Origin of the sequence: Microcoleus sp. Pol1C5 (genome assembly GCF_036701115.1) — a bacterium.
Taxonomy (GTDB): Bacteria; Cyanobacteriota; Cyanobacteriia; order Cyanobacteriales; family Microcoleaceae; genus Microcoleus.
Genome location: NZ_JAUBQE010000001.1, coordinates 57672 through 115342, shown reverse-complemented (window position 1 = coordinate 115342; position 57671 = coordinate 57672). Strand labels below are relative to the sequence as shown.

General features: G+C 45.5%; 53 protein-coding genes (1 of these 53 only partly in view). 24 read left to right on the top strand and 29 right to left on the bottom strand.

Annotated features, from left to right (window positions below):
• Positions 1-199: 199 nt before the first annotated feature.
• The gene (locus QUA23_RS00450) at positions 200-982 is read right to left on the bottom strand and encodes a hypothetical protein (RefSeq protein WP_333072700.1); all 783 of its coding nucleotides are present in this window, start codon (positions 980-982) and stop codon (positions 200-202) included.
• Positions 983-1301: 319 nt separating this feature from the next.
• Between QUA23_RS00450 and QUA23_RS00445 the strand changes: the two genes are divergently transcribed.
• Positions 1302-1850, top strand: coding sequence for a hypothetical protein (locus QUA23_RS00445; RefSeq protein WP_333110276.1), 549 nt, complete (start codon positions 1302-1304; stop codon positions 1848-1850).
• Positions 1851-1876: 26 nt separating this feature from the next.
• On the opposite strand, the gene QUA23_RS00440 is transcribed toward QUA23_RS00445, so the two are convergent.
• From QUA23_RS00440 to QUA23_RS00425, 4 genes are all read right to left on the bottom strand, one after another.
• Positions 1877-2791, bottom strand: a complete 915-nt coding sequence (locus tag QUA23_RS00440) for an LD-carboxypeptidase (protein WP_333072698.1) — start codon at positions 2789-2791, stop codon at positions 1877-1879.
• 305 nt (positions 2792-3096) lie between these two features.
• Positions 3097-3858 carry a type I methionyl aminopeptidase gene (gene map / locus QUA23_RS00435; RefSeq protein ID WP_006635181.1) on the bottom strand — a complete coding sequence of 254 codons (762 nt, stop codon included), beginning with the start codon at positions 3856-3858 and terminating at the stop codon, positions 3097-3099.
• Between the two features lie 135 nt (positions 3859-3993).
• Positions 3994-5079, bottom strand: coding sequence for a glycosyltransferase family 4 protein (locus QUA23_RS00430; RefSeq protein WP_333072696.1), 1086 nt, complete (start codon positions 5077-5079; stop codon positions 3994-3996).
• A 107-nt stretch (positions 5080-5186) separates the two neighbouring features.
• Positions 5187-6380, bottom strand: a complete 1194-nt coding sequence (locus QUA23_RS00425; RefSeq protein ID WP_333072695.1) for a HEAT repeat domain-containing protein — start codon at positions 6378-6380, stop codon at positions 5187-5189.
• 262 nt (positions 6381-6642) lie between these two features.
• Between QUA23_RS00425 and QUA23_RS00420 the strand changes: the two genes are divergently transcribed.
• A complete protein-coding gene (locus QUA23_RS00420; protein ID WP_333072694.1) occupies positions 6643-6867 on the top strand; it encodes a hypothetical protein in 225 nt (74 codons plus the stop codon).
• A gap of 430 nt (positions 6868-7297) precedes the next feature.
• Positions 7298-9046, top strand: coding sequence for a CapA family protein (locus QUA23_RS00415; protein WP_333072693.1), 1749 nt, complete (start codon positions 7298-7300; stop codon positions 9044-9046).
• Between the two features lie 42 nt (positions 9047-9088).
• On the opposite strand, the gene QUA23_RS00410 is transcribed toward QUA23_RS00415, so the two are convergent.
• The 3 genes from QUA23_RS00410 to QUA23_RS00400 form a co-directional block, all read right to left on the bottom strand.
• Positions 9089-10843: a Rieske (2Fe-2S) protein gene (locus tag QUA23_RS00410; protein ID WP_333072692.1), complete on the bottom strand. Its 1755-nt coding sequence runs from the start codon at positions 10841-10843 to the stop codon at positions 9089-9091.
• Between the two features lie 76 nt (positions 10844-10919).
• On the bottom strand, positions 10920-12014 hold the full coding sequence (locus tag QUA23_RS00405; protein ID WP_333072691.1) for a PfkB family carbohydrate kinase: 1095 nt from the start codon (positions 12012-12014) through the stop codon (positions 10920-10922).
• Positions 12015-12300: 286 nt separating this feature from the next.
• Positions 12301-12855: a response regulator gene (locus QUA23_RS00400; protein ID WP_333072690.1), complete on the bottom strand. Its 555-nt coding sequence runs from the start codon at positions 12853-12855 to the stop codon at positions 12301-12303.
• Positions 12856-13053: 198 nt separating this feature from the next.
• Between QUA23_RS00400 and lipA the strand changes: the two genes are divergently transcribed.
• Both lipA and QUA23_RS00390 read left to right on the top strand, forming a co-directional pair.
• Complete coding sequence (lipA, locus tag QUA23_RS00395; protein ID WP_333072689.1) at positions 13054-14010, top strand: lipoyl synthase; 957 nt, start codon at positions 13054-13056, stop codon at positions 14008-14010.
• A gap of 126 nt (positions 14011-14136) precedes the next feature.
• Entirely contained in the window at positions 14137-14283 is a 147-nt protein-coding gene (locus QUA23_RS00390; protein ID WP_333062195.1) for a photosystem I protein PsaX, read from the top strand.
• A gap of 258 nt (positions 14284-14541) precedes the next feature.
• Here QUA23_RS00390 and QUA23_RS00385 read toward each other — a convergent pair whose 3' ends face one another.
• Positions 14542-14901: a hypothetical protein gene (locus tag QUA23_RS00385; protein ID WP_333072687.1), complete on the bottom strand. Its 360-nt coding sequence runs from the start codon at positions 14899-14901 to the stop codon at positions 14542-14544.
• Positions 14902-14978: 77 nt separating this feature from the next.
• On the opposite strand from QUA23_RS00385, the gene QUA23_RS00380 reads away from it, so the two are divergent.
• Positions 14979-15593: a DJ-1/PfpI family protein gene (locus QUA23_RS00380; RefSeq protein ID WP_333072685.1), complete on the top strand. Its 615-nt coding sequence runs from the start codon at positions 14979-14981 to the stop codon at positions 15591-15593.
• A gap of 111 nt (positions 15594-15704) precedes the next feature.
• Here the strand turns inward: QUA23_RS00380 and QUA23_RS00375 are convergent, their stop codons facing one another.
• The gene (locus QUA23_RS00375; RefSeq protein ID WP_333072684.1) at positions 15705-16595 is read right to left on the bottom strand and encodes a sugar ABC transporter permease; all 891 of its coding nucleotides are present in this window, start codon (positions 16593-16595) and stop codon (positions 15705-15707) included.
• A gap of 59 nt (positions 16596-16654) precedes the next feature.
• On the opposite strand from QUA23_RS00375, the gene QUA23_RS00370 reads away from it, so the two are divergent.
• The 3 genes from QUA23_RS00370 (at position 16655) to QUA23_RS00360 (ending at position 19133) form a co-directional block, all read left to right on the top strand.
• Positions 16655-17230, top strand: a complete 576-nt coding sequence (locus QUA23_RS00370; RefSeq protein WP_333072683.1) for a GNAT family protein — start codon at positions 16655-16657, stop codon at positions 17228-17230.
• A gap of 129 nt (positions 17231-17359) precedes the next feature.
• A complete protein-coding gene (gene purN, locus QUA23_RS00365) occupies positions 17360-18031 on the top strand; it encodes a phosphoribosylglycinamide formyltransferase (RefSeq protein ID WP_333072681.1) in 672 nt (223 codons plus the stop codon).
• Positions 18024-19133 carry a class I SAM-dependent methyltransferase gene (locus QUA23_RS00360; protein WP_333072680.1) on the top strand — a complete coding sequence of 370 codons (1110 nt, stop codon included), beginning with the start codon at positions 18024-18026 and terminating at the stop codon, positions 19131-19133. The genes purN and QUA23_RS00360 overlap by 8 nt, the downstream gene beginning before the upstream one ends.
• A gap of 329 nt (positions 19134-19462) precedes the next feature.
• On the opposite strand, the gene rlmN is transcribed toward QUA23_RS00360, so the two are convergent.
• Positions 19463-20572, bottom strand: coding sequence for a 23S rRNA (adenine(2503)-C(2))-methyltransferase RlmN (rlmN, locus tag QUA23_RS00355; protein ID WP_333072679.1), 1110 nt, complete (start codon positions 20570-20572; stop codon positions 19463-19465).
• A gap of 111 nt (positions 20573-20683) precedes the next feature.
• Entirely contained in the window at positions 20684-21754 is a 1071-nt protein-coding gene (locus QUA23_RS00350) for an acyltransferase (RefSeq protein WP_333072678.1), read from the bottom strand.
• Positions 21755-22159: 405 nt separating this feature from the next.
• Between QUA23_RS00350 and lgt the strand changes: the two genes are divergently transcribed.
• The 3 genes from lgt (at position 22160) to QUA23_RS00335 (ending at position 24900) form a co-directional block, all read left to right on the top strand.
• Positions 22160-23053 carry a prolipoprotein diacylglyceryl transferase gene (gene lgt / locus QUA23_RS00345; protein WP_333072676.1) on the top strand — a complete coding sequence of 298 codons (894 nt, stop codon included), beginning with the start codon at positions 22160-22162 and terminating at the stop codon, positions 23051-23053.
• Between the two features lie 120 nt (positions 23054-23173).
• On the top strand, positions 23174-23989 hold the full coding sequence (gene cobM, locus QUA23_RS00340) for a precorrin-4 C(11)-methyltransferase (protein ID WP_333072675.1): 816 nt from the start codon (positions 23174-23176) through the stop codon (positions 23987-23989).
• Positions 23990-24060: 71 nt separating this feature from the next.
• Positions 24061-24900, top strand: a complete 840-nt coding sequence (locus tag QUA23_RS00335) for a dienelactone hydrolase family protein (protein WP_333072674.1) — start codon at positions 24061-24063, stop codon at positions 24898-24900.
• 174 nt (positions 24901-25074) lie between these two features.
• Here the strand turns inward: QUA23_RS00335 and QUA23_RS00330 are convergent, their stop codons facing one another.
• A complete protein-coding gene (locus QUA23_RS00330; protein ID WP_333072673.1) occupies positions 25075-26274 on the bottom strand; it encodes a glycosyltransferase family 87 protein in 1200 nt (399 codons plus the stop codon).
• 285 nt (positions 26275-26559) lie between these two features.
• Here QUA23_RS00330 and QUA23_RS00325 point away from each other — a divergent pair, with 285 nt between their 5' ends.
• The gene (locus QUA23_RS00325) at positions 26560-27042 is read left to right on the top strand and encodes a flavin reductase family protein (RefSeq protein WP_333072672.1); all 483 of its coding nucleotides are present in this window, start codon (positions 26560-26562) and stop codon (positions 27040-27042) included.
• 49 nt (positions 27043-27091) lie between these two features.
• On the opposite strand, the gene QUA23_RS00320 is transcribed toward QUA23_RS00325, so the two are convergent.
• Positions 27092-27598 carry a pyroglutamyl-peptidase I family protein gene (locus QUA23_RS00320; RefSeq protein ID WP_333072671.1) on the bottom strand — a complete coding sequence of 169 codons (507 nt, stop codon included), beginning with the start codon at positions 27596-27598 and terminating at the stop codon, positions 27092-27094.
• Between the two features lie 46 nt (positions 27599-27644).
• Between QUA23_RS00320 and hisH the strand changes: the two genes are divergently transcribed.
• The 9 genes from hisH to hpsP all read left to right on the top strand — a co-directional run bounded on the left by hisH (position 27645) and on the right by hpsP (position 36469).
• Positions 27645-28280 (top strand): imidazole glycerol phosphate synthase subunit HisH, encoded by a 636-nt coding sequence (gene hisH / locus QUA23_RS00315; protein ID WP_333072670.1) that lies wholly within the window; start codon positions 27645-27647, stop codon positions 28278-28280.
• Positions 28281-28379: 99 nt separating this feature from the next.
• Positions 28380-28922, top strand: a complete 543-nt coding sequence (rsmD, locus tag QUA23_RS00310) for a 16S rRNA (guanine(966)-N(2))-methyltransferase RsmD (protein ID WP_333072669.1) — start codon at positions 28380-28382, stop codon at positions 28920-28922.
• Between the two features lie 256 nt (positions 28923-29178).
• The gene (glmM, locus tag QUA23_RS00305) at positions 29179-30639 is read left to right on the top strand and encodes a phosphoglucosamine mutase (protein ID WP_333072668.1); all 1461 of its coding nucleotides are present in this window, start codon (positions 29179-29181) and stop codon (positions 30637-30639) included.
• A 184-nt stretch (positions 30640-30823) separates the two neighbouring features.
• Positions 30824-32449, top strand: coding sequence for a glycosyltransferase family 39 protein (locus QUA23_RS00300; protein ID WP_333072667.1), 1626 nt, complete (start codon positions 30824-30826; stop codon positions 32447-32449).
• An 18-nt stretch (positions 32450-32467) separates the two neighbouring features.
• Positions 32468-33442 carry a hormogonium polysaccharide biosynthesis glycosyltransferase HpsN gene (hpsN, locus tag QUA23_RS00295; RefSeq protein WP_333072666.1) on the top strand — a complete coding sequence of 325 codons (975 nt, stop codon included), beginning with the start codon at positions 32468-32470 and terminating at the stop codon, positions 33440-33442.
• A gap of 27 nt (positions 33443-33469) precedes the next feature.
• Entirely contained in the window at positions 33470-34639 is a 1170-nt protein-coding gene (gene hpsO / locus QUA23_RS00290; RefSeq protein ID WP_333072664.1) for a hormogonium polysaccharide biosynthesis glycosyltransferase HpsO, read from the top strand.
• A gap of 44 nt (positions 34640-34683) precedes the next feature.
• Entirely contained in the window at positions 34684-35031 is a 348-nt protein-coding gene (locus QUA23_RS00285; protein ID WP_333072663.1) for a hypothetical protein, read from the top strand.
• Complete coding sequence (locus QUA23_RS00280) at positions 35028-35207, top strand: hypothetical protein (protein WP_333072662.1); 180 nt, start codon at positions 35028-35030, stop codon at positions 35205-35207. Before QUA23_RS00285 ends, QUA23_RS00280 begins: the two co-directional genes overlap by 4 nt.
• A gap of 47 nt (positions 35208-35254) precedes the next feature.
• Complete coding sequence (hpsP, locus tag QUA23_RS00275) at positions 35255-36469, top strand: hormogonium polysaccharide biosynthesis glycosyltransferase HpsP (RefSeq protein ID WP_333072661.1); 1215 nt, start codon at positions 35255-35257, stop codon at positions 36467-36469.
• Positions 36470-36565: 96 nt separating this feature from the next.
• On the opposite strand, the gene QUA23_RS00270 is transcribed toward hpsP, so the two are convergent.
• The 3 genes from QUA23_RS00270 to QUA23_RS00260 form a co-directional block, all read right to left on the bottom strand.
• On the bottom strand, positions 36566-37132 hold the full coding sequence (locus QUA23_RS00270; RefSeq protein WP_333072660.1) for a TerD family protein: 567 nt from the start codon (positions 37130-37132) through the stop codon (positions 36566-36568).
• 227 nt (positions 37133-37359) lie between these two features.
• A complete protein-coding gene (locus QUA23_RS00265) occupies positions 37360-37785 on the bottom strand; it encodes a DUF4359 domain-containing protein (RefSeq protein ID WP_333072658.1) in 426 nt (141 codons plus the stop codon).
• 224 nt (positions 37786-38009) lie between these two features.
• The gene (locus QUA23_RS00260) at positions 38010-38975 is read right to left on the bottom strand and encodes a M48 family metallopeptidase (protein WP_333072657.1); all 966 of its coding nucleotides are present in this window, start codon (positions 38973-38975) and stop codon (positions 38010-38012) included.
• Positions 38976-39202: 227 nt separating this feature from the next.
• Between QUA23_RS00260 and QUA23_RS00255 the strand changes: the two genes are divergently transcribed.
• A complete protein-coding gene (locus QUA23_RS00255; protein ID WP_333072656.1) occupies positions 39203-39754 on the top strand; it encodes an acireductone dioxygenase in 552 nt (183 codons plus the stop codon).
• 92 nt (positions 39755-39846) lie between these two features.
• Here QUA23_RS00255 and QUA23_RS00250 read toward each other — a convergent pair whose 3' ends face one another.
• On the bottom strand, positions 39847-41466 hold the full coding sequence (locus QUA23_RS00250; RefSeq protein ID WP_333072654.1) for an NAD(P)/FAD-dependent oxidoreductase: 1620 nt from the start codon (positions 41464-41466) through the stop codon (positions 39847-39849).
• Between the two features lie 211 nt (positions 41467-41677).
• Between QUA23_RS00250 and QUA23_RS00245 the strand changes: the two genes are divergently transcribed.
• Positions 41678-42283 carry a chorismate lyase gene (locus tag QUA23_RS00245; protein WP_333072653.1) on the top strand — a complete coding sequence of 202 codons (606 nt, stop codon included), beginning with the start codon at positions 41678-41680 and terminating at the stop codon, positions 42281-42283.
• Positions 42284-42441: 158 nt separating this feature from the next.
• Here QUA23_RS00245 and QUA23_RS00240 read toward each other — a convergent pair whose 3' ends face one another.
• From QUA23_RS00240 to QUA23_RS00190, 11 genes are all read right to left on the bottom strand, one after another.
• Entirely contained in the window at positions 42442-43743 is a 1302-nt protein-coding gene (locus tag QUA23_RS00240; protein WP_333072652.1) for a cytochrome P450, read from the bottom strand.
• Positions 43744-43943: 200 nt separating this feature from the next.
• On the bottom strand, positions 43944-47378 hold the full coding sequence (locus QUA23_RS00235; protein WP_333072651.1) for a PAS domain S-box protein: 3435 nt from the start codon (positions 47376-47378) through the stop codon (positions 43944-43946).
• A 1008-nt stretch (positions 47379-48386) separates the two neighbouring features.
• Complete coding sequence (locus tag QUA23_RS00230) at positions 48387-50420, bottom strand: ABC transporter ATP-binding protein (protein WP_333072650.1); 2034 nt, start codon at positions 50418-50420, stop codon at positions 48387-48389.
• Between the two features lie 222 nt (positions 50421-50642).
• On the bottom strand, positions 50643-51155 hold the full coding sequence (locus QUA23_RS00225) for a hypothetical protein (protein WP_333072649.1): 513 nt from the start codon (positions 51153-51155) through the stop codon (positions 50643-50645).
• Between the two features lie 325 nt (positions 51156-51480).
• The gene (locus QUA23_RS00220) at positions 51481-51684 is read right to left on the bottom strand and encodes a hypothetical protein (RefSeq protein ID WP_333072648.1); all 204 of its coding nucleotides are present in this window, start codon (positions 51682-51684) and stop codon (positions 51481-51483) included.
• A 161-nt stretch (positions 51685-51845) separates the two neighbouring features.
• Positions 51846-52283, bottom strand: coding sequence for a DUF3574 domain-containing protein (locus tag QUA23_RS00215; RefSeq protein ID WP_333072647.1), 438 nt, complete (start codon positions 52281-52283; stop codon positions 51846-51848).
• A 577-nt stretch (positions 52284-52860) separates the two neighbouring features.
• A complete protein-coding gene (locus QUA23_RS00210; protein WP_333072646.1) occupies positions 52861-53217 on the bottom strand; it encodes a hypothetical protein in 357 nt (118 codons plus the stop codon).
• A 324-nt stretch (positions 53218-53541) separates the two neighbouring features.
• Positions 53542-54624, bottom strand: a complete 1083-nt coding sequence (locus tag QUA23_RS00205) for an ABC transporter ATP-binding protein (protein WP_333072645.1) — start codon at positions 54622-54624, stop codon at positions 53542-53544.
• Positions 54625-54793: 169 nt separating this feature from the next.
• Positions 54794-55657 (bottom strand): carbohydrate ABC transporter permease, encoded by an 864-nt coding sequence (locus QUA23_RS00200; protein ID WP_333072644.1) that lies wholly within the window; start codon positions 55655-55657, stop codon positions 54794-54796.
• A gap of 71 nt (positions 55658-55728) precedes the next feature.
• On the bottom strand, positions 55729-56637 hold the full coding sequence (locus tag QUA23_RS00195; RefSeq protein WP_333072643.1) for a sugar ABC transporter permease: 909 nt from the start codon (positions 56635-56637) through the stop codon (positions 55729-55731).
• A gap of 149 nt (positions 56638-56786) precedes the next feature.
• Positions 56787-57671, bottom strand: partial view of an ABC transporter substrate-binding protein gene (locus QUA23_RS00190; protein WP_333072642.1) — the 3' portion only. The gene runs 432 nt beyond the window's last position; 885 of the gene's 1317 nt are visible here — the last part of the coding sequence; its start codon lies off the right edge, out of view — the gene reads right to left on this strand; its stop codon occupies positions 56787-56789.

Below are 57671 nucleotides of genomic sequence, written 5' to 3'. Positions count from 1 at the left end.
GCTTACCACTGTGCGATCGTCCTTTTTGACAAAATCGTTGTGTGTACAAATGTGTATTTTGTCCTTGCCAAAGAAAGTGAGGCGATAGCCGCTGATCGACTCGTATATAAAGGACTGGTATAAATCCTGTGTATAGGGTCAGAAACCCGGTTTCTTCGTAGAAACCGGGTTTCTGATTCCGCGCTGCAGTTTGACCTACTTACCTCGTCACGCAGACTCCGCCCACCACTACCCGACATTGATCTCGGCCCGCATCGAATCTACTATCATTCCGCCTCGCAGAGTCTAACTCTCTAGTCCGCGAATTGTAATAATAATCTCCCGCCGGATACCTTCTATTCGGGACAGCGCAGTAAGTTGAATCTTGATTACCCTCGTCAAACCTTACTCTCACCATAGAACGTCTCTCGCGACAATCAACAGACCGCAAGTCAAAATCATCTTGCAAAAGCCGTTCTCTGTCATATTGACCGTCATATCGATCGTCATCTCGCCTCGTGTACCAATCGTCCCGCGAATTGCGAGATTGTCTGCCGCCCCCATCAATTCCCGAAACTTCCAGCGTGTAGTTACCACCCCTGGCAGCATCTTTTGCTAACACTAACAGTTTATAATCGCCACTACGGGGAATTTGATAATTAAAAGAACGGTCTTGCGTAAAAGCGACTTGTTTGTTATTCCCGTAAAACAGCACCATGACGGGAGTAAAACCGCGACTTCTATCTGTATCTAAAAACACTTCAATGTTGTCCCCTTCCCTCGCGCTGAATGTGTATTCTTGGCCGCGCAATTCTTCGGTCGGAGATCCCGGAACCCACATATTTCGGAAACGGTAAATCGGGGAAGTGCGGCGAATTACTCCATCTATGCGATCGTTATTCCCTATCTGTTCGCCAACTGCACTAGACGAAATGCCAGTGAGTGCCAATCCTGCAACTAGCACAGTGGCCGCAATACTGTTTAACAAGTTGTGTCTTCTCATATCAACCTCTTTGCGAAAGTTTTAAAATCTTTTTGCTGTGTTGGCAGCAACATTTGCACGTATAATCCATTTTAAATGTAATTTTGGCTATCTAGTGTTAGCCTCACCCGACTGGAATATTTTGTTGCTGTAAACTATTATCGGGCAGGATTTACGCCACCCCTCTACATATAGCGTGAACCTAGCCGCAAACCTCCCGCAATTCGCGATCGCACAATGTCGATTCCCCAAAACCTCCGTAGATTTACTTATAGTGGTTGGAGCTTGAAAACTTTGATAGAATGAAACATCCCTGCTTAGAATTAGGTAGTGGCAATTGATGCAATTCACGATCGTGTTTTTTGCTATGCCATTAAATTTAAATCCGTTCTTCAAACTATTGTACTCGCTCTTGCCCTACCGGGAAGCAACCATTCATATACCATTTTCCAAAAATGTAGTCCGCCAACGGCTTGCTGCCAAAGTTCGTACAGGTTTAACGGTTCACAAAGCTATAATCGGGGGGAGCCGAATTCTTTACTGCTACCAAATCGAGCTTGATGGTGATTTCCTCCGCGCGACAATTACTGGCGGAGATTGGAGAGGCTTTTTGGTGGCGACAGGACAAATTCAAGACATTGAAGGCGGTTCGGTGTTGCCATTAAAAATGACTATTCCCACTTTATCTATTGTCTTTTTACTGTCTTTGGGATTGGGTTGGCTGGGATTTTTATTTGTCACCGAAAAACCACCCTTAGAAATCATCCCATTTTTCCTGATAATTTTACTATTATCCTATGCTTTATTTATGCTTCAGTTTCGCTACCATGCACAACGCACCTTAAATATTCTGAAATCGACAATTCTTTTACAGAACTTTGATGAATGATTTTCAGGCTATCTAAAAAGTAGTTTTTACCCGCAACTGAGCAATCCCGAATCAGCGTCGAGAGTCGCCATAATTCCCATAGGTAAAGCAGCGTTAACCCCCTCGTGTCCGAAGGCCAAATCCGAGACAATCGGAATATTCAAATCCCCCAGCCGATCGCGCAAAACCTCTTCAATGCTAAAACTGGGAATACTCGGCTCAATCTCGCAGCGACTGAAGCGCCCCAAAGCAATGCCCCGCACCCCAGCGAAAGCCCCCGCCATCCGCCACAAAGTCAACATTCGATCGACCCTGTAAGGAGCCTCGGAAACATCCTCAAATGCGAGAATAACCCCGGTCAAATCCGGTTGATACGGGGTTCCGAGCAAATGAGAAGCGACCGTCAGATTCGCCGGAAACAGCCGCCCGGTCGCTTTTCCGCTGCCCCATCCTTTACCTTGCAAAGATTGTAAGGGACGACCTTCTATGCAGTCAAAAAGTCGATCGACAGACCAATCCGGTTCAGCAGCCAAAGTTGTCAGCATCGGCCCGTGAACACCCCAAACACCCAATTTAGCCTGATTCCACAGCAAAGCAGTAATGTCGGAAAAGCCGATTAACCATTTCGGCGAATGGGAATCGGGAGTTGGAAATTGGGAATTTTCCGCCTTTCCCACATTTCCTTTTTCCAAAAGCCGAGTGCTGCCGAAACCGCCTCGAACACAGAGAATACCGCGACAATCCGGGTCATTGAGGGCATCTGCCAACTGTCGGACGCGGTTTTCGTCGGAACCGGCCAAATAGCCCCAGCGATCGTCAAAACCCGGTGTTAATTCAAGTCGATAGCCGCGAGATTTCCAAATTTCTACACCCTTTTCAAAGTTGGTTGATTCTCGCAAAGTGCCACTAGGGGCAATTACTTTGAGCAAATCTCCTGGTTGCAGAAATTTTATGTCAGTCATTTGTTATTAGTTATTAGTTATATCGTGTTTGGTGAATCGAGCGTAATTCTGTAGGTGCGGGTTTTACAGACAATTTATGACTGAAACAGACAATCTCGAAAACCCGCCCCCACCCACCCACAAATACAAACCTACATTTGCGGATTCGATGCAAATTTCAGGTTGATTTAGGTTATCGGCTGTGGCGGGGCGGGTTTATCTAGATTGTTTATAATCGTTAGATATTGTCGGTGAAACCCGCCCCTACGGGATATGATGGATTATTGATTTAGGAGCGAATTTTTCAGATTTTTTGTTAATGATTGCTACGGCAAAGTCAGAATTTCCACCCCAGAATCAGTCACCGCCAGAGTGTGTTCAAATTGAGCCGAAAGCTTTCCATCCTTGGTGATAGATGTCCAACCATCGGCGAGAATTTCCACTTCCCAAGTGCCCTCATTAATCATCGGCTCGATCGTAAAAACCATGCCTTGTCTGAGCTTTTTTCCCGTGCCCCGCTTGCCGTAGTGCAGAATTTCGGGTTCAGTGTGAAAGACTCGGTGAATCCCGTGTCCCGCAAAATTTCGCACTACCGAAAAACCCTGTGCTTCAGCATATTCTTGAATCGCGGCACCGATGTCGCCGGTACGAGCACCAGGTTTGACTTCCGCAATTCCTCTTCTTAAACATTCCTCGGTTACTTCAACTAACTTTTTCGCTACAGGGGAAGGTTGACCCACAAAAAAAGTTTTGGAAGTATCGCCATGATAACCATCAACTAAAGGTGTTACATCAATATTAATAATGTCACCTTCTTTCAGAATTTGTTTCGCATTGGGGATGCCGTGACAGACTACTTCATTGACGCTAGCACACAGAGATTTGGGAAATCCTTTATAGCCTAGCGGAGCGCTTTTTGCTCCGTGTGCCAAAGTCCAGCGTTCGGCTTCGTCGTTAATTTCTAGAGTGCTGACACCAGGTTTTACCATTGGTTCGAGATGTAGAAGAAGTTCGGCCGCTAAACGGCCTGCTTGGCGCATTTTTTCTATTTCTCTACTGGATAAAAGCACTAAACGTTCGGTTGCCATAGTTTTTTCACTTTTCTTTTTGTGTGGTCGATTAAGAGTTTATTTAACTCAACTTTAGAATAGAGTTGAACTGCTGCTCAATAAACTTATAATGTGCGTCAGTCAGCGAATCTTTCTAAAAATTAGCCAGTATTATTACTGACGAACCCTACTAGCAGTGATAGATTTGAACCAGTGTTCACAACGATCGCCCAAAGCTGCTGAAGAATATTCTACCTCTGCTTGTCGCCTGCAAGCGCTGCGGTCAATTTGGTCTAAGCGGGCGATCGCACCTACCAAGCCATTTACGCTATCAGGCTGCACTAAAAAGCCCGTCAGTCCGTCTCTAACAATTTCCGCCGGCCCCCCGCGCTCGTAAGCAATCACGGGCACACCGCACGCTAAAGCCTCGATCGCGACATTTCCGAAAGCTTCCACCCAACGTGGTGTCATCAACAATGCTCGGCACTGACGGACTTGCTCTTGCATTTGGGTTGTTGTCAGAAACCCTAAATATTCTACCGGAGCATCCGGGTAATCTGCACAAATTTTTTGCCAATAATCCTCATCTTGCATTTTGCCCATAATTTTCAGGGGAATGCCTGTAATTTTCGCTGCTGCTACTGCATCTTCTAAGCCTTTCTCCGGGGCGATGCGGCCTAGCCAAGCTAATTTAGACTGCGGTTTGTTGCAAAATTCGTACAGGGATAAATCTATGCCATTTCCCAACAACTGACATTCATCGGCAAAGGCGAATGTTTTGGCTTGAGAAGCGGTGTGAACTCCGATCGTACCAGGAAACTGGAGGGCGGTTTGTCCGGCGATGCGATCGAGGGCTGCAGAAAGGGAGCCCATGCTGATCAAATGTGCGATCGGAGTCCTAAAAAATGGTGTCAAATAAAACGGCAGCCAATCGTAGGCAAAATTAACAATGACATCCCATTCATCCTGAACTTTGCGAGCATATTCCCACATATTCGCCAGCACAGAATCTGCAGGCATCACAATAGGATCGTTGTAATCTTGTGTTTGGGCGGTCACTTGCAAATCACCCGTTATTTCGATTACTGGAATTGATTCTAAGACTGAGCCTATCGGCGCTACAACTACTATTTTATAACCACGAATCTGCAATTCTTTAGCAATGTTCAGGACTGTAAGTTCGACACCGCCACCCAACCCCGAACCTAGTTGACCGACCGAAGTTGACAGGAACAAGAGTTTTAAAGTGTTATTAGTCATTAGTCATTAGTCATTAGTCAGCATTCACTAATTTTAACATAATCTAAATTATAAATTCTCCCATCTCAAATCTTAAATTTCAAATTATTTAAAAATTGCTACATTTATTAATCCCTCCCAGAACGCGGACGGATGCGATTCAACTGATTGATTGCCCAGCGAGCAACTTCCTGAACTTCGGGATCTGGATCGTCCGTAGCACGGTGCAACAAGTAACTGATTTGATTCACCAATTCGTAAATCCGCGTCAAGTCGCGAATTGCATTTTTACGCACTTCTGGATTTTCATTTTGCAGCGAAATAGACCAAGCATTATTCATTGGTTTGAGCGTGCGAATGCCAATTTCCGAGAGACTTGCCAAAATTAAACTGTACTGCTTCGAGTCCGAATTTGGTAACAAATCGAGCAACGGCTCAACTGCTCTGGAATCTCCCCGCTGACCTAGTTCCCAAATTGCTTTGCCCCTCTTTGCCGGATTTAGCTGCTGCAAATCTTCAATCAGTGCTTCAATAATATCAACTTTAGGTCTACCATCCGTTTCGGGAAGGGCAATATCTTTCTTGCGACTCGCTAGGGAATCGCCTTGATTAGTTGTTTCGGGAATGTTGAAACCTGTGTTGCTGTACCCATTGCTGTGAGTTTCCAATGGCGAGGTGTCGGAATTAATTCGATCGCCATCGACTGCTGCATCCTGGGATTCTGGTTCCCCGGATTCCCTGATAAAAGGTCGATCGCTGTTCTCGATACTGTAGTCTTTTGGCAAATCCAAAGGGTAGGGCAAGGCTGAGAGCGGTTTGGATAGCCCAAAAGAAGCCTCTTGCTGTGTAATTGCGTGCGAGTTTGTAGGAGAATCGGGATTAGTGAATTGAGAGTTTTTTTGGTTGTGGCGCTCAAATCTTCCCCGTCTTCGCTTAGAATAATTTGACTCGTCACTGCTAACTAATTTGAGCAGGATAAATACTGCCGCTGCCGTGACGACAACTGCTGCCAAACCCAACATTAAGAACCCCCGCTGACGAGACAAAATGACGATCAAATTGGATACCGATTTCGGGAGCTTAGAATTAGATTTGGACGTTTTGGACGGCTGAGATTTGTTTTTATCAGGCGCTGGAGAAGGTTTTGGAGGCTGGGAATCCTGGCGATCGTCCGGGGGAGAGTTTGCCTGAGCAATTTCTTGGGAAACAGCACGCGCAGAGGCATTGAGTACCTGTTGCCCTCCGTCGGCACTTGGACTGAACGCAGCACCCAGACAGGCAATGCAGGTGAACAAACATACAAAGGAGCGGTAATGCGCCATAAGACTCAATCCGGGTTTTGAGAGGCAACGCCGCATGACGAGCTTTAGTTTAACCTTGAGTTAGCTCGATCCTAGCTGCTATAGGCTTAACTAGCTCACAAATAGCACCATACTAGCGAAAAACCCTGGTTTGAAAGGGCATCGAGCCAGCTCTCACAAGCACAATTGTGTCATTGACGTGCAACTCCTTTAAATAATTAGTTTAATTAGTTTAAAACGAACAACTACATCGGTGGCCGCGACTTTAGCGGCATCCTGAAAGTTGATTGCAGCTAATTTCACCTACGTGCAGTGTGCAGTGCAGGCCCAGCAGCGCAGCACTGCGGGGGCGGTAGCAGACGATTGTGGCTCCCTCGCCGTCGATTTCTCACTAATAGCGTGGCATGACCAAGAGTTTAACAAGCTTCCGAGCCTGTGGGTCGATCGTTATTGTCTGAATTTGGGCGGCAGTGGGACAGGGGGATTGGCAGTGGCAACGAGAAACTAGGTTTTTTCGTTAATTCTTCGCTGCTAAACCGCATATTTTCCGTACATTCAAGGACGCACTCTCGACGCTCATAAACCAGTTTTATTTACCAAAAATGCTGTAAGAAAGAGAGCGCTGATTTGACCGATGTTAATTTCAAGGGGGGCAATTATGCCGGATAGAAGTGTTTGGGCGATCGGCTAAGATAACCGTTAGGAAATATTGTATTCAGCTAGCCAGCGCCAAAAATCATACTATCTTGTAAAAGTAGGGTCGGATTTAGTTAGGAGCTATAGTGAGAGCGAGTAGACCGTTTCACGCACGCGCCCTCTCCCCACGTTCTGTTTATTTGTACCCACTTACTTAAGTTAAATCAATCGGTATTTAACGCTGTGCCGCCAAATTTGATATAAGATCGAGCTAAATTTCTAGTGTGAGAGTAGAGGCGTTTGTGAGCCAACAAGATATTTTAAATTTAGCAAAAGAAGGCGATGCCAGGGCGATCGCATTTCTGATCGGTCAAGCACTCCAAAGCTTCGGCGTCACGGCTAAAGCCAGCCGGGAAAATGACACCCTGCACCTGCTACTGGAAGCAGAACATTTACCCGCAGAGGAAGCCTGTCTCCGAGTCGCAGTCAAAGGGTTGCAGCGGCTGCAACCAAATAACCTTTACTCAGTGACCATTTACGGGCGGCAGGGCGGCCAGCAATTGCCCGCTTGGACTCAGACGGTAGAATTAAAAAAACGCTTGACTTCCGAACCCGTGAGTCCGTTAGTGGCCGTGAATGCAGCAGTAGCTGCGAGTGCAGCAGTAGCCGCTAGTGTAGCCGCTTCTCCCATTCCTGTGACTTTGCCCAAGCTAGAAAAACCTCAAAATCTCACGACGGCGCCCACTCAAATACCAGAAAAATCTCCGCCCCAACCCCCTAAAATCCCAAATCCAAAACCCCCAAACCAAAAACAGCAAAAGCAATCACCGCAGCCAGAGTTAGCCCGCACTAAAACTAAAAAATCTGGGCTTTCAGTCGCTGCTCTGAGTCTAATTATCGTACCGATATCCGGCTTTGTGCTGGCTTCTCAACTTTACAAATCCTCAACCACCGCTACTAATAACCCTCTAACGTCAAAGCCTGCGGTACAAGAAGTGAGATCGACACCAGCACCAGCAGCCGCAGCCAAACCCCTTCCCGCTCCAAAATCGCCATCCCCGGCTGCCAAAAAACCTGCCATTGTGCCCGCCACTGTCAGCATCAAAGCAGTTGGTGACATGATCCCCGGCACAAATTATCCCTACAATAAACTGCCGGCAAAAAAAGAGATGTTATTAGAGTCGGTAAAACCGTACCTCAAAGGAGCTGATATTCTGTTTGGCAATTTTGAAAGCACGATGACCGATTATCCTTACAGTTCCAAAGCAGGCGGCGGACGAATGCTGTTTGCCTTTCGGACGCCTCCGAGTTATGCCAAAATCTTCAAAGATGTTGGTTTTGATATTTTGAGTGTTGCCAACAATCACTCTTACGATTTTAACGAGCAGGGATTTAAGGACACGATTAAAAACATCGACAGCAATGGCATGAAGGCTGTTGGTAAAAGAGATCAAATTGTTTATCAAAATGTCAAGGGTGTGAATTTTGCATTTATCGGTTTCAGCAACTACGGCGAGGTTCACAATTCTTTGCTGGAACTGAAAGCGGGAGCCGAAGTTGTAAAAAAAGCCAAGCAAAACGCTGATATTGTAGTGATATCAGTTCATGCTGGAGCTGAAGGAACGGGTGCTATCAATGTGAGAAATAAAACTGAGTTCTTTTACGGAGAAAACCGGGGAAATATGGTTTTGTTTTCGCGGACGATGATTGATGCGGGAGCAGATTTAATTTTGGGACACGGCCCGCACGTTCCCCGAGCGATGGAACTTTATAAAGGGAAATTGATTGCTTATTCCTTGGGAAATTTTTTGGGTTATCGCACTTTGTCCACAGCAGGATCACTCGGTAAATCCCTAATTTTGGATGTGAAAATGACTCCGCAAGGGGATTTTGTTTCTGGCAAGATTATCCCCATCCAACTAGACGGGCGAGGTGTGCCATCTGTTGATAACAATTTTAGGACTGTGGGGTTGATTGACCGTTTGACAAAAAGCGATTTTCCCAAGACAGATTTGAAAATTGATGACAAGGGGATAATTTCCAAGAAATGATCGGGGCAATTATTTACCGAAGAAGTGCCTTATGACGAGAAGCTATACTTCCGGCGACTCCTCAAATAAGCGATCGCCCCGGTGCAATCCATCTGCCATCTGATAAGTTTGTGCTTGCGATCGCACTGTGGGGGCATGGGCGGCTAAATACCTTGCCGCCGCCACTAATACCACAATGCGATCGCCCGCATTCTCTAATAAAGCATACTGGCGAAATGCCGCTTCTACCTGCTGAATAACGTGGAAATCCCGATTTTCCCGCAGCATCAGTTTTCCTAAAACTGCCATCAACCGTTCCGATTTGCCACCGCTATATAAGTATTTTGCAACTAATTTACCGACTTGATTCACCTGTTGCTGTCTGTCCAACAAATCTGGCAGTTGTTTGAGCAATTCCTCTGGATTCTCAACTACATCTGTTGGTTCTGGAAGTCGCGCAGGCGGTACATTTAAGAAACGGTTGAGATATACGGCGATCGCTGCATCGAAAACTCCCCGCAGCAATTCTATTGAAGGCGATCGTCGCAATCCTTGATGCACCGCATTCGCAAAGGTAAAGGGATGGTGCGCTGAATTCCAGTCGCTGTGGTCGTTATTCGTATTAAACCGGGCTACGCGGAGGGCCGCAGCATAAGTGACTGCACTTGCTAATTCTGCTTCGCTACAACCTTCTTTCAAGGCAGTTAAAAGTGCATTGACGATCGCCAATACATCTTCGCCCAACAACATCGGAATTAACTGTTCTCTTCCCGACCAATTGCCCCGGTGCGATCTGCCCATTTCTAAAGCTGCCGGCAACTGCGCCATCGCTGACTCTAAAATTGCCACCACATCCACAGGATAGCGCCAAGAGCTCGACTCTTCCATGCGCGCCGCATTCGCCAAACCAGCCACCAAACTCGCGAAAACAGTTTCTGCCCCTTGCCAATTCACTGCATCCAGCGCTTCTAACGCCTTGTTAATAAAGTCGAGGCTGTGACCCACATCAATGTAGCGGTGGTCAGTAGCGGCCGCAAACAGCATATCAGCAATTTGTTCTCGTTCAAGAGGCGCGCGTACTGCTGTCAACAAACATCGTTCCGCCGCTTCGCTGTCTCTGATTTCAATAAATTGCCGGAACCAGCTTTTGAGTGTCTCTGCATCAACCTCAGCATTAGGCAAGGGGTGAACCGCAAAGTGAGGAGGTGCGCCTGCACTATCGCGGGCCACAGCCGAAAGTCCCTGATAGAGGGCGGGAGGTCGGTCTTCTGGATCTAGATAAGGCAGGATATTCATCAAGCAGGTGTGGATCGATAAGCCCGTATCCCATCCCGATTTGTTGTAGCGGGTGCCAAATTCTAATCCGATTTGGAAAGGTTCGCTGGCAGTTGCCCCCATATCTAGCAAGGCAATCACTGACTTGGCGATGACTAGAGAAATTCCTTGTTCTAAACCATCTTGAAGTCGCTGGCGCTGGTGGGCGTAAGGGTCAAGCTGCGGTGCTAAATTTACCCAAACTTCCCCGTCGCGAATTTCCGCTGGGAACGATCGCACGTCGTCGGCCCAAGAGTCAAAAGTACCGCCGCTGGCGACATCAAAGCGGGCGTAGTGCCAAGGACAGGTGACTATGCCATCTTTGCAAGTGCTGCCCTTGAGGGGAAAACCCATGTGGGGACAGCGGTTGTCGATCGCGTATACCCGATCGTTTGAGTAAAAAAGGGCGATCGTGTGTTTTTCTAAATTCACTAACAAGCTGCCATTTGTCTCGACTTCTGCAAGTTTCGCTGCGCGAACGTAATAGCCTGAAGTCTCAGCCATAAGTTTTTAAACTAATTTATATATAAACTAGATTAACTCAACCTCGATCGATCGCCAGCAGGTTTCTATTTTGGCTTTACTCCAGATTCATCAGCGATCGCAAAGCTTCTTTCATCTCCTCTACAGTCGTTGTCGCCGTACCGAATTGACGCACGACAATGCTAGCCGCCAAATTTCCCAAAACTGCCGCTTCCCAACCGGATGCACCGACGCACAAAGCTAAAGTCATTGCTGCTACGACTGTATCTCCAGCACCGGTTACGTCGAATACATCAGTCTTGTTAAAAGGGGGAATGTCCCAACTTTGAATGGCAAATTCCCCCTTTTCACAAGTGGATGTTGGAGAAGGTGAATTTTTGATTTCTTCGCCGTTCGCCCTTTCAAACAAAGTCATCCCTTCTTCGCCGCGAGTAATCAGGATTTTTTGAGCTTGAGTTAAGTTCAACAAATCGCGTCCTGCTTGCATTAAAGTTTGAGGGTTTTTGATAGCATATCCCACTGCTTGCTCGGCTTCGGGCAAGTTCGGAGTAAATAACATTGCTCCAGAATATCGCTGCAAATTGGTTTGAGCGTCTACTATTGTTTTGCCGGGAACCACTGCCGATTCGATCGCCAAATTTGTCAAAACTCCGTCGCCGTAGTCGGAACAAACCACTGCATCTACTGTCGGTATTTGCTGCCGGATGTAGTCTGCCAGTTGCAACTGCAAATCTAAATCCGGCAACTCGTCCGATTTGCGATCGACTCGGACAATTTGCTGAGTCACCGACTGCCGCGCGTGCCCAGAAATTCGAGTTTTGGTGACAGTTGGACGCTGCGAATCGATTAAAATGCCAGCCGTATCAATTCCCGCCGCCTCAAAAATACCGCACAAAGCCTTTCCCTGGTCGTCTTTTCCCACCAAACCAGCAACTTTTACTTTGCCTCCCAGTTTGGCTAAATTATAGACAGCATTTGCGCCACCTCCGGGTACTTGCTGAGTATTTTCGTAGCGCAAAATCAACACAGGTGCTTCGCGGGAAATTCGCTCTACTTGTCCGGTAAGAAACTCGTCCAAGGTCAAATCTCCGATCGCTAATACCTGCGCTCGATCGAAGCAGTCTAATCTTTTCAATAATTGCTCTGTTGAGGCACGCAGTTGAGGCAAAAAATCGGAATAGTCGTTAGTCATTAACCAAAAAAATGAGACTGAGGAGTTGATAATTGAGTGTGGAGCGAGCGGGAATTAAAAATCCTAATATTAATTAATAATTAATTTCCTCCCTTGTTTTATTTTTAACTTTTAATTGATTTTCTCACTGGGATTTTGAAAAACCAGTTGCAGGCTATTGGCGATCGCACTCGCTCAAACAATTTGGCAAAAAAATGCCGATAAAATCGCAGCCCTTGAGACTAAACTGAACGTTTCACGGTGTGGAAGTTTCCTTCTACATAAGTGCCTTCAAAAAACAGCAGAATTATTTCAATTTCTGCTTGATGATCGTAATCACCTGAGTCATTTGTTTTTTGAGTGCATCAATTTCCGCTTGCATTTTCGCCATTTTCGCAGTCATCGCCTGAATTTCGGCGGCGCCCCCTCCACCAGTGGGTGCAGCGGCAGCGGCGGCTGGGGCTTCGGGCACTGGTTTCTTTTTGGCCAGTACCATCGCCGATTTGATTGCCTCGGTTAGCTGCTTCTTCTCAAAGGGTTTGGCGATGAATGCAAAAAAATGCTTCTCAAAGGGTTTCGGAATTTTTTCCATCACCTCTTCTTCGCGGCCCGACATGATCACCAAAGGTATCTTAGAAAGCTCAGGATGGGCTTGCACTTTTTGATACACTTCCCAACCGCTGACTTTGGGCAGTAGGAAATCTAACATAATTAGATTTGGCCGGGCTTGACGGATCAGTTTGAGTCCCTCTTCGCCGTCTTTTGCTTCTAGAACTTCAAAGTTACCCTGAGGCAACATCTCTCGGACTCGGACGCGGATGACTTTACTGTCATCGATTACCAAGATTTTTTGACCAGCCACGACTGACTCCTTCAGTAATGAATGAGTGATGATTTGCAACCTTCAGTATATCCCTAACAGAATTCTACCCATAATTCTGGGCGAGTTTAGTTTTGTTGCACCTCGGCGCGATTCTGATTTCGGGTGATACTCCTACAAGTTCAGGGGCTTTGATTTCGGATACGATCGAAGGAATTAACTCAATCGCCACTTAATTTTATGTCGCCCCAAACTCCTAAAACTCCTACTGTCAAAGCAGTTGCCGCCCAAATGCGGGGTGAAATCGAGGCGATGCCGGAGTGGTTGCGCAGGCCCGTTGGCAAAGCTAGCGAACTTTCCCAGGTGCAAAAAATTATCAAACAGCGGCAAATTCACACGATTTGTGAGGAGGGGAGATGTCCCAACCGGGGCGAGTGTTACGCCCAAAAAACGGCGACTTTTTTGTTGATGGGGCCGACTTGCACCCGCGCTTGTGCTTTTTGTCAAGTAGATAAAGGTCATTCTCCGATGCCCCTCGACCCGGAGGAACCGCAAAAGGTGGCCGAGGCTGTGCAGTTGTTGGGTTTGCGCTATGCAGTGCTGACTTCGGTGGCGAGAGACGATTTGCCGGATGGGGGTGCGGGTTGGTTTGCCAGGACGATCGCCCAAATCCGCATTCTGAACCCGGATACTGAAGTGGAGGTGCTGACACCGGATTTTTGGGGGGGAATGGGCAGGAGTTCAGAGGGGGAGAATTTCGGGCTCGATGAGTTGCAGCGAGATCGGATTCGCACGGTGGTGGAGGCTAAACCGGCTTGTTACAACCACAATATTGAGACGGTGCGCCGATTGCAAGGGCCGGTGCGGAGGGGGGCGAAGTACGATCGCTCGATCGACGTTCTGCGTATTGTTAAGCAATATGACCCAACTATTCCCACCAAATCCGGTTTGATGTTGGGGCACGGGGAAACCGAAGCCGAGATAGTCGAAGCGATGACAGATTTGCGGGATGCCAAGTGCGATCGGCTCACCCTCGGTCAATACATGAGACCATCTCTAGAGCACCTCCCAGTGCGTAAATACTGGACGCCAGCCGAATTTGACCGTTTCGGGTCGATCGCCCGGGAGATGGGGTTTGAGCGCGTGCGATCGGGGCCTCTCGTCCGCAGTTCCTACCACGCCGGAGAGAGCGATTGAAACTAATTTGAATTCAACTCGGTATAAACTCCTTGTTACAAAAAATAACTCTAGAGGATTGTGCATAAGTGCGACGCTCTCTGCTATTTGTAAATACAGTGACATTATGAATTAGGAGCTTTACCTATGCCAGAGATAGCGAAGAACCAATTAAAATCCGACTCCGTGATGAAAACGGGCAAATTCCCTTACACATTTCGCGCAGGCTGGTTTCTCTTGCTGTTAGCAATCAATTTTGTGGTTGCAGGCTTTTATTTCCATATCATTGAATAGTTCTGCAACTTAACTTTTAGCAGACCCTGCTGTTCTCGACCTCAACGTCGGAGAATGGGAGAGATGGAGAGGGGGACAGTTTGGAGTTTGGAGTTGGCGAGAATATGACTTCATTCTTCTAACTAATGACTACTGACTTTTTCCCTCTTCCTTCTGACTCCTGACTTCCGACTTTTGCTCAATAATTAATCCCTGTATCCGTGTCAAAATCCGTGTCGTGGCTTCCTTCTTCCCTCTTTCTTCTAACTAATGACTTCTCTAGCGATTTCTGGACGATTCTAGCTTTGACAACCGCTCTTGAATTTTGATAACATCTTGCTTAGTTTCAATTGCCAAAGTTGCTAAATTGTCAAACAGCGGGTCTCCCGACAGCATTCTACCATTTGTCCGACCAGAACCGGAAGGAGACGGAGGTCTGGTAACTCTAGAACCTTGATTCTGCAAACTGTAGATTTGTCCTCTGAGTTCAGAAATTTGACGTTCTAATTGAGTAATGCGAAATTCTAATTGAGTTGTGGATTGGGCGGGTGTAAAAATTGGCGCTACAGCAATTGCTAAGGCACAAGCCAGACACAAAACACAGAGTTTCAGGGCGCGATGGCGAATATTTTTCGGCATAGCTTTAATGATTTAAATTATACCATTTCTACGATAACAAATCGCTGATATTTTGCCCTCTATCAGAAGTATGTCTTATGGCAACTAGGAACGTAGCTATTTTAATGTTCGATGATGTCGAGGTACTGGACTTTGCAGGCCCCTTTGAAGTGTTTTCGGTGACATCAGAATTAAGTAAGGGCGATTCCCTTCGGGATAGCTTCGCTTCACGACCTTTTGCCGTCTCTACCGTAGCCGAACATCCGGGTGCGGTCAACGCCCGCAACGGTTTGAGCGTAAATCCCGACTACACGATTTCCGATTGTCCGCCACCGGATATTTTAATTGTACCGGGAGGGCAAGGTACGAGAAAGTTAATCGATAATTCAGCAGTTATTAACTGGATAAAAGATTGTGCGCCAACTGCAGAATTAGTGCTTTCTGTCTGTACGGGTTCGCTGCTTTTGGCAAAAGCTGGGTTGTTGGAAGGTTTGGCAGCAACTACACACCATCAAGTATTGGATTTATTGAAAGAATTAGCTCCCAACACAACTATTATCGAAAATCAGCGATTTGTAGATAACGGCAAAATCATCACTTCTGGGGGAATTGCTGCGGGGATTGATATGTCTTTGCACGTTGTTGGCAAACTTTTGGGTACAGCACAAGCTGAACAAACAGCAGAGCACATGGAATATAAAATTGGGAATTGATAATTGGGAATCCAATTAATTCAGGACATACACAAAACCTCTAAATTTAGGGTGCGCCTCGGCGCACCTTACCGCTGTAAGTCCCGCACGTCAAACTACGCATAACCTAATTTAAGAATCTTCACCCCAAACTTTTAGTTGTAAATAAACTAATAGCAAAGCTACAGCCATCAGGAAAGTTGCCGCAGCGGCTGCATAGCCAAAATCAAATTGCGAAAAAGCTTGCTCGTAAATATAATAAACGAGCAAATTAGTAGAGTTCAAAGGACCGCCGCCGGTGATGACGTAAACTTGCTCGAAACTCCGCAGGGTAAAAATAGCAGTAGTGACAGTAGCAAATACTAAAGTCGGTCGCAAACCTGGTAAAGTGATGTGCAAAAATTGCTGCCAAGCATTAGCTCCATCCAATTCTGCGGCTTCGTAACGATTTACCGGAATTGCTTGCAATCCTGCTAAAAATACTACCATATTAAAGCCTAATTGTTTCCAAACACTGAGCAGAATTATCACTGGCATTGCCCAAACTGTGCTACTCAGCCAAGGAATTGGATTTAAGCCGATCGCACTTAGGGCATTATTCACCGGGCCTTCGGTTTGAAACAACCACCGCCAGCCCAAGCCCACTGCAACTAAAGAGGTAATTGAAGGAATAAAATAAGCGGTGCGGAGAGCTCCTCGCCAAGCAAACGAGCGATTTAGCAAAACAGCTAAGCCTAATGGAACCACTAAACTGGGAATTACTGTTGCAGTAGTAAAATAGAGCGTATTTTGGAGAATTTGCCAGAAATCCGGGTTTGTGACTAGACGCCAGTAGTTGTTGAAGCCAATCCAACGCACTCCCGACTGGGTAAAGCTGCCGCTGGTAAAGCTGAGGTAAAATAAATAGGCGATCGGCCAAATCAAAAAAGTACCCAGAAATAGCAAAGCTGGGGCCAGGAAAGTCCAAGCTGCGATAGTATCATTATCCAACCAGTTAAAACGCCCAAATTTAATCCGAACCATTGGCTTCTAAATTTTAGCTTTTAGTTTTAAATGGTATCACAATATAGGTCAATTTCAAAATGAACCTTCTAGATATATTAGCTGATTTACCTACTATAGAAACAGAAAGGTTACTGCTCAGAAAAATAACTTTAAACGATGCTAGCGATATGTTTGAATATGCTTGCAACCCCGAAGTGTCAAAATACACAATGTGGTCAACTCACACATCTATCGAAGATACTAAATACTTTCTCAAGTCAATTACTAAAATGTACAAGAGACGAGAGCTTGTAGATTGGGGAATAGTCCACAAAGCCGATAAAAAGTTTATCGGGACTTGCGGATTTGTGGAATGGAGCATGACGCACAGTCGCGCGGAAATTGGCTACGCACTTTCTAGGAATTATTGGGGCGAAGGATACATGAGCGAGGCTGTCAATGCCGTTATTGAATTCGGTTTTCGGGAGATGTTGCTGAATCGAATTTTGGCTCGATGTGAAGTTAGCAATATTGCTTCAGCTAGGGTGATGGAAAAAGTGGGGATGCAATTGGAAGGGATATTGCGACAGCACCTATTTGTGAAAGACAGATATTGGGATCTAAAACTTTACTCGATTCTCAGGGAAGAGTTTTTTGACAATATTGTAGAATAGGAGTGAATCAGTCGGTCTGCAAAAAAATAATATACTTAGGACTTCCGCAATATCTCCATGTAGAGTGCGCCGAAGCACACCTTACCCTTTACCTCTATAGTGGAATACGAGTGAATAGTTTTTATCTTTATGACCGCTAATCCAGTATCTGTTAATTCCAATGCCTGCCTGATTTCTCCTGAGATTGGCAAAAGTGCGATCGCTCCGGCCCATCCTCCATTAAAATTAGGAGTTTTAGCATCAGGAAGCGGCAGCAACTTCGAGGTAATTGCCCAAGCCATCCAAAATCAACAACTCAACGCTAAAATCCCAGTATTAATTTACAACAACCCCGAAGCCAAAGCCGCCGCCAGAGCAGAAAAATACGGCATTCCCTCGATTCTGCTCAATCACCGCGACTGCAAAAGCCGTGAAGAATTAGATACAAAAATTGTCAAAACTTTCCAAGAATATGATGTAGAATGGGTAGTGATGGCGGGTTGGATGCGAATTGTTACCAAAGTTTTGCTTGATGCTTTTGCCGATCGCGTTATTAACATTCACCCCAGCTTACTGCCGAGTTTCCCAGGAATTCGCGCCGTCGAGCAAGCACTGGCCGCCAAGGTTAAAATCACCGGATGTACGGTGCATATCGCCCGTTTAGAAGTAGACAGCGGGCCGATTTTAATGCAGGCTGCGGTGCCAGTATTGCCTGATGATACCGCAGAAACGTTGCACGCTCGAATTCAGGTGCAAGAGCACAAGATTATGCTCGGTGCGATCGCACTTATTGCCGAATCTAATCGAAAATATTGTGACTAAAAACCTCACCAGTGCCGCATCTATCCCTGCATTGCCCGTCAGCGCATCACCCGAAACAGGCCCGCCGCTGACAGACTCGAATCGCCTGAAATTAATTCTCAAAGAAAGGCTCAAAAAGAGCATCGGCATCAAAGGAGAATTCTATCTGCCTTGCTTGCCATCGATGCTAGACGACTATCTTAAATTACTGTCAGACTTCTTAAACATTCTCGGACAAAACATCGACGCTGCCCAAGCCGAAAACTTGCGAACATTAATCGCCAACGCCTTAGCAGAAGGATTCAAAAATTCCCCCCACGCTAATCTAATAGTCTCATACTTTCCAGCCAATTCCCAAACCGGTTTAGCCGGCGGCATTACTCTGAATACCAAGATTCAAATCGAATCGATGGCTCAGAAATATCATAGCTGGCCGGATATTCGCCCCGAACCTTTATTTGGCAGCCATCCCGATGCCAAAGTCATCGCCATTGCGGCCGAATTAGGCGAACCGGAAAAAGCACCTATTTTAGATGTCGGTGCCGGCCCAGGGCGCAATAGTTTGCCTTTAGCAAGGTTAGGCCATTCCGTGGATGCGATCGAACTAACACCGATATTTGCCGAGAAACTATCAGCAGCAGCCACCGCCGAAAACTTGCCGATCAATGTCACCCAAGGCGACGTTTTAGATCCTTTATTGAGGATGAAAACTTATCGGTACAAATTAGCCATTGCTACCGAAGTTCTCTCTCATTTCCGCTACCTCGAACAAGTCCGCCTGTTCCTCGGCAAAATGTCAGATGCTGTTTTAAGCGGCGGGTTTATCTTATTCAGTGCTTTCTTAGCTGTAGATGGGTACGAACCCGATGAAATGGCAAAACAAATGTCTGAATTGTGTTGGTCTTATCTGATTACCAGACAAGAATTGCAAGCAGCAATAGAGGGTTTGCCGTTAGAAATTATTTCTGATGAATCTGTGATTGAATACGAACAAAAACATTTGCCTGACTCGGCGTGGCCCCCGACACCTTGGTTTGTCAGTTGGGCTAGCGGGCGCGATTTATTTTCTGTGCAACAAACACCGCCGTTAGAGTTGCGGTGGATACTTGTTAAACGCTTGTAAGCTGTCGCGCATTTAAATTGTATATTCAGGGCGGGCGAGACGCCCACCCCACAAGACTTTGATTTTTTTGGACAGACAATTTAAAGGCAGAACAGCTTAAAGAGTTTAGTATGGTGCGTCACAAAGTAGTTTATCGATGATTGATAAAATAACGCGGTCTAACTCACATCTTGCACCATTCTCAAGAACAGGCAAGATGCCTGTTCCACAAAGATGGAGTTTTCTTGTGGGGTGGGCATCCTGCCCGCCCGCAAAAGGCTAATTGAGAATGTGCAACATCTCAGGTATAACGCACCCTACGACAAATTTTAGCGGTTAAAAATCCAATCCTAAACCTCGGATGCCCGCAATTGTCCGCAGGCTGCATCTGCTTCTAAGCCGCGAGAATACCGCACGCTAACTGCAATTTTCTTTTCCTTCAAAGTCGCAACGAAACTGTTAATTCGATTGGGAGTCGGTCGCTTGTATTCAGCTTCCTGAATCGGATTGTAAGGAATCAAATTGACGTGACACTGAAAACCGCGCAAGTGAGTTGCTAACTCGGCTGCGTGTTCCGGCAAGTCATTCACACCTGCTAAAAGCACGTATTCAAAACTCAATCTGCGTCCAGTCGATCGCACATATTCCCGACATTCTGCGATTAACTCACCCAAAGGATAAGGGCGGGCGCTAGGAATTAACTCTTCGCGCAATCTTTGATTGGAAGCGTGGAGGCTGACGGCGAGGGTAACTTGCAGTTGATGTTCGGCTAGTTGGCTGATGCGATTGCGAATTCCTACTGTGGAAATGGTGATGTTTCGCTGTCCAATTCCTACGTCTTGATTCAAACACTTGACAGCAGCTACAACATTATCAAAATTCAGCAGGGGTTCGCCCATTCCCATAAATACGATGTGGCTGACTCGGCGGCCGAAATCTTGCTGTACTGTCAAGACTTGATCGACGATTTCGTGTTTTTCTAAATTGCGCTTGAAACCGCCTTTTCCGGTAGCGCAAAAGTCGCAGCCCATCGCGCAGCCAACTTGGGCTGAGACGCACACAGTCAGCCGTTTATCGGTGGGAATGCCTACTGTTTCAATGATTTGACCGTCTGCCAATTTTAAGAGATACTTTACCGTGGCGTCTGGTGCGACCGATCGATAGTGAATGGTCGATCGCCCGATCGGAATTTTAGCAACAGTCTCGCGCCACTGTTTCGAGAATACAGAAATGTCAGAGATTGATCGCGCACCTTTCTCATAAATCCACTGGTACAACTGCTTTCCCCGATAAGCCGGTTGTCCCTGCTGCTGCACCCACTCCGTTAACTCAGCTAAACTCGCCCCCAGCAAGGGCGGAATTTTACCCGACTCAACAGCCAAAGCAGCAGTCTTGCGAGACTGATTCGCACCCTTGGAATTACCAGAAGAGTACACCTGAGAAACGGAAGTAGGAGACATAGGTCATCACAAAATTTTAAGCCACCCTCTATATTAAAACTTCTGGACCAAAGCGGCCGCCGATCGGTGACGAAATTGGCGAAAATAGACTTGGTAAATATTTTCTGGCACTTAACTTGATGAGGATGACAACTGCTTGCGTAGCTTTCCGCATGGCAGTTCTATATACCTATACATTGCATAGGCTAATATAATAGAAATCAGCATACTGATAGCTCCTTGCAAAGCCACATAAATTTGAGGTAAATAAAGATCAACAGCGTTAATTACAGTATGGTGTACTAAATAAAGCGAGTATGAAAGCAAACCAATAAACCGCATCCAATTCCAATTGAGAATTTGAAATACTCCCCAATCGGGAAAACGGATAGCAGCAATAAAAAGACCATGTAGTGCCATACCTTGAATAGTGTAACGCACTGTACTTTCAAATTCACTAGAATCACATATAAACGACAAAATAATTACAGTAATTCCGGCTGGTAGTACGAAATACTTCCACAGTCTATCAGAGCCATAGGGAGGATCTAATACTGGGTTGCCATTGACCGCTAATGCACAGCCAAACAATATACTATCTATTCTGGTATCAGATAAAAAAATGATGTTATTTTCAACGGCTCCCATGCCAAACACTAGAACACATCTCCAAATTAGAATAGCTAAGCAAAGTCCCCAAATAATTAACATTTGCCTTTGGGGACTCACACGCATTTTGAGTAAACTTATGTAGAGAAAAGGGAAAAGACAGTAGAAGTGTTCCTCCACCGCCAGAGACCAATATACACCACTACCAGGAGCTACGGCGTCACCATCAACAAAAAAAGTTGCATAATAGTTATAATAATGGAGAGCCTGGCTTAAAAAAGCTGGTAGTTTAATTTCTCCTTCAAGTACACCTATCCATGTCAAGATAGAGGCTAGAAATAAGACTAGATAAAACCCAGGCCAAATTCGCAGAATACGTCGTAAATAAAAATGTTTTAAATTAATGAATTGGTTTTGTTCATATTCACGTCTCAGCAAAGTTGTGATCAAATATCCGCTTAAAAAGAAAAACACTGTTACACCAAAGGGTCCAGGGAAAATCTTCTCGCCCCCTGCATGAGATAAAAAGACAATGAGAAAAGCAATCGTCCTAATTCCGTCCAAGGAAGGAATATAAAATTTGGATGGTGTCACAATATTTTTTTTTTGATGAGTGCATACTAACACCCATAGTTTTTTTATGTCAAGCCTCACTGATGCTTACAGCGTATCCCCGGTTTATGAAGTGCAGTATGGAGACGGCAGTGCCTTGTCCCGACGGGAATTGATCGATAAGCGGGTGTACTTCATAAACCTGCAACCTGTTGTATATTCCTGGACGCATTTCAAGGTAATTTTGTGATTCTGAGTGTAGCCTTTGAGTCCGTCGTGCCACGTCAACAAGGTTGCAATAACAAAAATCTCGACAACAAAGTTAATTTTTGGCAAAATTCCCCAAAAATTGCGTATAAATGACAGCAGCCACCTAAAATAAACTCTGTAGTTTGTTAAAGGGTATGCAAAATTTAACTGCTTTCCATCACAATTAATGCAACTTTTATGGTGCTAAATATTCTTGCGCTGCCCTTAGCGTTTCAATTTACATCGCCAGGCCCGATTATCTTTCAACTCGGCCCTCTAGCCATCCGCTGGTACGGGCTATTGATAGCTTCTGCCGTCTTAATTGGGGTGAGTCTGTCCCAATACTTGGCCCAAAAACGCCGCGTCAACCCTGAATTGCTGGGCGATTTGGCAATTTGGCTGGTTCTGGGCGCTATTCCCTGTGCTCGAATTTATTACGTAGCTTTCGAGTGGCAGCAATACGCCCAGAGGCCAGAGGATATTATTGCGATTTGGAAAGGCGGAATTGCCATTCACGGGGCGATTTTGGGTGGCACGATCGCAGCTTTAATTTTTGCGAAAATCCAGCGAGTTTCTTTTTGGCAATTGGCAGATTTAATCGCACCTTCGGCCATTCTCGGTCAGGCGATCGGACGCTGGGGAAATTTCTTTAACTCCGAAGCTTTTGGCAGTCCTACGGATTTGCCCTGGAAACTTTATATTCCCCCAAACAGCCGCCCGCCCGCTTACGCTAATTTTGAATACTTCCACCCCACATTTCTCTACGAATCCCTGTGGAATTTGGCAGTATTTGGGTTGCTTCTGACTTTGTTTTTCCGCGATTTGCAGGGCAAAATTCGCTTGAAAACTGGTGCTTTATTTTTGGTTTATATCGCAGCTTACAGTTCCGGTCGAGTCTGGATTGAAGGATTGCGGACTGATAGTTTGATGTTCGGGCCGCTACGGACAGCGCAAATGGTAAGCTTGACTGGGATTGTTTTAGGTTTGGGCGGGTTAGCTTGGCTTTATCTGCTCGATCGGCCTTTACCCGATGTTGTCTCCCCCAATAGCGATCGGGCAAAGATCACTCAGAAATTGCCAGAGGATCAATAAAAAACCCCAGAGAGGTTAGTCTCTAGGGTTCAAAACCAGGGTGCATCTACCATCTCTTACTTCCAAGTAAAATAGGTACATCCGGAAGAGTCCGTAAATTTAGCAAATTTTTTAGCAGCAATGAGTTTGACAGAGATTGAAGCCCTAATTCCAGGGGTATACATTGTAGGTGCAGGCCCGGGAGACCCGGATTTGTTGACTGTTAAGGCTCAAAAATTACTGGCTGCAGCCGATGTCATATTATTTGCTGATTCGTTAGTTCCAGAGCAAATTTTGCAGGGGGTGCGCGCAGATGCTGAAGTGATCCAAACTGCGGATAAGACCCTCGAAGAGATTGTACCTTTGATGGTGGAACGAGTGCGCGAGGGGAAAAGCGTCGTCCGCCTCCATTCGGGCGATCCCTGTCTCTACGGGGCCGTCGGCGAACAAATGCAAGCTTTGGCTTCCGAGGGAATTGCTTTTGAGGTAATTCCGGGAATTAGCGCTTTCCAACTTGCGGCGGCTAAACTTAAAATTGAGTTGACAGTTCCGGGAGTTGTGCAGACAATTATTTTGACCCGAATTAGCGGCCGAACCGAAGTACCGGAACGCGAAGAATTGGCGAGTTTAGCGGCTCATCAAGCGAGTTTGTGCCTGTATTTGAGCGCCCGCCATGTCGAACAGGCTCAAGCTAAATTGATGGAACATTACCCATCGGATTTGCCTGTAGCGATTTGTTATCGGTTGGGTTGGCCGGATGAAAAAATTGTGCTAGTTGCCCTTGACAAATTGGCAGTTGCTACGCGCGAAAATAATTTGATCAGAACGACAATGTACGTTATTAGTCCGGCGTTGGGAAAATCAGCAGAAGGGCGATCGCGCTTGTACCATCCAGAGCACGATCGGCTTTTCCGACCATCGAAGGAAGAAGGAAGAGGGAAGAAGGAGCAATTATGAAATAACCAATTACCAATTCCCAATTCTCAATTGCCCAATCTAAAATCTAAAATCTAAAATCTAAAATCGCCATGACTGATTTAACTCGCAGACAATTTATCACTGTCACCACATTAAGCGCCGGATTTGCCTTAGCAGTTCATCCTATTGCGGCTGCCGTTATCAATACGGATGCTGCTGGTTTAGTTGCAGGTGAGGTAAAAATTCCTGTAAAAGACGGCTCAATTCCAGCATACAGAGCCATGCCAGCCAGCGGCAGCAATTTTCCAGTAATTTTAGTAATTCAAGAAATCTTCGGAGTTCACGCACACATTCAAGATATTTGCCGCCGTTTTGCCAAATTAGGTTATTTAGCGATCGCCCCAGAAATGTTTGCCCGTGAAGGTGATGTTTCTAAAATTACCGACATCCAAGAAATTATTAGCAAAGTTGTCTCGAAAGTTCCCGACGCTCAAGTTATGTCTGATTTAGATGCTACCGTAGAGTGGGCACAAAAGTCCGGAAAAGGCAATACTAATAAGTTGGGAATTACAGGATTTTGCTGGGGTGGCAGAACTGTTTGGCTGTACTCTTCCCACAACCCCAAAGTCAAAGCTGGCGCGGCTTGGTACGGGCGTTTGGTGGGCAATTCTACGGATTTAACTCCCAAACAGCCGATCGACATTGCAGCCAGTTTGAAAGTGCCCGTATTGGGGCTTTACGGGGGCAAAGACCAGTCAATTCCCAACGATACAGTCGAGAAAATGCGGGAAGTTCTCAAAACTGGCAGCAGCGGTTCCGAAATTGTGCTTTATCCAGATACGCCACACGGTTTTAACGCCGACTATCGGCCCACTTACCGCGAAAAAGAGGCTAAGGATGCTTGGAAACGGATGCAAGATTGGTTTAAGAAGCACGGAGTTGCACCATAGTTTTGAGATTTCTTCGTTCTTCGCACCCCTTCGCCTCTCGATGAGTTTTGAAGTTCATAAACCCGGTTTATTCGTAGATATTTAGTCGCCCAACCAGGCTGTTTTTCGTATAAACCGGGTTTATGAGGCAAGCCCCCCTTATGATAATTTCTGCCCCTGGCAACTCTGCGAAAATCAAGCCATTTCTTGCTGAAATCCTTGACGAGATTTAGCTTTCATGCTGAATGCAAGAACACCAACTACCAGCATCAAAACAACAATTGTTCTCCAGTGAATCAAAAAAGGCAGGCCCGCTGCTAAAAATATACGTCTCGGAAAAAAGAGCAGAAAAACTAAAGCAATACTGGTGAGCAAAGCATTGCGGTTATTGCTACAGTACAGCCACAGCGAGGTCAGAATCGGGAACAAACCTACATAATCGTAAACGTGAGTATATCCGAGAAATGTGAAGGATATACCCATCAGCAGAGCCAAGACATCTTCTCGATTAATTCTATTGCGGAACACCCACAGCAGAACCGCTAAAATTACTGCCACAATCTTGATAGCCGGTATCTTCAAGCCTAAAGAAGCAAAAAGACTTTCCATACCAACTTTATCTTGAAACCCCGGTTGATTGAAAGGCAAAGAGCTATAGCTGTCTTGAATTCCTTGATGCCACGCTGCCAGCATCCCAACGGGCCCGCCGTACAGCACCAATGGGTAAACGCTCATAATTGTAACAGTTGCGAAGGCTACAGCTAGTATTTTCCAGTTCCGTTCTAGCAAAAACCAAATACCGAGCAATAAGCATAGTTGCGGTTTAAAGCTGGCTACACCCAAACAGATTCCTGCTAATACAAATTTTTGCCGTTGGCTAAAGAACCAAGCACCCATTGTCGCAGCAAAAGCGATCAAAGAAGTTTGACCCATCCAGACAACGTGGGCAGTGAATGGGTTGCCGATAATCATCGCACTGATTACCCAAATGCCGAGTTGATTTTCACTATTATTTTGATGTTGGTTGATGGTGCGAACTGTCATCGCAATAATAGCTGCGATTGACAGCAAGTTGAGTAAGAGCCAGACGAATTTGGCAACGGAGTAATCGAACAGACCGACAAACATACACAATGTCGCTGATGGAGGAGGATAAAAGAAAGCGGCATTTTCCAGGCCGTCAATTTCCTTTATTCCTGCTACACTTTGAACGAGGAAATCGTGGTTGTAGGGATTTAAACCCTTAAGCCAAGCACGTCCAGCAGCGTAAAGGACGCCACCATCAGCATTGAGTTGACCGTCTCTGCCAATCCCTATTATGCCGAAACAAATTAGAGATAATATACTGACGGCTAAAAGACCTAAACCAAAGTTCCGCTTAAACGATTCTGTCATCGAATTATCTCCGATTTTATTAACTAATTGAGGGACTACTTTGAGAGTGCAATCTTAATGGCTAAAGTTTTAACACAGCATATAGTTAGTTGCAAACAAATCCGAGCAACTTAATTTAAGTTAATAAAAATAAATGTTGGGGGAAGCAGAAGATTTGGTATCGAAAAAAACAATATTGGCAATCTCAACAGTTTCGGTATGGGGATCGCCCTTAAGACAGTTGGGTTTGGGGCACGACATTGGTAAACTGGGCGGTGTAGAATTATCGATCGAACAGGTAAGCCCGTGCTAGACGAACAAGCTAAAAAAACCATCCTGCGGAAAATCCCTCACGGATTGTACATCTGCGGTGTCCAAGACGGGGAGGAAGTCAACGGTTTCACCGCTAGCTGGGTGATGCAATCTTCCTTTACCCCTCCCTTAGTTGTCAACTGCGTCAAGCAAGACTCCAAATCCCACGCCATGATCAAAGCTAGCGGTGTCTTTGCTTTGAGTTTCCTAGAAGCAGGGCAAAAAGACTTAGCCCAGAAATTCTTTAAACAGCAGCGCCGCGTTGGCAATAAATTTGAGGATGTAGAATTTTATCCGGGCGCGGAAACTGGTTGTCCGATTATCTCGGATTCTCTGGGTTACATCGAGTGCAAAGTTGTCGGTTCTGTGGAACACGGAGATCACACGGTTTATGTGGGAGAAGTTGTGGCCGCAGGCGTCCACCGAGAAGGCAATCCGTTGCTGCTAGAAAGCACGGGTTGGAATTACGGCGGCTAAAGACTTGACAGTTGGCAATTGGCAACTGGCAGTTGTCAGTTGTCAGTTGTTAAGGGAGGCGAGTTAAAATTAATAAAAAATCGGCGACAATTTTGTCGGCATTTTCTTCTGTCAAAATTGGTACGTGTACGAAAATACATTTGGTGCTAAGTTGAGAATCTGCAAGGTGTTTTAAAACTGCATAATATAGAGCTTCGCAAACAAATTTTCCGGCTTCGTGACTGATTTCTGTTGCAGCTAAATCAGCGACTAGCGGTTCTAGATTAACTGTTGTTTTCATAATGTCGCTCTCGCAACAAGCGCAGGATTCTACGGTTAACTTTTGCCGGCTTTCGGCCATGCCGCAGCAGATAATAGTATCGGGTTGGAGTTGCTTGATTTGGGCGATCGCTAAATTAGGTGCTAGCTGAAAATCTACTGGCAGTTTCCTCAAAAAAGTCAGGGAATCAGGCAAAGATTTGATTTGGGAAATCTTGGCTAATAAGTCGTCCGAAGAGTTGGATTGCTGATGGGGAAGCCAAGTATCAAATGAGGTTAGCAGGATTTTCGCTGTCATATTTGTGCAATAATACTGATATTGATAATATAAGGCAAGTAAGTCAATGTCTGTCATTGCAGTAGTAGACTATGACATGGGCAATCTGCACTCAGTCTGTAAAGGCTTGGAAAATGTGGGTGCAGTGCCAAAAATTACAGATTCTCCTGCTATAATCGAGCAGGCTGATGCGGTGGTTTTGCCGGGAGTTGGTTCGTTTGACCCGGCAATGCAGAATTTACGATCGCGCAATTTGATAGAACCGATAAAAAGGGCGATCGCATCGGGAAAACCTTTTTTAGGCATTTGTTTGGGTTTGCAAATTCTGTTTGAAAGTTCCGAAGAAGGTGTAGAACCGGGATTGGGCGTTATTGCGGGAAAAGTGCGCCGATTTCGCTCGGAACCGGGTTTGACAATTCCCCACATGGGATGGAATCAATTGCAATTTACTCAGCAGAATTGCCCGCTGTGGCAAAATTTACCGTCCGATCCTTGGGTTTATTTCGTGCATTCTTATTATGTCGATCCAGTTGATTGGGAAGTGCGATCGGCAATGGTGAGTCACGGCAGTCAAAACGTGACGGCGGCTATAGCTAAAGACAATTTGATGGCCGTGCAATTTCACCCGGAAAAGTCTTCGAGTACGGGATTGCAAATGCTGTCAAATTTTGTCACTCTCGTGAGGGAAAAAGTACCTGCTTAGGTGCATGAATATTGAAAAACCCGGTAGATTGCCGAAACCGGGTTTGACATTTTTAACAGTATTATTTCTTATTCCTTCTTTCTTATCCCTTCTTCCTAAATGAGTTTAAGAATCTCTGGCAACCGCCAAATAAAAACCCTGCCGGGACTCGCAACTCGCCCTACACCTTCGCGAGTCCGAGAAGCTTTATTTAATATTTGGCAAGGGACGATCGCAGATTGCAGATGGCTTGACATTTGTACCGGCAGCGGTTCGATGGGTGCAGAAGCTTTGTGTCGTCAAGCCGCGAGTGTCACTGGCATCGAACAGTCGGCGAAAGCTTGTGCGATTATCCGCGAAAACTGGGAGCAAGTAGCAGACTCGTCCCAAACATTCCAAATACTGCGGGGAAACGCGACGGCGAAATTGGCGGCACTAGCGGGGCAGCAGTTCGATCGCATTTACTTCGATCCGCCCTACGCTAGCGACTTGTACGAACCTGTGTTAAACACGATCGCCAGCCAAGAAATGCTAGCACCAAACGGCGAAATCGCGATCGAACACAGCCCGGAGCGATCGATACAACCGATTTCCGGTCTAGAAATTTGCCGCCATAAAATATACGGCAATACAGCATTAACCTTCTACACACGCAGTGGCTGACAGGCTCAAACAGCAGCAGCCTCACTCCTCGACGCAGAAAGAAACCGGGTTTCATGGCGTTGGCGCGCCCGGGAGTCCAAGTTTTTCCCTTGGGTACAATACAAATTTTTCCGATGAAGTTAAGCTTTGTGCGTAGGTTGTCACAGCAAGTTGCTTGAGCGATCGACGAAATAAATGGAGTTTACGCTGAAAATAAAGACTTTCAGTTGTAACATGAACCCAAAGTGTGAGTGTGAATATTCCTAAAGGAGTGAATATGGTTCAGACACCTTCGCGCCCTCGTGGCAGCGAGTTTCCGGCTGCTAACTCGGTACAGCCAGCCAAACTGGATACGATTCTGCTGGGAAATAGCCTCTCCCTGCCAAATACCAAACTCTTCGGCACAGACGGCATTCGCGGGAAAGTTGGAGAATTGCTGAATGCACCCCTAGCCTTGCAAGTGGGCTTCTGGGCCGGACAAGTTCTACGCCAAAATACCCCCAACCAGGGGCCTGTGATTTTGGGGCAAGACAGCAGGAATTCCAGCGATATGCTGGCAATGGCGCTGTCAGCGGGTTTGACGGCCGCCGGTTTAGAAGTGTGGAATTTGGGATTGTGTCCCACTCCCTGCGTTGCTTATCTGGCAAGCGTTTCGGAGTCGGTCGGCGGAGTGATGATTTCGGCTTCTCACAATCCCCCAGAAGACAACGGCATTAAATTTTTCGGCTCAAACGGCTCCAAGCTGTCGCAGCAGTTGCAGGAACAAATCGAAGCGGGAATCCGGGGGGCAAAGGTTCCGGTTGCTAGCTTGGCTTGGGGACACCACTACCATCGGTCTGAGTTGGTTAAAGATTATGCCACTTCGCTCTGTGATTCGCTGCAACAGATGAATTTGGAGGGAATGCGGATAGTTTTGGATTTGGCTTGGGGGGCGGCTGCGGGTTTGGGTCCGGCGGTGTTCGCGCAAATGGGGGCGGATGTAATCTGTTTGCACGACTCTCCTGATGGATCTCGCATTAATGTTAACTGCGGTTCTACTCATCTCGACAGTTTGCAAGCGGCTGTTTTGGAACACAATGCCGATTTGGGATTTGCTTTTGACGGCGATGCCGATCGAGTTTTGTGTGTTGACAACCAAGGTCGAACGATTGACGGCGATTACATTCTTTATCTGTGGGGCCGGCAGTTGCGCGACTCCCAACAGTTACCATCCAATTTAATTATTTCTACTGTAATGGCTAACCTCGGCTTCGAGCGAGCTTGGGAAGAATTGGGCGGCAAACTAACTAGAACCAACGTCGGAGATCAGTACGTTCACGCTGAAATGCAGCGCACTGGTGCGATGTTGGGGGGCGAACAGTCGGGACACATTCTTTGTCCGCATTATGGTGTCAGCGGCGACGGTTTGCTGACAGCTTTGCATTTGGCTTCGCTGGTGCGCCAGTCCGGGCAATCTTTGGCACAATTGGTAAGTGGCAGTTTCCAAACTTATCCGCAGTTGTTGCGAAATATTCGGGTGGACGATCGCGAAAAACGCCTGAAATGGCACGAGTGCGAGGCAATGCAAAAGGCGATCGAACGTGCTACAACAGCAATGGGCGAACAGGGACGGGTTTTGGTGCGCGCTTCTGGCACTGAACCGCTAATTCGAGTTATGGTGGAAGCTGCCAGCGCCGAATTGGCTAATTTCTGGACTGAAAATTTAGTTTTAGCCGTTCAGCAACACATAGCTATCTGATGGAAATGGGGAATTAATCTGAAGGAAGAAGGAACAAGGAACAAGGAACAAGGAAGAAGGAAGAACCCTCTAGATAAATATAGGGGCTATTGAAACCAATTTTTCATTCTTTATTCCCTCTTGCTTATTCCCTCTGTTCTAAATAACTAAATCCTTCTTTCTTCATTTCCCCATTTCTGATTGTATGAACACCAAATCAATTCAAAATGGGCGGCTGCATCGACTTTCGTTAAAAATTTTAATTGTCGTCATATTAATAACGGGGATATGGTTTCGCTTTAGTAATCTGGATCGCAAAGTCTACTCGTTCGACGAATCTATCACCTCGCTGCGAATTTCTGGCTACACCTGGACGGAAATGGTGCAGCAAGATTTTCAAGGCAAAACAATTAGCGTCGCAGATTTGCAGCGGAAATACCAGCAGATAAGTCCCGAAAAAACTTGGTTGGATACTGTTAAAGGTTTAGCTACAGAAGAACCTCAACTGTCGCCTCTGTATTTTATTTTAGCCAGGTTTTGGGTGCAGTTGTTCGGCCCGCAAGTGGCGACTGTCAGAAGTCTTTCAGCTTTGATTAGTTTGTTAATTTTTCCCAGCATTTATTGGCTGTGCTGGGAATTATTTCGCTCTGCGTCTGTGGGATGGATGGCTGTTACAATCATTGCTGTTTCACCTTTTCACGTCTTGTACGCGCAAGAGGCAAGACCCTACATGATGTTTGCAGTCCTCGTCTTGCTGTCGAATGCAATTCTGCTGCGGGCGATCGCCCTACAAAATTCTCCCAGCACATCTAAATTGAGCAAGGCTGTTTGGTTTATTTATGCGATCGCCCTGACTTTAGGACTGTATTGTAGTTTATTATTTTTTTTAGTAGTATTCGCCCACGGCATCTATGTAATTATCACAGAAAATTGTCGTTTTAGCACAACATTAATTGCTTATTTACTAGCTTCAGTGGCAGCAATAATGATTTTTGCTCCTTGGATTTTGGTATTAGTGTATAACTCTCAAAAAATCGAGGCAACAGTAGGTTTACCCCGCTTTTCCCTGCCTTTGATGTCTTCACTTCAACCTTTAATTCTCCTGACCTGCCGAATGTTTATTGACACGCATTGGGCGGGCGGAATTATCAAATTGGGTGCAAGCGGTCTTGCTACAGATTTAATCAGACTGATTGTAGTAGCCGTATTACTGTTAGCGATCGCACATTCACTATACTCGCTCTGCCGCTCAACTCCCAAACGAGTTTCGCTGTTTGTATTGACAGCGATCGGAATTACAGCGATAGTATTGATAGTAGTGCGAGGCGTTGCCGATCGCTATATGGTTCCCTATATTTTAGCAATCCAGATAGCTGTTGCCTATCTATTCACTACTAAAATTGCAGCCGCCACCCATCGCCGCCAACAAAAGCTGTGGCAGCTTTGTTTAATAGCGCTAATATCGAGTGGAATAGTTTCTTGTGCCGTCAGCTCACAGTCCCAACTTTGGTGGAATAAGTATCCTTCTAGCACTAAATATAATCCGCAAGTAGCAGCGATTTTCAATCAAGCGAAAAAACCTTTAGTAATCACTCACGGAGGCAACAACATCACAGGAAAAATACTGTCTGTCAGCTATCTGCTGAAGCCGCAAGTACAGTTTTTGCTGGCAGTTAAACCTGAACAAGTCACAATTCCTGATGGTTTTAGCGATGTATTTCTCTACCGACCTACAGAAGCATTGCAATTTGAACTAGAAAAAGTGCAAAAATATCAAATCACACCAGTTTACAAACCCGGCGATGTCTGGCTTTGGCGTGTAGAGAAATAATGAAGGCGGCAACTGCAAATGATGATTTCTGTTGTGATCCCCACCTACAACCGCGAGCAACCTCTGCGAGAGACATTGGCTGATGCGCTTCGGCAAAATTACCCGAATTTTGAATTGTTGGTAATCGATCAAACTCGCACCCACGAGTCGGAAACTCAAGTTTATTTAGAGGAATTGGCAAATGCTGGCAAAATTCGGTGGTTTCGGGTAGATTGGGCAAGTTTGCCTGCAGCTCGAAATTATGCAGTGCGCCGCGCAGTTGGAGAGATTATTTTATTTATTGATGATGATGTACAATTGCCAGAGGGTTTTTTAGCGGCTCACGCTGACAACTATTTAGAAAAGCCCGATGTGGGATGTGTGGCGGGTCGGGTTTTTGACAGAATGAAACTAGATAATTCTGGAGGGGATTTGGCGATCGAATATTTGCCCTCAGAAGCGATGGATGCGGGCATTGCCTGGTATTTTATCGATTTGGTGCATACAGTAAAACCGCAGCAGGTGCTCTCGGCTAGAGGCTGCAATATGTCATTTCGCCGGCAGGTTTTTGCCGAGTGGGGGCTGAGGTTTGACGAGCGGTTTACAGGGAGTGCGGTGCGGGAGGAGTCGGATTTTTGTTTGAGATTGCGATCGACTGGCATGAAAATTTGGTACGATCCCAATGCGTGTTTAGTTCACTTGGGGGAAGAGAGCGGCGGGTGTCACGATGTCAGCACGCGATCGATCGAATATCAAATCACATTCTATCACAATCACTTTCTAATGGGATTGAAAAATTTAACAGCCTTTCAATGCCTGCGATTTTTTGCCAAACTGTTTGACTGCCACGTTTTGGGAAATCCGCCTTGTTATAAAAGCCACTCGCCCATTAAAATTATAACTAGATTTGCTTTTTATATCTTGGGTTTTCTCAGTGCTATAAATACAGTAATTCAATCTCTGTGGAATGATGGACAAATTTACAGCCATCAAGACAATATTAACGATCAATAATTCCCTATTCCTTCCCCCTTCCCCTAAATGAGAATTCTCGTTGCCAGTCACACCTATATTGTGGACATTAACCGGGAAAAATTCAAGATATTAGCAAACCTAGAACCCGATATTGAAGTAACAGTTGTAGTGCCGCAGCGTTGGAAACCTGGAGGCGTACAAAATAAAATTATAGAAACTGAATTTTATCAAAATGGTTCCTTTAAAGTCATCCCTGTGTCCAACTTTAGCCAAAACAATCAAGGATTGCTAAGCTTTGGTTGTGATTTAATTAAAGTTTTGCAAAACTTTAGACCCCAGATCATCCAAGTTGAACAAGGTTCAAAATCCCTTGCTTGCGCTCAATTAATTTTATTAAATAAACTGCTTAAATTAAAGGCAAAAAATATATTGTTTACCTGGTGGAATCTGCCTTATCAATTGAATTGGCCGGTTTCAGTCTTAGAAAATTACAATCTTCAGCACACCGACGGAATTATTGCAGGCAACTTAGATGGGGCTAAAATTTTGCGGCAGCGGGGCTATCAAGGTGCGGTAAAAGTAATGCCACAACTCGGAGTAGATGAAACTTTGTTTCGCCGCACTGGTAAAGACGCTGATTTATCCGGCAGGTTCGGCATTGCACCGACCGACTTTGTGGTAGGATTTGTAGGGAGATTTGTCGAAGAAAAAGGACTGTTAACTTTAGGTGAGGCCTTGGCAGATTTGAAAAAAATCCCTTGGAAGTGGCTGTTAGTAGGACAAGGAAAATTGCGGACGTACCTCGCCGAAAAATGTATTGAATGGGGGATCAGCGATCGAATAATCTGGATAGAAAGCGTTTCCCACGAAGAGATTCCCCCCTACATTAACTTAATGAACTGTTTGGTATTGCCCTCGCAAACCAGCTATAAATTCAAAACTTTGACCACTGTGGGCTGGAAAGAACAATTCGGTCACGTTTTAATTGAAGCGATGGCCTGTCAAATTCCGGTTATCGGTTCCGACTGCGGGGAAATTCCCCACGTCATCGGCGATGCGGGGTTAATATTCCCCGAGGGAAATGCAGGGGTTTTGCGCGAGTGTTTGCAGCAATTGATGGAGCAACGGCAGTTAGTCGCAGATTTGGGCGATCGGGGTTATCATAGAGCGATGAGCAATTATACAAATAAAGCTTTAGCTGAGCAGTTATTGGAATTCTACAAAGAATTGTTGTAACTTTTAGCTATAATGCAAGTGTTAAATAAAAAAAACTGTGGTAAATGTCTATTCCTCCCGACATACGCTCTTTGGTTAGCGAACTCTACCAGGTACTAGACGATACTGAGCGCCAAGCAACGCTGGGACTTTTTGCGCTTAGAAGAGCAATGTCTCTTTTTCCCCAGAATGAAATACTGATGCAATACTTTTCTTCGATCAGTAATTTTCAATTCTGCGTATCAGGTGTTCGCTTACAAGCAGAACACATTGTGGGCAATGTATTGATGGCTGGTGTGCCCGATGAAGATGTTCAAAAAGCAGGAGATTATTTAGCAGCCTTGCTACATATGGCTCCTGAATCAAGAATTATGATTGACAAAGTAGTTGAGAGATTAGAAGCATTGCCATGAAACAATTACCTGATGAAAGCCTACTCCAGGAAATCCTGGAAATTGTGAAAGCGGCGGAAGCAAAAGCCAGTGAAATGTATGAATTTTCCAAAACAATGGCTCACAATACCCAAATTACAGCAACAAAGAGAGAGGAAGCTGAACAGCTAGACGGGCAGCCTTTTCCAGATAATTAAATTTGTTATGGGAGATGTTGATATTTTGATTGAAAGAACTATCCCCCATGCGAATTCTCCAAATAATCCCCTCAATTTCTCTCGTCTACGGCGGGCCGAGTCAAATGGTACTCGGACTTTCTGCGGCCCTCGCTTCCCGATGTATTGATGTCACAATTATCACCACAGATTCTAACGGAGATATCGGTCAACATCCCTTAGATGTCCCCTTAAATCAACCAATAAAACAAAACGGTTATCAAATTATTTATTTCCGCTGTTCTCCGCTTCGTAGATATAAGTTTTCTCTGAGTTTATTGCAGTGGTTAAATGAAAATGCGCGACAATTTGACCTGGCTCACATTCACGCTCTTTTCTCACCGGTAACTACGCTCGCTGCTACAATTGCTAGATATCACAAGTTGCCATATATTATGCGTCCCTGCGGTATGCTTGACCCCGCCGATTTGCAGAAAAAAAAGCGCTTGAAACAGATTTATGCCACGCTTTTAGAACGCCCTAATTTAGCAGGGGCAGCCGCAATTCACTTCACAAGTAAAGAAGAAGCTAAAATCTCAGAAAGATTTGGTTTGAACTGCACAGGCAAGATGCCTGTGCCACGGGATTTTGACTTAACAGGCAAGATGCGTGTGCCACAGGATTTGGTGATTCCATTGGGGGTGACAGCAGGTTTGTTTCCTAAGAGATTGCGGGAATCTCAAGTGCCAATCATCTTATTTATGTCACGAATTGAACCTAAAAAAGGGCTTGATTTGCTAATTCCAGCATTAGAAAGTATTTTAGGATCGGGGATAGAGTTTCACTTTATTTTAGCGGGTTCCAATCCCCAAGATGCTGATTATGAAACACAAGTTAAAAGTAAAATACACAATTCACGCTTAGAAAAATACACAACAATAACTGGCTTTGTGAGCGGTGATTTAAAAGTTGAACTGTTGACAAAAGCCGACTTGTTTGTATTGCCTTCTTATTACGAAAACTTTGGCATTGCTGTAGCAGAAGCGATGGCCGCGGGTGTACCTGTCGCCATTTCCGATCGCATACATATTGCGGAAGACATACAGCAAGCAGAAGCTGGTTGGGTGGGACCTTTGGAAGTAGGGGCGATCGCCAATTCAATTAAATCAGCACTTGTGAATCCCGAAGAGCGGCAACGGCGGGGATTGAACGGCAAAGAGTATGCCAAAAAGCATTATAACTGGGATGCGATCGCCCAGCAAACCATCGATGCTTACCAGCAGATTTTGTCGTCTACTAACTAATGCCACAGCGGTTTACCTCCTGTTTCTTCGCCTGCTGCGAGTTCTTGTGTCGCTGCTATGATAATTTTCCGGCGATATTGTCCGATCGCTACTATTTTAGCTGCAATACTTATCAACGAAACTCTGCAATCCTGCCTGATATCCTGCTCCTACCGCCTGAAATCTCCACTCTCCATTCTTTCTATACAAGCGACCAAATTCTACAGCAGTCTCTCGCGAAAAATTCTCTTTTAATTCATAGCGAACAAGTTCTTTTTCTGTATCCAAATTGTAAATTTTGATAAAAGCCTTTTTTATATTGCTAAAATTTGCATTAATTTTTTCTGCTTCGTGAATAGTGACAACAAAAGTTATTTCCTCAATTTCAGGATTAACTCTTTTTAAGATAACGCCGTAAATCGTTTTATTCTCTTGAGTTCGGTTGTTTTTATCTCGAATCAATTGCAGTACCGAACTGTCACCGGATTGCAGATTATTGTAAAAGATAAAATATTTATCGTTAGGGATTTTGCCGTCAGCACCTAGCATAAAGGCAGAGACATCAATCTCGTAGCTTTGTCCTGCCTCTGTCACCTGCCAACCTAGGGCGATCGCCATTTTTTTTAAACCGGGCGCTTCTTTAGAGATGTTAAATCTTTCACCCTTACTTAATTGCATTGCCATCTGCTTATTTGTTAAACATCAAACTTTATAGCGTTCATGTTAATATTAAGTGGGACAATAACTTTTCTTCTTTAAGAAAACTTAATATTTTGTCTCTGTTAGTGAGCATCATTAAAAATAAGTGCTACCGCTCTCCGAATTTATTGAGATTTACTGAGAGAGAATTAGGTAAGCAAAAACCGGGCTTTCTACAAAACCCGGTTTCAACAATTGAACTTAATTTTAGTCTAATTTTGAGCATTTTCAGAACTAGGTGGCAGCGTCACAAAATTACCAAAAGCTCCAACCGTTTGATAGCTTTTTTTGCCTAATTCAGTTGTGTAAATACTGACTACACCTAAATTTTGACGCTGCGTTGTATTGTCGAGCAAGCTTTCGATCGTGTCCCGCTGCGAAGTCAGCAAATTTTTGCAACTGCCGATTAAAGTATCTGTAATGCCGCTCAAAGCTTTGGGCACGCGAGAATCTTTGCACACAGTGCTTTCCAACTCGGTTTGGAGTACGCCGGAAGCATAAGTTAGGTATTTGTCTCTCCCAGGATTTGTAAATGCCATGCCGGCGGCCAGAAGAGTCAGAGCCATCGCGACTTTTCCCACATTGCCGAAAAAATTAGAAGTTGACTTGTTAGTATTCATTGCGTTATCAATAATCATTTTTTTAACCCCGTTGATTTATAAGCTTCTCTTGATTTAAACTACACCTCCTCAGAAACAGATTTCCGAAAGGAGGGGACAGTTTTTAGATTGGAGGCCAGTTGCGAGTAAGTCTCTCACTGGTTTACCTTCCTTTTACGTTTCTCCCTCCCTCAAATCCGGTAAATCTTCAACAAAACATTTAGCTGGTTCCCAGGCACAGCCTGGGGACGAGGAATTTAAACTTAGTTTCGCTGTGATTTTTGCCTCTCTATCTCCCGCTGCAACTCTTCAATTTGACGGCGCAAAGCCTCCGTCTCGCTATTAGGCGTTTGCGACTTCACATCAACCGCACCCTCAGCTACCGCCCGCTTGTAGTTCCCTAGCTTAATTTGGCGGTATTCCTCGGAACTTGCCCAGTCTCGCAAATACCTCAGCCTTTCCACCGGGAAAGGGTGACTCAGCATCACGCCCTGGCCGCCGTTGTAAAGTAAAAACTTATACACTTGGTTGAGATTGTCTCGATCGAGTTCTTGATAGTTGTCAGACTGGCGGATAAATTCTTGCAAACTGCATTGGTCAGCATATTTACTGCTAACCCCCGCAAGTTTCATCATCGTCTTCATCACACCGTTCAAGTCATCCGTCACCAACAAAGCCGCCCGATCCGCCGACAATTCTGCCTTGCGCCGCCACTCGTAAAAAGCGAAAATTAAACCGCTACCGACCATATTTCCCAGCCCGAAAGTCATCTCGCCAATTGTCGAGGCGACGCTCATCGCCCACATCGCCATTTGATTTAAAGTTGGATGGCCGCATTTAATGTGTCCCAACTCGTGAGCCAAGACTACCCGCAGTTCTGCTTCGTCCAACAAGTCTAAAAGACCAGTGTTTAATTCTACATAAGGCTGGTTTTTTCCCAGGGCATAGCTGTTAACCGAGGGATTCTGAGAAACAAACAAACCCGGTTCTGGAAAAATATCTAAAGCCTGCACGCACTCCCGAAATATATGATAAATGCTGGCATATTGGCGGGGCCCAACTTGAATGCTATTTCCCATTAGGTAAACGAATTGCGGTCGTTCGTAGACAAATTCTACAAATTTGCTGGCAATTAAGTCAAATCCAGGCACGCTTCGCAGCGCTTCCTCAGCTTGGCGATCGAGGGGATGTTGAAAAGCTTCGCTAGAAATTCCAGTATAAGTAGGCATAGTTGTTGCAAAAATTACATTTAAGATATCAGTATTGCCGATCGCTGCTGGTGCTAGCTGGCGCCTGACTTATCAATATTACCGCGACAAATATTGAACTGTTGTGGAACAGGCCGGAAAGCCTGTTCAAATTAGCGTTAAAATTGTGATTCTGGTACAGGCGCGATCGACAAACATCTTTCACAGTGCCTGTGTATCGCCTCACCCAAAAATTGGAACGTGCAAAAATGGCTATCCTGCGACTCGAAAACGGTACAACCTACACTCAACAAAGCGACATTACCCGAGAACTCGGTTCCTTAAACATTCAACTCAACCGCTGGCCCGTGGGTGACAGCGCTGAAATTCAAAATTTGTTAGCTAAAGATGCTCTTGACGACAATCAAAAAGAGCAAGTGCTGCAAGCCCTCGACGGCTACTTTCAACAATTGTCGGAAAGTGCAGGCTATCAGGATCGCGACTTAATTGTACTGCACCCAGACATTCCGAACCTCGACACCATGCTGTCCAAATTCGATAAGTGCCACATCCACGCCGATGATGAAGTCCGCTATATCGTAGCAGGCGAGGGCATTTTCGGCTTCGTGCGGCCCGACGGCAGCCAAGTCGAACTCACAGTGCAGCCGGAAGAATTTATCAACGTGCCGGCGAATACAGAACACTGGTTTTATTTGACAGCAGCCCGGAGAATTAAAGCGGTGCGCTATTTTATCACCAAAGAAGGCTGGACGCCGGAGTATACCGATACGGAAATTCGATCGCGTTTAGCTGCTGTTTGAACAGAGTTGACGGTTGACGGTTGACGGTTGACAGTTGACAGTTGACAGTTGACGGCAATCTTCAAACCATCTAAAAATCCTCAAATCCCGCATCAAATTTTGTGGTTTGAAGATTGCAATATGCTCAAAGCAACCGCCTCCGCCACCTTAATCCCATCAATCCCCGCCGACAGGATTCCACCCGCATATCCTGCACCTTCCCCAGCAGGATAAAGACCTTCTGTATTCAAACTCTGATAATCTTCCTTGCGTTTAATCCGAATCGGTGAAGAAGTGCGCGTTTCCACCCCAGTCAAAACCGCATCATCCATCGCAAATCCTTTAATCTGCTTGTCAAAAGCCGGAAGTGCTTCGCGGATAGCTGCGATCGCATAATCTGGCAAACTTTCGCTCAAATCAGTCATCACAACTCCCGGCGTATAAGACGGCTGCACAGCGCCCAGCGCCGTGGAAGGGCGATTCGCCAAAAAATCCCCCACAAGCTGCCCAGGGGCGTTGTAAGTGCCACCACCTAACTCAAATGCCCGTTCTTCTAAGCGACGCTGAAACTCAATTCCGGCTAAGGGATGACCGGGATAATCCTCAGGCGTGATACCCACCACAATCCCGCTGTTAGCATTGCGTTCATTGCGAGAATATTGACTCATCCCATTAGTAACAAGTCGCCCCGGTTCTGACGCAGCCGCCACTACCAAACCACCGGGACACATACAGAAACTATATACAGAACGGCTGTTTTGGCAATGGTGAACCAGTTTGTAATCGGCGGCACCCAAAAGCTTATGGCCGGCCCGATCGCCAAAACGACAGCGATCGATAATAGTTTGGGGATGTTCCACCCGAAAACCAATAGAAAAAGGTTTTGCCTCGATGTAAACCCCGCGCGAAAACAACATTTCAAAAGTATCGCGGGCGCTGTGTCCCACCGCCATAACTATATAATTACTAGCAATATATTCTCCGCTGGCAAGGGTAAGTCCCTGCACTTTTCCATGTTCGATGTGGATATCTTCTACACGACTTTGAAACCGAATTTCTCCGCCTAATGCTTCAATTTGGGCGCGTAGACTTTGGACAATTCCCACCAATTTGAACGTGCCAATATGCGGTTTATTAATATATAAAATTTCCGGTGAAGCTCCTGCATTCACAAGTTCCGTCAACACCTTCCGCCCATAATGCTGAGGATCTTTAACTTGGCTGTAGAGCTTGCCATCGGAAAAAGTACCCGCACCACCTTCGCCAAACTGAGCGTTAGATTCTGGGTTGAATTCTGCTTTTTTCTTCCAAAATCCAAAGGTATCAACCGTGCGATCGCGCACTGCTTTTCCGCGTTCTAAAAGGATGGGGCGAAACCCCATTTGTGCCAGCATCAGACCTGCAAACATCCCGCACGGCCCTGTACCAATCACAATGGGGCGAATCGTCAAATTGCTGGGGGCTTCGGCTACATAGCGATAATTCGTGTCTGGCGTCAGCATCACATGAGGATCTTTTTTGAAGCGTTGGAGAAGTTGCTTTTCCTGTGTCGTCTCTACATCCACAATATAGACAAGGAGGATTTCTGCTTTTTTACGAGCATCGTAGCTGCGCTTGAAGATGGAATAGCTGAGCAATTCTTCGGGGGGAATTTGCAGCTTTTTGACTATGGCACTGGCGATCGCATCTTCAGGATGATCGAGGGGGAGTTTTATTTCGGTTATTCGTAACATATAGCGGAAGGAAGAAGGAAGAAGGAAGGAAGAAGGAAGAAGGAAGAAGGAAGGAAGGAAGAAGGAAGAATCAAAATCCCGAACAGAAGTATTATAACTATTTAACCGGACATCCTATGGGCGATCGTCCTCGGTCGATCAATTTTTAATTTTTGAGTGGATAATTGAAGAAGCGTTATAATAAACAAAAAATTAAGTTTTGTAAAGACCCTTGACTGCAACATTTACACCCAAAAACAGCCGCACCTGGCACGCTCTCAACCCCCTGTGGCAAGGAGCAGAAGACGCAGTACAGAAGGGTTTGCCCCACACCAAGCTCGCACCGGCGTGGCAAATACTGCTCCTGGGCGACGGTTCCCCCACCCGTCACCTGCAACTACTGACAGGGGAACCCACAGAAGTTGATGTCATCGATATGTCTTTAGTGGGTGAAGACGCAGACGGCGCGCCCCAGCAAATTGTCGCGGTTCCGGGGCCGCGCCTGCGCCGACAAGTGTGGCTGCGAACAGCTTCTGGACAGCGTTTAGCCTATGCGACTTCTTGGTGGGAAGCGAGCCACGTAGACGAATATTTACAAAATAAATCTTTGCCAATTTGGGCTAGTTTAGCGAGACTGCGGACAGAATTGTATCGCGATGTGCAGGGCATTTATTGCGGTAATTCGGCTGCTTTGGAATCAGCGTTTGAAGAGTCGGGGCCTTTTTGGGGACGACACTATTTGTTTTGGCATCACGGGAAGCCATTGACTCTGATTTATGAGGTTTTTTCTCCTTATTTAACTAAGTATTTGGGGCCGATGCAATTGGATGTGGATTGAGACTGAGATCTTGCACCATTATCAATCAGGCTTTCAGGGCGGGCTAGAAGCCCAACCCCTACTCCCCACAATAAAATTCATCTCTTGTGGAACAGGCCGAAAAGCCTGTTCTCAAGAAGAAGAGGAATATCAGGAGGGTGTATAACTGAAGGTTCTACTTATTTCATTGTTGTTCGACGAAATTTTACTCGCAAACCGTCGCGGGGATGCGGAGTCGGTACTGCGATCAAATTCAAATCTTGATCGGGTAAAAGTTCCCATTCAAACTCCCGAACAATCTTTGCCGCAAACAACTTCATCTCTAACCGGGCAAATTCTTTGCCCAAACATTCCCGCAAACCTCCACCAAATGGCACGTAACTGAACGGTTTAGCCGATCGCTCGGAGTTAAATCGATCGGGGTCGAAGCGATCGGGTTCAGGATAAAGTTGACTATCCTGATGGGTTTGATTAATCTGAGAAAGTACAGTCCAACCCTTTGGAATTTCATAGCCGCCGAACTCACAAGCATTAATGACTGTCCGAAAAATACCTCCCACTGGTGGAACTAAACGCAGCACTTCTTGCAGCACCTGTTCTAAATAGGTCATTTGTTTGAGTTGTTCCAAGGTTAGGGGTTCCGTAGCGGGGAACTGCTGCTGTTCGGTGCGGACTTTTGCCATCACATCGGGATGTTGAGCTAGGAGAAGGCAAAAAGAGGCGATCGCCGAAGTTAAAGTTTCGTGTCCCGCAAACAGCAGCAACAGCACTTGATCTTTTAACTCATCCAAACTCAAACTATTTCCCTCGTCATCGCGAGCAGAAATCAGCAAACTCAAAGCATCATTGCCACTCGCGGTTCCTTGTTGTCTGTCTCGAATAATATTTTCAAGTTCTGCCAACAGCAGCTTGCGGCACTTTTTCGCCTTGCCAAACTGAGTCCAAGGCACATCTAAAGGAATCGAAAATAAACCATTACACCAAGTTTCAAAATAATGTCCTAGCGCCGTTTCCGCACCATTATCAATCCCAACCAACAACTTACCCGCCACATCAAAAGTATAATTTCTCAGTTCAGGATACCAAGTCATGGTTTCCATTTTGACCCATTTTTCCAAATAGCGCTGAGTGATATTTTCCATCGCGCCGATGTAGCCTGCCAAAGCTCGTGGCTGAAACGCTTGGTACAGCAACTTGCGCCGATTTTGGTGGTTAGCACCCGTTTGTAATGCCAAGGAAAGGGACCCTAAAAGCGCTCTCGTGCTGGGAGGCCAAGTCACAACAAAATATCGGTTGTCATTGCTTAAAACAAACAAATTAGCCTCTGGGCCACGCATAAACACGGTAGGCTGTCCGAAAATGCTGGTTTTGAAAAGGGACCCGTACTGCTGGTGGCGTTTTTTGGCGAATTGGGAATCTTGCAAAAACTTGAGGGTATCGCCAATTAGCGGTAAACCGAAACTGCCGGGAGGTAATGCCATTTGAGATTTGAGATTTGAGATTTGAGATTTTTAATATCATATCAATTTTAGTTGGAGGGTGGGCAATACGCACCAGACAAATTTATGATAAAATAACTTTTCTCTAGTTGTAGCCTTTAGGGTGCGTCAGTCTTAAGGTTAGTACAAAAAAATCTGGTTTTCCCACTGAAGATTCTTAGTATTTTTGCCGAAAAACAAATTTAAGTTTCGGCCCTTTTAATCGGAATCTCGATTATAAATTCAGTGCCTTTCCCCACCACCGATAAACACTTAATTTCACCTTTATGTTTTTCGACAATAATTGAATGGGAAATCGCTAAACCCATTCCCGTTCCTGAACCGATCCGTTTGGTAGTATAGAATGGGTCAAATATTCGTTGCTTAACTCGATCGGTGATACCGGCACCGTTATCAGCAATTCTAATCACAGCGAGAGTACCTTCTACCTCTGTACGAATGCGGATAATTCCCGGATTTTCTAGCGGTTCTTGTAACACGTCAATAGCGTTAGCAATAATATTCATAAACACCTGATTCAAGAGTCCGGCGTAGCACTCCACCAGTGGCAATTTTCCGTATTCTTTAACGATTTGAATTGCGGGGCGATGGTACTCCGTACCCGCTAGGCTATCGGGCTGAACTTTCAGACGGTGTTCTAAAATCATCAATGTGCTGTCGATGCCTTCGTGAATGTTAACCTTTTTCATGTCAGATTCATCGAGGCGAGAGAAATTCCGCAAACTCCGCACGATATCCCGGATGCGAGTAGCTCCCACCTGCATAGAAGACAGCATTTTAGGCAAGTCATCTAGCACAAAATCCAGCTCTAAAACTTCTATTTCCTCCTGAATCGCTGGAGAAGGTTCCGGGTATTCATCTCGATACATTTGCAGCAGTTTCATCAGGTTTCTAGTGTATTCTTCTGTGTAGGTAAGATTGCCGAAAATAAAGCTGACCGGGTTATTGATTTCGTGGGCAATTCCTGCTACCATCTGACCGAGACTCGACATTTTTTCTGCCTGCACGAGCTGAGTTTGAGCTTGCTGGAGTTCGCACAGAGTTACTTCGAGTTTGGCAGCTTGTTCTTGTGCTATCCGAGCTGAATCGACGCTTTTAGTGTAAAGTTCAGATTGACTGATGGCGATCGCCAATTGAGCGCCAATTACCTCCATTAACTCCACTTCCTCTTTTGTCCACTTGCGAACCTCCCTGCAAGAAACGCAGCTAACAACACCAGTTAAACCTCCGGCACTTTTAATCGGCAAATCCAAAACAGACTTGCAACCAACCTGCAAAAAGAATTCCCTTTCTACTGGATCGCTGAAAGTTGCAACATCATCTATTTGATAAACTTCCAAATTAGCGATTTTTTGCGGCAGCGTACCCCTTATGTCAGCAGGGTAATAACCCAAAAGCGAGAATAAATCATCATTTTTAGATTCGTGGACGACATCCCAAGCAGGTGGCGAAGCGTCGGGCAAATACCAGATAAACACACAGCGATCGACTTGCAGCAAGTCGCGAATTTGCTGCACAGTTGTTGCTAAAATAGTACCTAAATCCAGAGATTCGCGGATATTGCTAGCTAGCTGGTTCAGCAGCGCTTCCTGCTCCGCTAATTTGCGGAATCTCGCTTCCGACTTTTGCAACTGTCTTTGAGATTCTTTTTGTTTTGTAACGTCCAAACCCAAACCGATTAAGCCGATCGCGTTTCCAAAATCATCTTTGACCTTAGTTTTAATGGTCTCCAAATAATGTTTTTTACCATCAGCAAGCTCCATCGCTTCTTCAGCATAACAGGGAATATCTTGGCTCCACGCTTGCGCGTCAGATTCCATGCACGTAGCAGATGCTTCTAATCCCAAAACTTCCGAATAGTGAGATGCTGCTAAAAATCTTGATTCAGGTATAGCCACATCTTCGCAGAAAGTTTTGTTAATTAATAACATCCGCCCGCTAGCATTTGTCAGCCATACCCAGATCGGAGCGTTGTCAATAATTGCCCTCAAAGTTTGCTGTTGTCTGGCGAGAGCTTCTTCTGTTTGTTTGCGCTTAATTCCCAGGGCTATCGCATCGGCACTTGATGCCAAAGCAGCCAGCGTTGATTCGTTCAACTCCTGGCGAGCAAACATCGCCATTACTCCCAACAACTGATTGTCAACAATTAGCGGATATCCAGCAAAAGCCACCATTCCTTCTCGTTTCGTCCATTCTTTGTCCTGGACTCGGGGATCTTCTTGCACAAAATTAGTGATGTGAGGTTTTCGCTCCAGGGCGATTAAACCAATTTTGAATTTACCGACAGCAATGCGGCTGTGAGCGCCGTCAATGTGAGTATATATCCCCGCGCTTGCTTGCAGTTCCAATACATTGCCCTCTTCATTCAGCGTCCAAATCCGAGCAAACGCAGCATCCAAATTGCACACAACTGCATCGCTGCAATATTGCAAAGTTGCAAGCAAAGTCTGGTTTTGAGTTAGAGCAATTCCCACAGCTGCAGTGAATAGAGAAAGTTTCAATTGTTCTGCTAAAGCTTGTTCTGCTATTTTGCGCTCTGTAATGTCTGTAGCAGCACCGAGACGCTGCTTAATTTTTCCCTCCTCTGTTCTGCTAAATACAATATTGCGGCCCACTAACCAATGCCAACAATTCTGTCGATCGCGCACCCGATATTCGTACTCAATAACTTCGCCGTCGGGAGCATTTTCTAATTGCTGAAAATATCCGGGAAATTTAGCTAAGTCGTCAGGGTGGATGATGGTGGGCAGTAGATTGCTCCCCATGTTTTCAACTTCTTCGGCGGTATAGCCGAGGATGTCACTGATTTCGCGGTTGCTGTAGACATTTCGCTGCTCGCTTTCATCGTAAACAAAGAGAAGATTCGGACTGGTATTGGCAATTCGCTCAACAAAACGCTGACTCTCTTGCAGCGCTGCTTCTGCTTGTTTTTGAGCGGTAATGTCGCGGCCGACACCATACATCAATTCTTCCTCCCAGAAACGGCTACCAGTCCAGGCTATCCACTTGTAAGAACCGTTCCGACAGCGCCAGCGGTTTTCAAACCCAACGGTATTATTCCCCGCAGCAATACTTTCAGCTTCTTTTAAAGTAGCTTCGCGATCGTCTGGATGCACGAATTCGAGGAAGAGTTGGCCAATCATTTCTCCTGGGGAATAGCCGAGTATTTTTTCTGCTGCTGGGTTGATGAGTGTTATATAACCGTCAAAACTAAGGACGCACAGCATATCTGGCGAGAGGCTAAAAAAGCGATCGCCCGCGTTAGGTGGGCTGGAGGGGCGATCATTTTGGGCTACGACAGCAGAGGCGTTTGAGCCGGCCGATACCGCTAAAAAGACAATATTTGCTATTGCCAAAAATCCCAGGGCGAGTTGGCTATCGTAGAAATTATCACCGCTGTTAGCTACGAGCCACCCGTTTAAGAGAAGCAGTACAATTATCAAAATTGAGAATACACTGCCAGGGGCGATCGTCGCTAGGCGCATTTTTTTTTCATACTGCTTTCTAGATTCTGCTTTTTGTATTGTGGTGACTGCTGCCGTAATTTTTGTCCACAACACTTGCAGCAATTTCACCTTAGTGCTTTTGAATTCTTCTAGTTGAACTGAATGTTTCATTCTTTTAATCTAGAGTTACTTTGAGTTGTGCTGATTTAAAAATTACAATAAAGATGTTTAAATATTATAATTATTTCTTATTTTGAGAGTTCTAGTATTGAATAATTACGTAAATTTACAATAGTCCGGACACTTTTCAATCACTAACCGCATAATGAGGGTTTCAGCCTTCTCAGCGAGGTCAAATGCTAACGGTAGAATGAGGGTTTCAGTCTCTGAATCAAAAACTGTCCGGAGTATTGAATTTTACGCAACACGAGGCGATAATTAAGTGTATTTACGGGAGTAGCAACCAATCTCTTTTTAGCTGGGGTACGCATTTTCTAATTTTTCCGACTCATCGAGAGAGTTTACTTATAACATTACGCGACATATAGTTGTTAGTCATTGGACATTTGGCCTAATTTAGCTAGTCCTGGACGCAGAAACTCGTACTCCTGGCTGCAGAACCTAATTATGTAGGCTGCGCCTGAAGCTTCTTACTGCGTTAAAGTATCGTGTTATACCTCACTTTTTGCATCTAGAAATAACAGGGTTTGATTTAGGAAAATACTGGGTGAAGCGCCCGGGCTTTGGGTTAAAAAACCCGGGATATTCGTCAAGTTCAAGCAGGTTGAATTTGACCATAAATTATGAAGTTAAAATAGATATCAACTGCTAATTTGTGAATATAAAATCAACAAAATCTTCGTAACAGTTTTTCGTTGCCCGATATGTTCGCGCGGCAGCCCTAATTAGTACAGGATTTACGCACAGCCTCAATATAGCAATTCTCGCATCATTTGTGAATTTCTTACGGACTCAGAGCGGGTTTGGGGTCGGGTAAAAAATTTACGACTCCTGCAAGGATTGCTATATATAATGTTTTGTAGGGAAAAACCCCCGTGGTTCCCCCCATACCTGGGATGATTGCATAAGTCCTATAGTAATTCGGAAGTTGTACGATCGCGTAGCCGAAGTATTGGTAACGGGCAATTGGTACTTGATACGAGTTTAAAACACTAGATATCAATTTTGTTCTGATTCATCTGCAGGCGATGGGGACCAAGCAGCTTGGCGACCTAGTTGCTGTTGCCGAATTCGCTCCAAATTCCCTGCTGGAATAGCAGCTATGAGTTGCCGCGTGTAAGCTTGCTGCGGTTGGCGGTAAATGCGCTCGGCAGTGCCAATTTCCTCGATTTTACCTTTGTTCATGACGATCGCGCGATCGCTCATAAACTTAACCACGCTCAAATCGTGAGAAATAAAAATATAAGTCAGTCCAAACTCTGTTTGCAACTCCTTCAGCAAATTTAAAACTTGCGCCTGCACCGACACATCTAATGCCGAAACCGACTCATCGCAAATAATAAACTTAGGATTCAAAGCCAAAGCTCTAGCAATACAAATTCGCTGCCGCTGTCCCCCGGAAAACTCGTGAGGGTAGCGCCGCATAAAATCGGGATTTAAACCCACTCTCTCCAACAAATAAGCCGCGCGCTCGCGCTGTTCTTTCTGGTTCTTACCAAAGCGGTGAATCACCATCGGTTCCATCACCGCATCCCCAACATTTAGGCGCGGATCGAGAGAGCTAAAAGGGTCTTGAAAAATAATTTGCATATCGCGCCGCAGCCACCGCAATTTGCGATCGTACTCTTTTTGCATCCGATAATTAGCCAGCCACTGCGGTGCCGAACTATTTTTGGCGGGAGGCGTAATTTCTTGGCCTTCAAAAAACACTTTACCGCTGGCCGCCGGAATTAATTGCAGCAAAGCTCTCGCCAAAGTTGATTTGCCGCAGCCCGACTCGCCCACCAAACCCAAAGTCTCGCCCGGATAAACCTCAAAAGAAATATCGTTTACCGCCATAAATAAGCGTTTGGTTTCGCCAAACATTCCCTGCACCGGAAAACCGACGCGCAAGTTATTAACAGCTAGCAAAGGGCCGGAAATATGCGGCAGCCGAGGCGGTTTTCCTATTGCAAAAGCAGGATTTCCCCCGCTGCTGTCGCCGTCTAAATCGGCATTTTTCTCGACAATTACCAATTCGCCGCTAGCATTTGTGGTGACATCCATAAAATCGGAAACTGTCGGCAAGCGGCGCAGTTGGCGATCGAGAGTTGGGCGGCAAGCTAATAAACCTTTTGTGTAAGGATGTTGGGGGTTGCTGAAAATTTGTTCGATCGCACCGCACTCAACAATCTTGCCTCGGTACATCACCGCCACCGTATCGCCAATTTCAGCAATGACACCCAAATCGTGGGTAATAAAAATCATTGCCATGCCTCTAGAGTCCCGCAACTCCCGCAGCAAAGCTAAGATTGTTGCCTGCACGGTTACGTCCAAAGCTGTTGTCGGTTCATCAGCAATTAATAAAGTTGGATTGCAAGAAATGGCCATTGCAATCATCACGCGCTGGATTTGACCGCCTGAGAGTTCGTGGGGATAGCGATCGAGCATAGCTTGTTTTTGCCCGTTGACGAGCTGCATCAAATCGCGATCGTCCTCCATAACTGCTTGATTCCCCGCAGCAGTCCGGGAATGCTCTCGCCGCAAAGTCAAACACCGCTGCCTGATCTCATCATCGCCGGGTAGCAGCTTCACCTCTTGCAGCAGAGAAGCTGCTTGGCGGCGCGCCTCTGTCTGCGACACCTGTTGGTGCAAACAAATGGCTTCTGTGAGTTGAAATCCGATCGTATAAACGGGATTTAGCGAACTCATCGGCTCTTGAAAAATCGTCGCAATCTGGCTGCCCCGGTATGTTTGTTTTTCCCTGTCCGGCATTTCCAGCAGATTCACAGGCCCATTGCTAGCACCGTCTTTTGTCGGAGAAAACCAAATTTCGCCGTCGATTTTCGTTGACGAACTCGACAGCAAACCCATAACAGCGAGGGATGTTACCGATTTTCCCGATCCCGACTCTCCCACGATGCCCAGAGTTTGCCCTCGCTTGACCTCAAACGAAATGCCGTCAACCGCTTTGACGGTTGCAGACGCATCGCCTGCGTCCGCAGATTGAAATTGAACCCGCAGGTTGCGAACTTCTAGGACGGTTTCACTCATGGAGGTCTATGGCAGCTAAATGGAGATTAAGTGGATTGTAGCAGGGCCTGTTGAGGCAGAAGGCAGTAGGAAGATTTTAAGATTGCTTTGCATAACAGATGGCGAAAGCTAACATTCTTCGCAACGCTTCGCCGTGGATGAGTTTTGAATTTTAAATAATTTATAACTTAAAACTCAAAACTCAGAACTACTAGAGTGCCTTCTGCCTGCGAGTAATTTTCCTCAAAAACCGATGATTTGAGTGTCAGCAGGCAGTGCAGTGGCCTCAGAGACCTTTTTAAACACGGTTGCTTGTTCGTTTAAGGCATTAGGTCTCGCCTGTCCGGGATTGGTGCCTTGCAACTGAAGCCGCATTTGACCTTCGGGAGTCAACTCAAAAACAGTCTCAACGGTTTCTGTGCTGCTGAGACCGACATCAATGTGCATCGGTTTTTCACCGAGATTAACTTTGTACCTCATTTCTTTGGCGCGGGCGGCTCCGTCGGGGCCTTTAGCCATGAGAAACAATTTGCCTTCTGGGGCAAAGACGAAGGTGAAAGACTGACCGGAGGGGACTGTGCCTTGCCATTGGCCTAGGAGTTGCGTGTCGATGTTGCTGGGGGCCGGGGCTGCTGTTTCTTGGGCAATTGTTGGTGCTGCTGCGGATGCAGGGCTAAGTGAGGTGTTGAAGCTAATGAGGATGCCCAAGCAAAGGCTACCTGCGATCGCTTTACCAATCATTTTTGAATTAGACATGAGACCGATCTAAAAATTGGTTATTTGTTTTGTACACTGTAGCGGTAAAACCGTAAATTGTTTAGTTTAAATTTCTTTTATGGGCAGATATAGGTTGAGGTTCAAACCTGCAACGCAGTAGTCATCCCCGGACTAAAGCTTTTCCTGAGCTTGTTGAAGGGTCACGGGGCTTTCATTTTTTTTCTTGTAAAATCCCATACAAATCCGGCTTAAGCTGCACAGTTCGCTGTTCTGAGTAGATTGTTTTTAACTCAAAACAGCTAATTGACTATTGCGTTCGATCGCACATATAGTTTGGCAAGTCGATCGCATTAATAGTCTTTCATCAATTTTTTTCAGGATCGGGTTCGACTCGTTCTGTCGGAGATTCGGGCGCTGGTTCCTGTGGATTTCGCGATCGTTTCATTCGCTCCAATGCCTCTGCGTAAGACCAAGCCACACTCACAAGAAAAGCTTTAGCCATGGCGGACAAATTTTGTGTATCCTCGCTTTCCGGCGCTTCAGCTTTTTGGTTGCCGTCGTTCATCATGTTTTTGTTTTCTCCCGGGCAGATTTTTATAGGGATTTTTTGCAGTCTGCGATCGATACCCACAACTTATGAATTTTCTTGCACCGCACCCTAATTATCTTTGAGGATATGACCTTGATTACCACGGATAATATCATAAATACGCTGATTGAATGACCACATCAGAAAGAAACCTTAACTTCGCTGGTTGCCCGCAGCACAGACTCTTGCAGGAAAGTGCGCTTGTAAGTTTCGATAATTTCATTAATAGCTTGATTTTTTTCAGGACTACTTTCATAAATTAAAATAACTATTTTAGAGTTTTCTCTAATCAGAATACCCGCTCTGTTGAGAAACTGGCCGGAGCCGTCTAATACTGTTAGCCCTTCCCGAAAGCGAGGGGTAATAACTGCCGTGACAAACTCCTGCCATTCGGATTCAGAAATTGTCTCGCCTCCCGGTTTTGTTAAGCCAAAATAGAGTTCATCTTTGAGGAGATTTGTTTGCTTGGCATTAGTATCCGAAGTTTCGGGAAGTTGAGCGCGGGCAATTGTTGCCGGACAAACAGGCAGGATGAACAGCAGGCCAGTCAAGCAAAGACTGTTAAAATGTTTATTCATCAGGAATTACGTGGAACTTCTATATGTAGGGTGCAACCTAAGCGCCTTACCGCTTATTTATTAGTCTAAAGCAAAAGGGACGAAAGTTTCTGTAGTTTGACCTCTAACTCGCATTCCAGGGGCGATCGATGCCACATAAGAGTTTGATTTCAAAACCAGTTTTAACTCATATCTGGCACCATTTTCATGAATAGCCTTTACCGCCTGTTCAACTCATAGTTCAATTTTATTGTGGGTAGTTGCTTCTAGCTCTGTCTTGAAATTGTAATTGAGAATCCTGCAATATCTCATTTTTAACCACCGAGTCTGCTCAAGGGGTTTTTAACGGGAATTTGATTTAATTTAACATAAAATGCTTCCAACTCAAAAACCCAGTTTCTCATGTGAAACTGGGTTTTTGAGCGTTTGTTCTAGTTTATTTATGCTCGACTACTTGATTGCGTCTGTCGTATTAAGTAGCTCAACCTATTTAAACGTCAAACTTTTCAGGTGTTCAGAAACCCGGAAGGGCGAGCACTCTTGGCTGCGCCCCGAAAGCAATCAGGTTTCTCAGTGTTATATTTTTTAGGTGGAGCTACTAATCCTTTAATTCGCGGATACTTCTCTTAGCAGTGTCTTGATACATCTCCCCCATTTCTTTCACGGCTGCTCCTGCCTCTTGGCCAATCTTCTGAGCTCGATCGCCCGGAGAGTCTGAGGTTTCGCGAGCTTCTTGCCTCCATTCCCGCGTTGTTTGGGGTCTTTCAGGATTGTTGAGTTCAGACTTTGAGCTTGCTTGCGTGCCAAAACCTTTGTTAGTGCGTCCCGAATCAACAGTGGTTGTCAGAACCAGAAAACCTACTAGGACAACACTCAAAAAACTCTTAATTTGAAATCCCTTAAGCAGGGAACTGATGCGAGCAATGGCTGTGGAAATCAAATTCATCTCGGTCATACTCCCTAAGTTGATTGGTGATAATTTTCAACATTTTTTCATCTAATTGACTCGCTCCAAAACCAGCAGCTAATGCGAGGTAAAGCCAACTTAGCTTTAACTTCTGATTAACCACCTAAATAGAGTTATAGGTTAGCGATAAAATCTGGTAAACACGCAACCTCTGTGTCAGCCAATTAGCTTTTTCACACATGAATATCACCTTAACAGTCGCACAATACTTCTACCTCTAACTAAAGTCATAACTTAGTTATAAGCAAAAAAAATATTTTTCAGCACAGGGTTAGAGAATTTTTAATCAATCATGCTATGGAGGGCAAATTCTTATTGCAAGCGATCGCCAGTTTTCACGTCAAACCAGTGCAGCAACTGAGGCGGGAAAACCAGCTCTACAATTTCTGAATTCCAGTGGCGGTCATTGGGCAGCAAAGCCCGCACCGTTACTGCGTCCAAACCTTTAACTCGGACGCTAACTAAATTTTGCATTCCCAAGTTTTCTACTAAATAAACCTCACCTTTAATCGCGTCTGAACCCGGCATATTGCCGACCTCAGCATCTGCGAAACCGACGTGTTCCGGGCGAATTCCTAAAACAATTTCTGGCGGCACAGTCGGCATATTTGGGAGTGGAACTCGAAAATCCCCCAACTTAGCAAAATTTCCCTGGCATTTAAGCACGAGCAAATTCATTTGCGGGCTGCCCACAAAACCGGCTACAAACTGATTTGCAGGACGGGTATAAATTAAGTGTGGCGGATCGAGCTGCTGCACGTTGCCGCTGTTGAGAACAGCGACTTTGGTAGAAAGCGTCATTGCTTCGGTTTGGTCGTGAGTTACGTACACTACAGGAGCTTTTTGGGAGGAAAATAATTGTTTGAGTTCTGCCCTAACTTTTTCCCGTAATAATGCGTCGAGATTGCTCAAAGGTTCGTCTAGCAAAAATACTTCCGGTTGGCGCACTAATGCGCGGCCGAGGGCTACTCGCTGTCGCTGTCCGCCTGATAGTTTTCCGGGTTTGCGATCGATTAATTCCGTCAATCCTAGGGATGCTGCAACTTCCGTCACTAACCGATTGATTTCGCTGGAGGGGATTTTGCGAAGTTTGAGGCTCGATGCCATATTCTCGTAGACTGTCATGTGCGGATAAAGCGCGTAACTTTGAAAAACCATTGCAATATCGCGATCGCCCGGTCTGAGATAAGTGACATCGCGATCGCCAATTCTAATCTCGCCTCTAGTTGGCTGTTCTAACCCTGCAATTAACCGCAGTGTCGTAGATTTGCCACACCCCGACGGCCCCAGCAAGGTTAGAAATTCTCCTTCGCTGACATCCAAACTAATGTCTTTTACGGGAACTACTTTAGGGCTGTAGGTTTTATTGAGGTTTTTTAGTTGCAGTTTTGCCATGATTTTTAAAGTGTTGACTGTTGACTGTTGAATGTTGATTATTTACTCGTTACCAGGATCTGCCTGGTCACGCAGATCCGGAGGCTCTGCCTCCAATTTTCTTGTTTAAAAAGCGAGGCAGAGCCTCTAGATATCGGTTCCCAGGCTGAGCCTAGGAACGAGTTCTAAACTATCCTTTTACAGCCCCCGCAGTTAAACCCTGAACAATGCGCCGCTGGAACACCAAAACCAGAAAAACTAAGGGCAAAGTTCCCAAAACGGTAGCTGCGGCGATCGGCCCGTAAGGAATCTCAAATACTGACACCCCGCTGAGTTGAGCAGTTGCGACGGGAATAGTTTTCAGAGATTCGCGAGTCATAAATGTTAGTGCAAATATAAACTCGTTCCAAGCTGAAATAAATGTTAAAATTCCAGTTGTGACTAACGCCGGAAATGTCATCGGTAGCACGATTTGCCACAGCATTTGGAAAGTATTGTATCCGTCTACTTTAGCCGCATCTTCCAAATCTTTTGGTAACTGTTGAAAGAAACTCCGCATCACCAAAATTGTCAGCGGCAGATTGATCGCAGTGTAAGGAATAATTAATGCTAAATAATTATTGCCTAAATCCAAAGCTTTGACAATTTCCAGCAGTCCCAAAAATAGCAGAACTGCCGGAAATAGCGTTACAATCGTCACAGTTGCCAGAATGATTCTCTCGCCCCACAACCGCAACCGGGCTAAAGCGTAAGCTGCTGGAGCGCCTACTGCTAAACACAGCAATGTTGAAGTAATGGAAACAAAAGCGCTATTTAAAATATAAAGAGCAAACGGGCGACGTTGGAACAGCGACAGGTAATGCTCGAAAGTAATTCGTTTGGGAATGTAGATGTTGGGAATCGCTGAAATATCTGCATTTACTTTGAAAGAAGTTAGCACCTGCCAGATAATAGGTGCGAGGAAATAGGCGACAATCAAGAGGGCTGAGATTGGCAAGATTAATTGCCGGATGTTAAAGGTTTTTTTCGTGGGTTGTTCGCGGGCGATCGACATAATTTATACCAATGAAATAAAAGTGCAACAGTTGATTATTTAAAATCTCCAATCCCAAATCTAAAATCGTCTTAGTTTCCTCCTGCTGCATTTGTGCGGGCTCTCGATAACAGATAAGCGGCGATCGCAACTGCTGCCACTAACATCAAAAAAGTACACACCACCAAAGCCGCTCCATACCCAAAGTCTAAATACCTCATTACCGTGCTGTAAATGTAGATAGAAACCGTCTCGGTTGCACCCGCCGGCCCCCCTCCCGTCATCACCTGAATCAAGTCAAAAATGCCGAAAGATTGGGCAAATCGAAACAGCAAAGCAATCACAATTTGGGGCATCAGCAGGGGTACAGTAACTTGACGGAAACTCTGCCAGCTACTGGCGCCGTCAATCGCGTGTGCTTCGTACAAATCACCGGGAATTGACTGCAATCCTGCTAGCAAAAGCAAGCTGACAAAGGGCGTCGTTTTCCACACATCTGCTGTAATCACTGCCATCATTGCCAAAGTCGGATCTCCCAGCCAGCTAATGCTGTTTTGAATCAATCCTAATCGCCTTAAAATGTCGTTAATTACGCCGTATTGGTCGTTAAAAATCCACGCCCAAGCTACTCCCATCAATGCAGTGGGCAGCGCCCAAGGTAGCAAGGAGATTGTGCGAACAATACCGCGCCCTGTGAAAGATTGATTTAAGACTAAGGCAATGCCCATACCGAGAATTAATTCCAGCAAAACAGAGACGACTGTAAATACTGTGGTGTTGCCTAAAGTTTGCCAGAAACGCCCGTCCCCTAACATTCGACTGTAGTTAGCAAAACCGGAAAAAACCAGTTTTAATTCTGTACCGAGGTTTTGGGTGAATAAACTCAGCCAAAAAGCGCGCAATATTGGGTAAGCAAATACTAGCAGCAGAATTATCAAAGCTGGTGCTACTAATATCCATCCGGTTGTTTGTTCGCGCTGTCGCATCTTGTCTAATTGCATAGTGTTCACCTTTAATTTATTTTTGGGCGGGCTAGAAGCAATGCCCCACAATAGAATTAACTTTTGGTGGAACAGGCATCTTGCCTGTTTTTAACTCTTTGTGGAACAGGCATCTTGCCTTTTTCTAACAGAATACCCATATGTCAGTTTTACGAAGCTTGGGGTTGTTTCAAACTGCCTAATAAATTGCGAGTTTCGCTAGCTGCTGCTTTCATTGCTTGTTCTGCACTCATTCTCCCGGTAAAAGCTGAACTCAAATAACGCTGCAAAATATCAGAAGCTTGAGCGTATTGTGCCAGGGGCGGGCGCAAAGCTGGCCGTTCCACTACTTTGAGCAGTTGCGGGTAGTGGGGATATTTGGCGACTATTTCTTTGTTGGTAAATAGGGATTTATAACTGGGAATTAAACCTGTTTCTAAAATAAATTTGCGCTGGGTTTCCTCGCTGGTAAGATACTGAATTGCTTTCCACGCTTGTTCTGGATGTTTTGAGGTTTTGGCAATTCCCCAGCCCCAGCCACCCAAGCAGGAACCGCCTGTTTTACCCGTACTGCTGAGCATTGGCTCGATCGCAATTTTGCCTCTAACATTCGATCCTTCGGCATTTGCCAGCTTCCAAACATACGGCCAGTTTCGCAAAAAAAGCGCTTTGCCATTTTGAAACAACAGCCGGGTTTCTTCTTCGCCGTAGGTGGTGACACCCGGAGGAGAAATGCCGGAGGCGATCGTTTTTTTGAGAAATTCCACTGCTTTAATTGCCTCCGGTTTATCTAACCCAACTTCAAAAGTTTGAGGGTTGGCCCAGAAGCCACCAAAACCGGAGAGCACTTCGACAAACATCGCAGATACTCCCTCGTATTGTTTGCCTTGCCACAGATAACCCCAAGTAGCTTTTCCCTGTTTCTGCAAGTTTTGAGAGATTTTTACCATCTCTTCAAAGGTTTTTGGCGCTGGAATTTTCGCTTGTTCTAAAATGTCTTTGCGGTAATAAAGCATTCCGGCATCGGAAGCGTGGGGAATTCGGTAAAGTTTGCC

Excerpts from the sequence above, each read along its gene's own strand:
- QUA23_RS00450 (WP_333072700.1), bottom strand. The coding sequence starts at position 982 with ATGAGAAGACACAACTTGTTAAACAGTATTGCGGCCACTGTGCTAGTT.
- QUA23_RS00445 (WP_333110276.1), top strand. The coding sequence starts at position 1,302 with ATGCAATTCACGATCGTGTTTTTTGCTATGCCATTAAATTTAAATCCG.
- QUA23_RS00440 (WP_333072698.1), bottom strand. The coding sequence starts at position 2,791 with ATGACTGACATAAAATTTCTGCAACCAGGAGATTTGCTCAAAGTAATT.
- map (WP_006635181.1), bottom strand. The coding sequence starts at position 3,858 with ATGGCAACCGAACGTTTAGTGCTTTTATCCAGTAGAGAAATAGAAAAA.
- QUA23_RS00430 (WP_333072696.1), bottom strand. The coding sequence starts at position 5,079 with ATGACTAATAACACTTTAAAACTCTTGTTCCTGTCAACTTCGGTCGGT.
- QUA23_RS00425 (WP_333072695.1), bottom strand. The coding sequence starts at position 6,380 with ATGGCGCATTACCGCTCCTTTGTATGTTTGTTCACCTGCATTGCCTGT.
- QUA23_RS00410 (WP_333072692.1), bottom strand. The coding sequence starts at position 10,843 with ATGGCTGAGACTTCAGGCTATTACGTTCGCGCAGCGAAACTTGCAGAA.
- QUA23_RS00405 (WP_333072691.1), bottom strand. The coding sequence starts at position 12,014 with ATGACTAACGACTATTCCGATTTTTTGCCTCAACTGCGTGCCTCAACA.
- lipA (WP_333072689.1), top strand. The coding sequence starts at position 13,054 with ATGTCGCCCCAAACTCCTAAAACTCCTACTGTCAAAGCAGTTGCCGCC.
- QUA23_RS00390 (WP_333062195.1), top strand. The coding sequence starts at position 14,137 with ATGCCAGAGATAGCGAAGAACCAATTAAAATCCGACTCCGTGATGAAA.
- QUA23_RS00385 (WP_333072687.1), bottom strand. The coding sequence starts at position 14,901 with ATGCCGAAAAATATTCGCCATCGCGCCCTGAAACTCTGTGTTTTGTGT.
- QUA23_RS00380 (WP_333072685.1), top strand. The coding sequence starts at position 14,979 with ATGGCAACTAGGAACGTAGCTATTTTAATGTTCGATGATGTCGAGGTA.
- QUA23_RS00375 (WP_333072684.1), bottom strand. The coding sequence starts at position 16,595 with ATGGTTCGGATTAAATTTGGGCGTTTTAACTGGTTGGATAATGATACT.
- QUA23_RS00370 (WP_333072683.1), top strand. The coding sequence starts at position 16,655 with ATGAACCTTCTAGATATATTAGCTGATTTACCTACTATAGAAACAGAA.
- purN (WP_333072681.1), top strand. The coding sequence starts at position 17,360 with ATGACCGCTAATCCAGTATCTGTTAATTCCAATGCCTGCCTGATTTCT.
- rlmN (WP_333072679.1), bottom strand. The coding sequence starts at position 20,572 with ATGTCTCCTACTTCCGTTTCTCAGGTGTACTCTTCTGGTAATTCCAAG.
- lgt (WP_333072676.1), top strand. The coding sequence starts at position 22,160 with ATGGTGCTAAATATTCTTGCGCTGCCCTTAGCGTTTCAATTTACATCG.
- cobM (WP_333072675.1), top strand. The coding sequence starts at position 23,174 with ATGAGTTTGACAGAGATTGAAGCCCTAATTCCAGGGGTATACATTGTA.
- QUA23_RS00335 (WP_333072674.1), top strand. The coding sequence starts at position 24,061 with ATGACTGATTTAACTCGCAGACAATTTATCACTGTCACCACATTAAGC.
- QUA23_RS00330 (WP_333072673.1), bottom strand. The coding sequence starts at position 26,274 with ATGACAGAATCGTTTAAGCGGAACTTTGGTTTAGGTCTTTTAGCCGTC.
- QUA23_RS00320 (WP_333072671.1), bottom strand. The coding sequence starts at position 27,598 with ATGACAGCGAAAATCCTGCTAACCTCATTTGATACTTGGCTTCCCCAT.
- hisH (WP_333072670.1), top strand. The coding sequence starts at position 27,645 with ATGTCTGTCATTGCAGTAGTAGACTATGACATGGGCAATCTGCACTCA.
- rsmD (WP_333072669.1), top strand. The coding sequence starts at position 28,380 with ATGAGTTTAAGAATCTCTGGCAACCGCCAAATAAAAACCCTGCCGGGA.
- glmM (WP_333072668.1), top strand. The coding sequence starts at position 29,179 with ATGGTTCAGACACCTTCGCGCCCTCGTGGCAGCGAGTTTCCGGCTGCT.
- QUA23_RS00300 (WP_333072667.1), top strand. The coding sequence starts at position 30,824 with ATGAACACCAAATCAATTCAAAATGGGCGGCTGCATCGACTTTCGTTA.
- hpsN (WP_333072666.1), top strand. The coding sequence starts at position 32,468 with ATGATGATTTCTGTTGTGATCCCCACCTACAACCGCGAGCAACCTCTG.
- hpsO (WP_333072664.1), top strand. The coding sequence starts at position 33,470 with ATGAGAATTCTCGTTGCCAGTCACACCTATATTGTGGACATTAACCGG.
- QUA23_RS00285 (WP_333072663.1), top strand. The coding sequence starts at position 34,684 with ATGTCTATTCCTCCCGACATACGCTCTTTGGTTAGCGAACTCTACCAG.
- QUA23_RS00280 (WP_333072662.1), top strand. The coding sequence starts at position 35,028 with ATGAAACAATTACCTGATGAAAGCCTACTCCAGGAAATCCTGGAAATT.
- hpsP (WP_333072661.1), top strand. The coding sequence starts at position 35,255 with ATGCGAATTCTCCAAATAATCCCCTCAATTTCTCTCGTCTACGGCGGG.
- QUA23_RS00270 (WP_333072660.1), bottom strand. The coding sequence starts at position 37,132 with ATGGCAATGCAATTAAGTAAGGGTGAAAGATTTAACATCTCTAAAGAA.
- QUA23_RS00265 (WP_333072658.1), bottom strand. The coding sequence starts at position 37,785 with ATGATTATTGATAACGCAATGAATACTAACAAGTCAACTTCTAATTTT.
- QUA23_RS00260 (WP_333072657.1), bottom strand. The coding sequence starts at position 38,975 with ATGCCTACTTATACTGGAATTTCTAGCGAAGCTTTTCAACATCCCCTC.
- QUA23_RS00255 (WP_333072656.1), top strand. The coding sequence starts at position 39,203 with ATGGCTATCCTGCGACTCGAAAACGGTACAACCTACACTCAACAAAGC.
- QUA23_RS00250 (WP_333072654.1), bottom strand. The coding sequence starts at position 41,466 with ATGTTACGAATAACCGAAATAAAACTCCCCCTCGATCATCCTGAAGAT.
- QUA23_RS00240 (WP_333072652.1), bottom strand. The coding sequence starts at position 43,743 with ATGGCATTACCTCCCGGCAGTTTCGGTTTACCGCTAATTGGCGATACC.
- QUA23_RS00235 (WP_333072651.1), bottom strand. The coding sequence starts at position 47,378 with ATGAAACATTCAGTTCAACTAGAAGAATTCAAAAGCACTAAGGTGAAA.
- QUA23_RS00230 (WP_333072650.1), bottom strand. The coding sequence starts at position 50,420 with ATGAGTGAAACCGTCCTAGAAGTTCGCAACCTGCGGGTTCAATTTCAA.
- QUA23_RS00225 (WP_333072649.1), bottom strand. The coding sequence starts at position 51,155 with ATGTCTAATTCAAAAATGATTGGTAAAGCGATCGCAGGTAGCCTTTGC.
- QUA23_RS00220 (WP_333072648.1), bottom strand. The coding sequence starts at position 51,684 with ATGATGAACGACGGCAACCAAAAAGCTGAAGCGCCGGAAAGCGAGGAT.
- QUA23_RS00215 (WP_333072647.1), bottom strand. The coding sequence starts at position 52,283 with ATGAATAAACATTTTAACAGTCTTTGCTTGACTGGCCTGCTGTTCATC.
- QUA23_RS00210 (WP_333072646.1), bottom strand. The coding sequence starts at position 53,217 with ATGACCGAGATGAATTTGATTTCCACAGCCATTGCTCGCATCAGTTCC.
- QUA23_RS00205 (WP_333072645.1), bottom strand. The coding sequence starts at position 54,624 with ATGGCAAAACTGCAACTAAAAAACCTCAATAAAACCTACAGCCCTAAA.
- QUA23_RS00200 (WP_333072644.1), bottom strand. The coding sequence starts at position 55,657 with ATGTCGATCGCCCGCGAACAACCCACGAAAAAAACCTTTAACATCCGG.
- QUA23_RS00195 (WP_333072643.1), bottom strand. The coding sequence starts at position 56,637 with ATGCAATTAGACAAGATGCGACAGCGCGAACAAACAACCGGATGGATA.